This is a genomic window from Pyxidicoccus xibeiensis, assembly GCF_024198175.1.
Taxonomy (GTDB): domain Bacteria; phylum Myxococcota; class Myxococcia; order Myxococcales; family Myxococcaceae; genus Myxococcus; species Myxococcus xibeiensis.
Genome location: NZ_JAJVKV010000025.1, coordinates 57672 through 115342, shown reverse-complemented (window position 1 = coordinate 115342; position 57671 = coordinate 57672). Strand labels below are relative to the sequence as shown.

Below are 57671 nucleotides of genomic sequence, written 5' to 3'. Positions count from 1 at the left end.
CCCTACATCAGAACCTTCTGAGGATTTCCACGAGAGCGCCTGGCGGCTCCTGAACAATGGAGTCGCCGCGCTCGGGGCAACACCCCGCCTGACTCGCCACGCCCTCCGCGGTTCTGCCAGCCCCCTTTCCCCAGGGGCCGCAAAGCCGTCCATCCCGCACGGCCCGCGGCCCCCGAGGCGCTCCGTCACGCCCTGCCGCGAGGAGCGGACCTCCGCCTCCGCATCGACGTCCCCGCGAGCAACGCCAGCAGGCTCCACAGGCCCGCCGAGCCAGCGGCCCCGGAGGCCCTGCAGGAGCAGCCCTCGGAATCACCGGGCTGCGGGAGGGGGGCCACGTCCTTGCGCGTCACGGTGACACCAAAGGTGCACCGGCTCTCGTTGCCCTCCGCGTCTGTCGCCGTCACCGTCACCTGCGTCGTCCCCACCGGGAACGTGCTGCCCGAGGCGACGCTGTAGCGCAGCGTGGGCTCGCTCGTGGGGTCCGTGGCCGTCGCGGGCGGGTAGGTCACCACCGTGCCCACGGCCTCCTCCGTCTCCGCGGTGACGGCGGCCGGACAGGTGACCTCCGGAGGTCGCCGGTCCTTCCTCACCGGCAGCGGGAGCACGTGCGGCTCGCTGCCCACCGCCGGGTCCATGGCCAGGAACACCAGCCGCTCTCCCACCCGAACCATGCCTCGAGGCACCGACGAGGCCGCCCCCGGCACGATGTCCGCGACGCGCTCGGTCCCCTCCGGCGTGCCATCCGTGACCCACACCTCTTCGCCCGACGTGCCGTCCGTCGCCGCGAAGACCACCAGGCCCCGGTCCTCCAGCGCCACCGTCCCGGGGGTGAACTCGCGCAGGCTGCTGCCCGGCCCGGGGAGCACGTCCTTGAGGAGCACCGTCCCGGCTTCCGTCCCGTCCGTCTTCCACGGCTCGATGCCGTGCTCCGGAGTGAAGGCCAGGAAGAAGCTCCCCTCCCCCAGTCGGGTGAAGCCAGCGCCGAAGCCACTGCCCGCGCCGGGGACGATGTCCTTGAGCAACACCGTTCCCCCGGGCGTGCCGTCGCTCTTCCACGGCTCGAAACCGTGCACACCGTCGTCGGCCACCAGGTAGAGCGTGCTGCCCACCGCATACAGCGCGAAGGCGCCATCCCCGGCACCCGGCCGGAAGTCCTTCAGGAGCACCGTCCCGGCTTCCGTCCCGTCCGTCTTCCATGGCTCGAGGCCGTGCACTCCGTCGTCGGCCAGGAAGTAGAGCGTGTTGCCCACGACGGCGAAGTTCGTCCGCTCGTTCCACACCTCCAGGCCGTCGTCCTCGCTCGGATGGAGGTCCATCACCCGCACCGTGCCCGCCTCGGTGCCGTCGCTCTTCCATAGCGCCCGGCCGACCTCACCATCATTGGCGACGAAGTAGAGCGTGCTGCCCACCGCCCACAGGTTCGCGGGTTCGGAGTCCTCGGGGCCCGGGTGGATGTCCTTCACCCGCACGGTGCCCGCCTCAGTGCCGTCGCTCTTCCACAGCTCGAGGCCGGGGTGGGCATCGTCCTGGGCGGCGAAGTACACGGTGTTCCCCACCCGCTGGAGGGTGGAAGCAAAGGAATACGACGCCTCGAACTGCTTGAGCAGGACGGTGCCGGCCTCGGTGCCGTCACTCTTCCACAATCCATGGGTCTGACGATTGATGAGGCCCTGCCGGACCAGGATGAAGAGCGTGCCATCCTCGCGGCTGACGATGGCATCCGGCTCTCCACCGGCATGCTCCAGGACGCCTGAGGTCAGGTCCTTCACCTTCGTGGTGCCGCTCGGAGTGCCATCCGTCTTCCACAGCCCGCGGCCGCCGGTGCCATCCTCGGCGGCGAAGAAGGCGACTCCGCCCGCCACCGTCGCCTTCGACGCCCGGGAGCTCGCGGGCTGCTGCTGGGGGCTGACGAGCGGGTACGTCCCCTCCGGGGTGCCATCGCTCCGCCACAGCGTCATGGCATCTCTGCCGCCGCGCTCGCGGAGGTAGCCGAATTCGTAGAAGAACTGGCCCCCAGCGGCTCCGGGAATGCTCGTCCCGTAGCCATTCCAGGGCCGCTCGCCCGGCGGCATGCGCTTCACCAGCCCGGTCCCCTGCGCGGTGCCGTCCGTCTTCCACAGCGAGGCCCCCTCGGCGTCGCTCCGCAAGAAGAAGGCCACCGAGCCCGTGCTGGTGTTGCCAAAGAAAGAATCTCCGCCCGAATCGGGCACACCCACCGACGTGGTACCCGCTTCAGTGCCATCGCTCCTGAAGAGCCCGGAGTAGCCATCCTGGGTGTTCGCGAAGAAGAGGGCGGCACCTCCCACGTCCTGGATGGACGTGTCGACGGACACGAAGGAGCCGAGCTCCTCGGTGCCCTCCGGCGTTCCGTCACTCGTCCACAGCGTCATGCGGTTCGACAGGAAGAGCCTGCCTCCGCAGAGACTGGCGCTCCACGACGCGGAGCCCGGCAGGCCCGTCAGCTTCACGGTGCCGGCCGCGGTGCCATCGCTCTTCCACAGCTCAGTGCGGGTGCCGTTCTGCATGAGGAAGAGCGCGGTGTTCCCGATGACGTTGAGACGCAGCGGCGAGAAGCCCTGGGCGAACTGCTGGACGGCGACGGTGCCGGCCTCGCTCCCATCGCTCCGCCACAGGACTTCCCCACCCCCGCTGTCGGCGAAGAAATACAGCATGCTGCTCCCGGCCCTCAGACTCCGCGGATTGGAGCCCTGCGGACCCGGGTGGAGGTCCTTCACCCGCACGGTGCCCTCGGGGGTGCCGTCGCTCTTCCAGAGCTCGAACCCGGAGTCGTCGAACTGGGCGGAGAAGAAGAGCCTCGTGCCCAGGCGGGTGAGCCCGCCGACTCCGGCTGGGCGGCTCGCCCACCCGGGGAGGAGGGCGGACCCGAGCCGCACGGTGCCCGCCACCGTACCGTCCGACCTCCACAGGGCCTCGCTGTCGGCATTGCCCTGCCGCGCCATGAAGTAGAGGGCACCCTCCATGTCGACGAAGCCCGAGGTGAAGGAGGAGTCGGGCCCCGGCGCCAGGTCCACCACCAGGGAGGTGCCCGCCGGAGTTCCATCCGTCTGCCATGGCTCGGTGCCCGTCATGGGCGTCTGTCCCAGGAAGTACACCTTGCCCCCGGATGCGGCCGGCTGACGGACGGATTCAGGCGGGTACGGCCGGGTGCCGGGGTGGATGTCCTTCAACAGCGTGGATTGGGCAAGCGCCGGTACCGGGCTGACGAGCGCGAACGACAGCAGCGACCCGGCAAGGGCCTTCCAACACAGCTTCATGTGTCCCCCTCTGACGTGGTTCACGACGACCTCAGTTGAGCAGAGGTGCGGACCCTAAATCGACAGGAAGCTGGTGACCATGTGCGTCGCCGGAAGAAGCGCCAGCGTCCGTCGCGGACGCAACGCTGCCTCCAAGGGCTCCTCTCCTTGAAGGAGCGCTACAGGCGACCCGCCTTGCGTCGCTCCTGGCACACACGGTGCACAGGAGCCCTGGCGACTGCAGCTCCCTGGCGATGCGCCCAGGGAGTGCGAATCCCCCCACCCAGGACGAATCCCATGACCAGGCTTGTCTTCTCTGCCACCGTCGGAACGATGGCCCTCATCGGCGGGGCATGCTTCGCCACGTCGAGCTCGACGACGAAACCCGCCGTGGAGCCACAGACAGTCGCTGTCGCGGTTCCAGCGAGGGCCGGAGTGGTGACTGGCACCAACCAGAACTCGGACGAGTTCATCTGGCGCCTGCTCGCCCAGTTCGCGGCGCCGGTGAATGCCTCGCAGCCTTCGCCCGTGGTGTTCGAGACGTGGGCCTCCGACGCCGACGTCTTCTCGCTCACTCCTCACTGGCCTGACGCGAACGCGCCGAAGAAGTTCCAGCGGAGCGTGCTCGAAAAGACGTCGACCGGGTCGGCTGGCCCCATCGACGTCCCCTGCGCCACGCCTGGAAACGCCGCGGTCGGCGGGTTTCCGACGCACGGCACGCCGACGCCCTGCATCGCCGAGGAGGTGAAGCGGAACCGCCCGCAGTTCGACTATATCGTCAACAACAACCTCAATACGCAGGCCGGGCTCAAGGCTGCCTACGCGAAGAACTTCAACGTCGCGATGCCGACGGAGTCCATCTCAGTCAAGGGCGACTGGGTTCCCGTGCAGACGCTGCTGCAATGGCTCCCCGCCCTGGGCAGCATCGCCAACATCCAGAAGCTGTACTACACGAACACCTCCAACGGCGTTGAGTATGCCCTGGTCTCGCTGCACGTGAGCAGCCGGCAGAACACGAACTGGGTCTGGGGGACCTTCGAGCATCAGATGAATCCCGGCCGCTGCGATGACATTGGCTGCTACGACACCTTCGGCGCCAAGAGCCCGGCAGTCGCCCCGAACCGGATGGCCGTCAACACGCAGTATGGCGCCTGTGACAAGACGGCCCAGCTCGCGGCCGTGATGGCCGATGCGAAGCTGTCGCAGGTCTGGAACAACTACTGCCTGAAGTCGACGATGGTGGACTACACCGCCGCCGACGGCACGCCCTACGCGCTTGGCAATTCAGTCATCGAGCGAATCGTGGGGAACGGGACCGTGGCTGCTTCGTCCTGCATTGCCTGCCACGTCTACGCGTCCTTCGGGGCTGACGGCAAGACGAGCCCCGCCGCGGTGGCGATGCTCCCGTACAACCCGACCGGCAAGCCCATCCCCGCCGTGCTCGAGGGTTCGCTGCAGTTCGACTTCATGTGGGGCGTCTTGCTGGCGCCGCCGCCGAAGGCGCAATGACCTTCCTCGGGGTGGGCGCCAGGCAGCAGTGACCCACGCGCCCCGGAGTCATGGAGCGTCGTCGCGATTCGCGGGTCCTGAGGTGGAAGGGCGTTGCGGTGTCCAGACGGGGACGTAGCACGCGCCCTTGTACACAAAGCCGTCCGTGGCGAAGTCGCAGTCCTTCACATCCAAAGACAACTTCGTCCAGCAACCGCCGTTGATTGCGACCAGTCCCTTACCGGAGCAGCGTCCGGCACTATCCGGTCTACGCTGCCTTGGGAGGGGCTTCGGCGGCAACTCCGCCCGGATGGCCGCCAACATGGAGGGGGCTCGCTCGGGCTCGACTGGGGCCGTCAGCGCGGCGTCTCCCACGGCGATGGTGCCTCCATCCTTCGCCTCCTCCCCTTCCGCGACGTGCATCTGCTCGGACGGCTCGACGGGCCGCGTGCTCCACAGCACGCCCACGCCCAGGGCCAGGGAGGCACCGAGGCCGGCCGCCACGAACTCGGACCACCGCACCGCACGAGTGGGTCGCCGCACCGAGACGCGCTGAACTGGAGGAAACAGGCCCGCGGGCCTCCGCTCCTCCCCGGTGAAGAGAGGCACATCCGCTTCGGGCCCCACCTTCCGTGCTGCCCGCTCCAGCGCTTCGGCCACCTCCCGCGCACGGCCCCGCTCCTCCGGCCGAGGCGAGAGCATCCGGGACACCAGCGCGCTCAGCTCCGGCACGCAGCGGGCGTTGCGCGTGCTTGCGGTCCAGAGCGCCAGCTTGTCCGGGTCCCACAGCCACGCCTCGTCGCCACGCGGATGCGGCGAGGGCGGGTACTCGCCGGTGACGAGCCGGTACGCCGTGACCCCCAGGGCGAAGACGTCATCGGCGGGGCTGGGGGCATAGGGGACGGTGGCAGGCTTGCCGGGGCCCAGCACGAAGCGCCAGGCCTCGGGAGCGCGGTAGGCGGGAGTGCCGGGAGGAAACGGATGCCACGTCAGCGTGGAAGCGCCCAGGTGGTGCCCCGAGCCGAAGTCCATGAGGAAGGGCTGGCCGTCCGCACCTCGCACGCGGATGTTGTCGCCCTTCACATCACGGTGGACGCCTCCGGCGGCATGGGTGGCCTCCAGTGCCCTCGCCAGCCGGGCCAGCAGGTGGAGCACCTGCCGTGACGACGGGCGCTGCGCCAGGGCCCAGTCATAGAGGGACACGCCCTCGACCCACTCCATGACGAGCCAGGCGTGGGACACGCCGTCGCGAGGCTGCCACCGCCCGTGGTCCAAGAGGCGCGGAACTGCGGGATGGTGGACGCGGCCGAGCAGCTCGGCCTCACGGACGAAGCGTGCATCGCCGGGGTCCAGGGCCAGCTTGAGCGCCACGACGCCCGGAGTCCCGTCCACGCTCTCGGCCTGATACACGACGCCGAACGCACCCCGGCCACACTGCTCCAGCAGGCGCCACCGGCCGATGACAGTCCCTGGAGGCAGCCTGGCCGGATTGAGGGGGTAGGACTCCATGGAGTGCCTCGCAAGCGGTCCATTCCGCGTACGGTCAGGCTACTCACACGGTCGTCGATTCCCAAAGCAATCCGGCAGGTGGACCGTGGCATTTCGTCACCCCTGCGACTTGCGGGTGCTCCCTCCACCGGGCTTCATCGGCTGGTCCCATCGCAGGGCACACTGCGGAAGGGCGGCGCTCGCGCGTGGAGCGCCGCCTACTCCCTGGCGATGGTGCTCCGGCTAGTTTGCCAGGGTCTGCGAGATGGCGCCGTCATCACCCGCAGCTGACGTCGTCGCTCCCGGATAGGAGAGCTTGTACGACGCGGCACCGCCATGGAATGCGGCGGTATCGTAGCCGCCGGTAAAGCCCGCCTTGTTCTCGGCATAGCTCCATCCGGTCGCCGTCTCGAAGTTCGCGTTCGTCATGGCAACGCCGCCTACCGCAACGTCATCGATGTTGACGGAGATCGGGTAGTTCGTGACGCCCGCCTTGCTGATCAGCCTGAACTGGAGAGTGAAGCTCGGGCCGGCTGGCGCGATGGTGACCGTGTGCGACTGCCAGGCAGTACCGTCCGCCGTGACATCGCTTTCCCATACAATCACGCCATCGACGAGCGCCTGCTTGAACCAGTATCCAGCAGTGGTGCCGGCCTCGCTGTCCTTCTCCCAGAACGTGAGCGTCTTGTTCGAGCTCACCCGCTGCGAGAGGGTGCTCGCATCCCCCGCCACGGAGGGCGTGGAGCCCGGATAGGACAGCTTGTACGACTTCGCGCCCCCGTGGAAGGCGGTGTCATAGACGCCTGAAAATGCCGCCTTGGTCTCGGCATAGGTCCATCCCGTCGTCGACTCGAAGCCCGCGTTCACGATGGCCACGCCGTTGATGGCAACATCATCGACATTGAAGGAGATCGGGTAGTTCGATACGCCCGCCTTGCTGACCAGCCTGAACTGCAGGTCAAAGCTCGAGCCAGCCGGGTTGATCGCTACCGAGTGCGACTGCCAGGCAGTGCCGTCCGCCGTGACATCGCTTTCCCACACGACCACGCCATCCACGAGCGCTTGTTTGTACCAATAGCCGGCGGTGGTGCCCGCCTCGCTGTCCTTCTCCCAGAACGTGAGCGTCTGTCCCGAAGAAGATGAGCCGGATTCGTATGCTCCGATATCATATCCCGCACCTGCGGGGCGGGCCTTGCCATCCAGATCGATGGAAGGCGCATAGGTCGGGGAGCCCGCGTCGATCGCCGGCGAGCCAGGCGCCAGGCGGAAGTTCCCCGCGGCCGGGTTCACGAACTGGGGAGCAGCCGCGACGGTGCCGGTGTGGATCAGGCCGGGGCTGAAGTTGTAGACACTGTTCTGATACACCAGATTGTTCGTATACGTGTTGTGGCTTCCGGTCTGCCCCTGCAGGGAAACGCCGTAATCGTTGTCGTAGACGATGTTGTTGGATACGACCACGTAGTCGGCGGGCCCGCTCGTCTCGTAGTAGCCGCCGCCGCCCACGATGATGCCCATCCAGGTGTTGGTAACCGTGTTGTTGGCGATCGTGACCTGGTGGGCGTCATGCCAGAGGTGGATGCCCCCTCCTCCGGGATTGTTGTAGGAGAGGTTGTTCGTTACCGTGGCCCTCGTACTGATGTAGATATTCTGGATCTTGCTACAGGTATAGCCGATGTCATGGACCGTGTTTCCGGTGACGACCGTGCCCGTCATGAGCCCGGGAATATCGTAGTCATGGATGTTGATGCCGGACCCGCCCGAGCCGTTGCACAGCTGACCAGGCCCGTAGATGACGTGATGCACGTGGTTGTTCTTGACCGTGACATAGGAGCCTTGATTGATCAGACCATTCGGCATCTTGGTGCCTGTGCCGTCAATCTCGAAGCCATCGATGTCTACATAGGAACCGCGATTCTCCCAGATGCTTCCTGTCGTCACCGTGCTGTTCGGCGGGACGATCCGGGCCCTTGCCTTCGTCACAGGATCGATATCGGAGACGTAGCTGATGCGCTCGGTCGCGTTTCCGCTCGCGGTGGTCAGGAAGCCGCCGCTATAGGTCCCCGGAGCGACATGAATGATGGCTCCGGGAGTGGCGACTTGCGAGGCCTTTAGAATCGTCCTGTAGGGGCTGCCGGACGAACCGTTGCCCGCCGTGTCGCTTCCCGTGGTGGCTACATGGAGATGGTTGACTGCCGCGTCTGCCGCAGGCGTGAAACTCATCATCAGACAAAGGCAAGCCGTCAAGACCGGGCCGCTCCAGGCCCCGCCCCGGGCAGAGCTGTTGATACGCATGCATTCACTCCTTTGCCAACTGTGTGCAGGACGCATCCTCACCATCCGAAAACCGGAAGTAAAGGCGAATTACAAGTTAATCATGAATTACTGACCTGACAGATCATTGAATACATGCGGGATGGAGTCTCATCCTGCTGGCCGCAGTCATCAGGCCGTCGCCGGGCGCACATGGCTTCCGCACCCCGGGTAGGAGTCCGTGCAGGTGGGGTGTCGCGCCTCGACGCACTGCACGCTCTACAGGGCCCCCATGCGCCCTGTATGCTCCAGGACGTTGGCCCTTCAATTGCTTTGGTCTGGGACACTCCCCGTCTCGCCACTGGAAGCCGAGCACTCATGCGTTCCCGCCCCTTCGTCCCTGTCCTCCCGTCCGCTCCCACCCCGCCTGTCCCCGCCGAGGAGGTGGCCCTGTGAGCCGCGCCGCGGGATGGCTGTTGCTGGTGGTGGCGCTCGTCCTGTCCCGCCCGGCCGAGGCCGCGCAGGCGCAGAAGGTGCGGGTGGCGGTGGTGCGCCCGGAGGGCCGCCAGGGCGAGGCGCTGCGCAAGGTGCTGGTGCAGGAGCTGGGCAAGAAGGGGCGTGGGCGCGAGGTGCTGCCCGCGCGGACCGTGGATGCCCAGGTGCGGCGCATCCGGGGCGGACCCAAGACGGATGACCAGCGGCAGGCGCTGGCCGGGAAGCTCGGCGCGGACACGCTGGTCACCGCCTCGGTGAAGGGGACGAAGCGCTGGGACGTGGAGATCCGCGTCTACTCCGGCAAGGACGGCAGCCTCCTGACGGAGGAGCGCTGGAGCGTCCGCCCCAACCGCGCCTTCCCCGAGGTGCGGCGTGAGCTGGAGAACCGGCTGGGCACGGCCCTGCGAGCGCCCCGGGAGCGCAGCACCCCGACTCCCCCCGCCGCCGTCACCCCTCCGGCCCCCGCGCCCGAGCCGGAGGCCACTCCCCCGACCCCTATCGCGGAGGCGCCGCGTCCGGCGGTGGTGAAGCCGCCGGCGCCCACCCCGAAGAAGGAGCCAGCGCGGGTGGAGCCCGAGCCTGAGCCCGAGGCGAAGGTGGCCGGCGCGCGTTCCATGGACGCGCCGATCCTGAAGGTGCTGCTGTCCGGCCAGGGCCTCTTCCGACGCTTCAACTTCTCGGATGTCCGCTCCGGCCCGCGGCCCGACTACAGCCTCGACCATGCCGCGGCGGCGAGCCTCGCGGTGGACTACTTCCCGCTCGCCCACTTCACGGATGGGATGGCACGCAACCTGGGGCTGGCGGTGCGAGGCTCCCGCGCCCTCGGCCTGTCCACGCAGACCCCGGATGGGGAGGAGTACGGCACCACCGCGCAGCTGCTGGAGGGAGGCCTGCGCTTCCGCCTGCCGCTGCAGTGGCTCGAGGTGTCGGTGGGCGCGCTGTACGGCACCCACACCTTCGCGGTGGAGCTCCCGGCGGACAGCGACCTGGCGCTGCCGGACGTGGACTACCGCTTCGCGCACGTGGAGCTGGGCCTCTACAAGGCGCTCACGGAGCGGTGGGCCATCGCGGCGCGCGTCGGCTACCAGCACGTGCTGAGCAGCGGCGAGCTGTCCTCGGACACCTACTTCCCGGAGCTGAGCGGCTCCGCGCTGGATGGCGAGCTGGCGGTGGAGTTCGCCCTGACGCGCATGCTGGGCCTGCGGCTGGGTGGGGACCTGCGGCGCTACTCCCTCACCACCAACGCCGACGAGGCCTCCCCGAGCTTCGTCGGCGGCGCCCAGGACACGTACTTCAGCGGTCAGCTCGGCGTGTTCCTGCGCCTCTAGCCTCCCCTCGCCACTGAGGGGGACAGTCCCCACCACCTGTGGCGCTGCCCCCACACCTGTCGGGGCGGCCCAGCCGAAAAGTCGAGCCTGATAAAATCCAGCTGCACTCGTGACACGAGTTTTCAGTATTCGTGTCATCGGGCCATTTGACCGATGCGCGTGCGCAGCACGGATACATTGACAAGAATGCGCAATTCATCCGATTGGTATGTCTTCCAATGATGGAGGCGCTCGTGCCGGGTACGCGGACACAACGGTTGTCACGGGGGCCAGCGAGGTGGTGGCGCCCGGTGGTGCTCGGGCTGGCCCTGAGTGGTGTTGCTGGCTGCGAGGGAATGATTCACGACCCGGACCGGCCCGGTGGCCCCGGTACGCCGGGGGGGCCCGGCCCCGCCGTCGTCGAGCAGCCGGCCCGCTCCGTGCGCATGGCGCGCCTGACGCACGCGCAGTGGTCCAGCACCGTGCAGGAGCTGCTCCGGCTGGACGCGCCGCCCACCTCCCTGGCGGAGGCCTTCCGCGCGGACCCCTCCCAGAGCGGGTTCCTCTTCGACAACGACGCGCGCGCCCTCTCCGTGGACGAGGCCCTCTGGGGCGCCTACCAGCGCGCGGCCGCGGAGCTGGCCGGACAGGTGACGACGGACGCGGCGAAGCTCGCGCGCATCCTGCCGGCGTCGGCCGCCACCCCCGAGGAGCGCGCCCGCGCCTTCGTGGAGTCCTTCGGCCTGCGCGCGCACCGGCGCCCGCTGACGTCCGCGGAGGCGGAGACCTACCTCGCGCTGTACCGCAAGGGGCCCCAGGCCTACGCGGGCATGCCGGCGTTCGAGGGCGGCATCCGGCTGGTGCTGGAGGCCTTCCTCCAGTCGCCCCACTTCCTCTACCGCGTGGAGCGCAGCACGGAGGCCCAGAAGGACCGCGTGCCGCTCGACGACTACGAGGTGGCCTCGCGGCTGAGCTACGGCCTGTGGGGTGCCATGCCGGACGACGCCCTGTTCACCGCCGCGCGCGAGGGGGCCCTGCGCTCCCGCGAGGGCGTGGCCACGCAGGCGCGGCGCATGCTCCAGGACGCGCGCGCGAAGAGCGTGGTGGAGGCCTTCCACCGCACCCTCTTCGACGTGCCCCGCTACGCCACCATCCGGCCCTCGCCCACGCGCTTCCCGGAGGTGTCCGGGCGCTTCGCCGAGTACGCCACCCGGGAGAACACGCTGTTCGTCCGGGACGTCGTCTTCTCGCGCCAGGGCCGCTTCAGCGACCTGCTCACCTCGCCGTCCACCTTCGTCAACGCCGAGCTGGCGCGCGTCTACGGGCTGAGCGGGACGTACAACGACGACTTCGTCCCCGTGACGCTGGACTCGCGCGAGCGCAAGGGCGTGCTCACCCAGGTGGGCTTCCTGGCCTCGCACGCGACGTCGGCGGACCCGGACCCCATCCACCGCGGCGTCTTCCTGTCCGAGCGCATCCTCTGCCAGAAGATTGGCGCGCCGCCGGCCAACATCCCGCCGCTCCCCGCGCCCCAGGGGCGCACGAACCGCGAGGTCGTCGCCTCGCACACCGAGGCCCCCGGGACAAACTGCGCCTCGTGCCACTCGACGCTCATCAACCCGCTCGGCTTCCCCTTCGAGGGCTACGACGCCATCGGCCGCCACCGCACCACGGACAACGGCCACCCGGTGAACGCCAGCTCGGCCCCCTTCATCGGGAGCGACCAGGTGCAGGTGCGTGACGCGCTGGACCTGGCGGACGCGCTCGCGGCCAGTGAGCCGGTGCATGCGTGCTACGCGCGGCACTGGGTGGAGTACCTCCACGGGCGCCCGTTCGCCGAGGAGGACGGGCCGCTGGTGGAGCGGCTCGGGAAGCTGTCGAAGGAGGGCGGGCTGTCCATCGTCGACCTCGTCGTGGAAGTCGTCACCAGCGCGGGCTTCGTGAACCGCCACCCGGAGGAGCTGCCATGAAGCTGAGTCGCCGGCTGGTGTTGAAGGGCATCGGCGGGGCCGTGCTGGGCCTGCCGCTGCTCGAGAGTCTGATGCCGAGGGCGGCCCGCGCGGCGGACTCGGCGGCGCTGCCGTACGCCATCTTCTTCCGGCAGGGCAATGGCGTGGCCGCGGCCCAGAACACGTCGGAGCTGGGCGCCGAGCCGGAGCGCTTCTGGCCGAGCGCCCTGGGCGCGCTCACCACGCAGAGCATGGCCGGGCGGGCCGTGGGCGTGCTCTCGGACCACCGCGCCAACCTGCTGCTGGTGCGCAACATCAACATGAAGGACTACGACTACGGGGACGGCCACGCCCGGGGCGCCCTGCAGGGGATGACCGCGCGAGGCCCCGTGGTGGAGGGTGCGGGCGGCAGCTCCGAGGCCTCGGGCGAGTCGCTGGACCACCGCATCGGCCGCGTGCTCAACCCGCAGCAGCGTGACTCGCTCTTCTTCTACGCGGGCCGGCGCGGCGGCTGGCTCGGGGGCCCCTGCATCTCCTACCGGGGCAGCGGGGCGCGCCGGGCCGCGCTGCATGACCCGTGGGTCGCGTACCAGACGATGATTGGCGGCCCGGGCGGCCTGACGCCCGAGGCCCGCGAGCAGCTGCTCGTCCGGCAGCGCAGCGTGAACGACCTGGTGAAGGCCCAGCTCCAGCAGCTCCAGCAGCGCCCGGAGCTGAGCTCGTCCGACCGCCAGCGGCTGGACCTGCACCTGTCCAACGTGCGGGATCTGGAGGTGGCCCTGAGCTGCCGCATGCGCGCGGACCAGGAGCTCATCTTCCAGCAGCAGGCGCCCGGCTATGACAGCACGGTGGGCGACGAGGTGCTCGCCACCGCGAAGCTGCACATGGACATCGCCGTGCTGGCGGTGGCGTGCGGCACCACCCGCGCGGCCGTCATCCAGGTGGGCAACGGCAACGACGGCGACACGCGCTATCGCGACCCGGCGACGGGGCAGCTGATGGAGAACTTCCACTACATCTCCCATCGCCGCAGCTCACACGACTCCAGCGGCGGCATCATCAGCGGCTCGGACGTGCTGCACCACCAGGTGGATCTCCAGTTCGCGAGCGCCTTCAAGTACCTCCTGGACCGGCTGGCGGCCTACCAGCTGCCGGACGGCAAGCGGCTGCTCGAGCACGGCGTGTCCGTCTGGTACAACGACCTGGGCAACGGGCCGGCCCACTCGGCGTGGAACATCCCCTACGTCCTGGCCGGAGGCTGCAATGGCTTCCTCAAGCAGGGCGTCTACGTCGCGGCCTCGGGCGGCGGCAACCCCAACCACAACCGGCTGCTGAACACGATTGGAAGCGCGGTGGGGCTGAAGAACGCAGCCGGCGGGAACCTGGACGACTTCGGCGACCCGGCGCTCCCCAAGGGCGTGCTCTCCGAGCTCATCGCCTGAGCGGCACCTCGCGGCCTGCTCCGGTGCGCTGCGCCGGAGCAGCCCGCACCTCGGGCCGTGGGTGCTTCCCGTCCATCTTGGGCTCCACGACAGTCCCATGACATCATGGATGGCTTCACGGCGGTTCCAGGTGGAGGTGCCAGGTGCACACGCTTCGACTCACGCGCACCCTCTTCGTAGTCGCGGCGGCCCTGCTGGCCTCCTGCAAGGGTGACATCGGGGGAGCTCCCGAGCCGCCACCCGGAACACCACCGCCGCCGGTGGCGCCCGAGGAGCTGCCGTTGCGGCGGCTGTCGGCCGTGCAGTTCCAGAACACGCTGCGCGACGTGCTCACCCGGACGCTCGGCGCCACGGAGGCCGGCGCGGTGCTCCGGGACGGCTCGGTGGCGGCGCTGCTCCAGAGCTACCCGAAGGACCTGCGCGTCCCCATTCCGGGTGAGTCGCATGGCGGCTTCCTTCGCATGGACCAGGGCGTGCAGCAGCGGCACATCGACATCTCCTACTCGCTCGGGCTGCGCGTGGGCGAGCTGCTGGGGACCAGCGCCCCGCGGCGGGGGCTGCTGCTGGGCGCCTGCGCCACGGACGCCAGCACGGCCAATGATGAGAGCTGCCTGGGCGACTTCATCTCCCGCTTCGGGCGCCTGGCCCTCCGGCGGCCCCTGGACGCGGACGACGTGGCCTTCTACCGCGCGGCCGTGAGCGACCCGCCTGTCTCCGCGCTCGCCGTGCACAAGGTGGTGGCGCTGATGCTGACGGCGCCGGAGTTCCTCTACCTCGTCGAGCACGGGCAGGCCGAGGCGGAGGGCACCGAGTCGCGGCTGACGGCGCACGAGCTGGCCGCGCGGCTGTCGTACCACTTCTGGCAGACGATGCCGGACGAGGCGCTCGCCGCGGCGGCGGACTCGGGCGCGCTGCTCACCGAGGCCGGCTACCGCCAGCAGGTGGAGCGCCTGGTGGGTGACTCGCGCGCGCACCAGGCCCTGGGCGAGTTCTTCAGCCAGTGGTTCCGCCTGGACGACCTGGAGGAGTTCGACGCGCGCGTGGGGGACCCCATCTTCGACGCGTTCCGCGGCAGCTTCACCCCGAGCGGCGACACCCGCGAGCGCATCAACGCCGAGGTGGCCGACCTGGTCACCTGGCTGGCGGCGCATGACGGCACCCTGCAGGACGTGCTCACCGACCGGCACGCCTTCGCACGCAATGCCGACCTGGCGGCGCTCTATGGCGTGCCGCAGTGGGATGGCGCGTCGGAGCCGCCCACCTTCGCCGAGCCCCAGCGCTCCGGGCTGCTGACGCGCATCGCCTTCCTCGCCACCGGCTCCGCCAACACGCGGCCCATCATCAAGGGCTACCGCATCCGCAACGCGCTCCTGTGCGAGCCCATTCCCCCGCCGCCCGCCGAAGCCATGATGACGCGGGTGGAGCTGTCGCCCGAGCTCACCACGCGCGAGGTGGTGGAGCGCCTCACGGAGACGCAGGGCTCCTGCCCCTCCTGCCACCGGACGCACCTCAACCCGCTGGGCTTCGTCACCGAGAACTTCGACGCGCTGGGGCGCTTCCGCTCCGCGCAGCGGCTCTTCGACAGCAATGGCCAGCAGGTGGCCGAGCGGCCGGTGCGCACCGACACGGCGCTCGCCATGCTGTCAGGTGACACCCGGCCGGTGTCCTCGGCGGCGGACGTCACCCAGCTCATCCTCGAGAGCGGCCAGTACGAGGACTGCTTCGCGCGGCAGTACTTCCGGTACACGTTCGCCCGCGCCGAGAGCGACGCTGCCGACCAGCCCATGCTGGACGCCTTGAATGCGGCGGCGAGGGGCCGCCAGTCGCTGCGCGCGGTGCTGGCCTCCGTCGCGCTGCGCCCCGAGTTCCAGCGGAGGGACTTCCGATGAGCACGCGTGGCATCTCGCGCCGCACGATTCTCCGGCTGGGCGGAACAGGGCTGGTGCTGCCCTTCCTCCCCAGCCTCCTGCCGGCGACGGCGCGCGCCCAGTCGGCACCCTCCCACAAGTGCTTCGTGATGCTGCGCACGGAGCACGGGGGCATCCTCCAGCGGGACATGTTCCCCCTGGACGCCACGCTGACGGAGTCCCTGCCGTACGCGGGCCACACGGTGCGCCGGGGCCCGCTGCGCCCCACCGTGTCGGATGGCGAGACGCGCGTGTCGGCGGTGCTGCGAGCCCCGTCGAGCGAGCTCACCGCCTCGATGGTTCAGAAGCTGTGGGTGCTCAACGGCCTGGACATCCCGTTCTACATCGGCCACCACCGGGGCGGCACGCTGGGCAACTTCTCCGCGAGCGACCAGGCGCCGGACGCGGTGAAGCAGAACGGCATCCGGCAGACCATCGACCAGATCATGGCCTGGTCTCCGTCGTTCTACGGGGACGCGGCGGGCGTGCGCGAGCGCGCCATCATCCGGGGGCACCTCTCGTTCGCGCACTCGGACCCGCGCCTGCGGCAGGGACCGGTGGAGCCGGTGGGCAACACCGTGGATGGCTCCAACCAGCACCTCTTCGACCGCCTGTTCGGAGATGTCACCGGCGGCCAGCCGCTCATCAGCGGCGCGGTGATGGAGAACTTCCGGCGCTTGCGCAATGGCAACCGGCGCCTGTCTTCAGCGGACCGCCGCCGGCTGGACGACCACCTGGAACGGCTGGCCGAGCTGGACCGCAAGCTGAACACGGTGGCGCGCTGCCAGTCGCCGGTGCGTCCGACGACGTCGAGCGGCCAGTACACGGGCCAACCGACGTACGGGCGGGACCCGGAGGCGCAGTCCCTGTCGCACGAGCTCTGGAACGACGTGTACACGCTGGCGCTGTCGTGCGGCGTGTCGCGCATCGTGGTGGCGGGCGCGCCGGAGACCTTCAGCACCTTCGCGGGCGACTGGCACCAGGAGATTGCCCACCAGGCGGCCAGCAGCGAGCCCGCGTACAGCACGCTGCTGGCAGCGCACCACCTCTTCTTCCGCCGCGTCTTCCTGGACCTGGCGAGCAAGCTGGAGGCGGTGGACATGGGCGACGGCACCCGGCTGCTGGACCACAGCCTGCTGGCGTGGGCGCAGGAGTCGGGCAACTACACGCACGACCACACCAGCGCGCCGATTGTTGCCTTCGGTGGCGCGGAGGGCTTCTTCCGCACGGGGCAGTACTGCGACTACCGCAACCTGGCGAAGACGACCGGGCAGGGCCCCGCGGGAGAGCCACGCTGGTTCGGGCTGCTGTGGCACCAGTGGCTGGGCACGGTGCTCCAGTCCATGGGCATCCCTCGGACGGAGTGGGAGGACACCTCCCAGTGCCGGGGCTACCCCAACTACAAGTACGACGACATTCCGGACTGGGCGGGCCCCCAGGGCTCGACGGGCCCCGTGTATCCGGACTCCGTCTGGAACGCCGCGGGTGAGGTGTTGCCGTTCCTCCGGGTGTGACGCCCGGTTGCTGCTCCCGGGGTTCGTGGAGCACGCCTGCGTCCGGCAGGAAGGGCCTACGCTGGCATCGCGCGTACAACAAGTCGTGCATCAACGTCCTCAGCGGCTACAAGCAGTCGCTCGCAGAGGACGAAGAGGACCACGAAATCACGGCGGCCAACGTGAGCGGTGTTCGCACCAAACTCGAACTCTGGGAAGACAGCACCTACACAACCATCGTCGGAGCTGGAAAGGCGGCCGCGCTGGCCCAGAAGGCCGCAGCCAAGATCAACAACGTCTTCAAGAAGTAGACAGGGTGGCGGAACCGGAAATGGAAACGACTGGGACGGGGACGAGCGACTACTTCATCCTGGAGTGGGATGTGCTCGACGGGTATTGCGCCATCTTCACCTTTCCGGAGGGGATGCCGAAGATTCACAAGCCCGCGCGCGGCATTCGCATGGGGACTGAGTATCCGGATGGGCTGCGGTTCAGCATGACCAAGCAGGAGCCGGGGCTGAAGATTGCCGACGTCATCGCGAACGCCGTGAACTACTTCATGGTGTCGAAGCGGATGAAGGGAATCCTGGAGGAGCACTCCGGCGCCGACATCGAGTTCCTCCGGTTCGTGCTGTTGAACCACCGCGGGCGCGTCGCAAGCGAGGACTGCTACATCGCGAACGTCATCGGCATGCACGACTGCGTGGACATGGACCGGACGGAGGGCGACCGGGACCCGATGAAGCCTGCCCGCTTCATGTACCTGCGACGCCTGCTCCTGCAGGAGGACAAGATTCCCCCCACGGCGAAGCTCTTCCGCGCCTCGGCGGTTCCCCGGCTGATGATCGTCCGCAAGGACCTCAAGGAGCAATTCGAGAAGGAAGGCGTCACCGGCATCACCTGGTTCCCGGTGGGCTCCGAGGTAGCCATCACCGTATGAGTCACGACTACGTAGACGTGGCCCGGTACAACATGTCCCTCACGCTCCGCTCCGGCCTGGAGGGGATGGCGCGCCAGGACGAGCACCAGGCCGACCACGTGGCGAACGTCTGCGTGGCGTACCGCGTGCTCGGCATCTGCGCGCTGCTGCAGAAGGCGGACGTGGAGGAGTTCGCCGGGCTGCTCTGCAAGGCGGGGCAGACCCGGCACCACCTCCTGACACTCGCGGGGACGCAGCCCGTCGCGCCGGAGCACCTGCTGGGAAGCGACAACGTCGGCTTCAGCGACGCACTCGTCAGGTCACGACCGGGCCCCGCCCCGGATGAGCCACTCGGCGGCGGCCAGGTTGATGACCCACGCCGCCCCCATGAGGAGCGCCCGGGGGAGCTCCTGCGGCGGCCCGAAGAGCAGCTGCCACGGCGCGAGCGTCAGCACCTGCGTGCCCGCGCCCATGCCAATGGCATAGCCGCGCAGCATCCAGGCCCCGTGGCGGGTGAAGTCGCGCCGCATGACGGCGGCGAGCCCGAGCAGGAGCGCTACCAACATCCCCAGGCCGAACAGGAACCGGAGCGCGCCGAGGAGCGCCCCATCGTGCGCGGGGAGCGCGAAGAACGCGTTCATCCACAGTCCCGACGCGGCGGCGACGAGGCCGCTCGGCAGCAGGACCCGCCCCGCCCTGCGGTGCCACCCGGGCCTGCGGCGGCGGAAGTCCGCGGAGAACTGGAACGCGCCGAGCACGCAGAACAGCGTCGCGCCGACGATGTGCAGCCCGATCGGCCAGGGCGCCGCGAGGAACCGGGCGTTGTCCGGCGTGGCCTCGGCGCCGGATGCCACCTCCACCAGCCGGAGGGAGCCGGCGACGGCCGGGACTGCCGCGAGCAGCAGCAGCACGGGGACGAGCCAGCCCCGCCGTGAGGAGGGAGCCGGAATGCGGGAGTGCGCGGTGAGCATGGCTCCCTTGTAGCGATGGAGCCGACGGCGGTGAATTCGCCCAAATGCGGATTCTGGGTCGGCCGGAAGTCGGGCGCCCGGGTCATCCTTTCGGCCAGGTGCCCCGCAAGCGCCGCGTCGGTCGGCTCAGCCGCGGATGCGGCCGGCCTCGTAGGCCCAGATGGCAATCTCGACGCGGTTGCGGGCCCCGAGCTTGGCCATCAGGCTCGCGATGTGGCTCTTCACGGTGCTGAGGCTGATGTGCAGCTCCTCGGCGACCTCCGCGTTGGTGCGCCCGCGGGCGACGGTGAGGAGGACCTCCTCCTCGCGGTCGGTGAGCGGCTCGCGCGGCTGCGGCCGGGGTCGTCCGGGGCGCGCGCCCGCGAACGTGGAGAGGAGCCGCGCGGTGACGGCCGGAGCGATGAGCGCGTCCCCGTTGGCGGCGGCGCGGATGGCCTGGGCGAGCAGGTCCGGCCCGGCGTCCTTGAGCAGGAAGCCGCGGGCCCCTGCCTTGAGGGCGGCGTACACGTAGTCGTCCTGGTCGAAGGTGGTGATGACGACGACCGCCATGGGATGCTCGACGCCGGGCCCGGCGAGCCGGCGGGTGGCCTCGATGCCGTCCATGCCGGGCATGCGGATGTCGAACAGGCACACGTCGGGGCGCAGCGCGAGCGCGAGCTCGACGGCCTGGCGTCCGTCGGCCGCGACCCCCACGACCTCGAGGTCTGCCTGGGCCTCCAGGAGCATGGCGAGCCCGGTGCGGACAATCTCCTGGTCGTCGGCGATGACGACTCGAACACTCATGGCGTCAGTCCGTTCCGGGGGAGCACGGCGGTCACCGTCCAGCCGCGCTCGGGGTTGGGGGCCGCGTGGCAGCTGCCCCCGAGCAGTGCCGCCCGCTCCGCCATCCCGATGAGGCCGTAGCCGACCGCGCCGGAGGGGCGGGCCTGGACGGGCTCGCCGTCGTCGCTGACCCGCAGGCGGACCGACGCCGCCTCGACGGTGACGCCGACCTGGATTCGCGTCGCGTGGCGCGCGTGGCGCCGGGCGTTGGTGACGGACTCCTGCGCGAGTCGGTAGATGGCCGCGGAGACGGAGGCGGAGAGGCTGTCGAGGTCTCCGGAGAGGTCCACGTCGACGCCGGGCCCTTCGGCGTGGAGGCCCGCCAGCTCCCGCAGGTCCTCGACGCGCCGGCCGGGTGCGAGGTCGGCGGGCTCGCCTCTCCTCAGCACCCGGACCATGCCGCGCATCTCGGTGAGGGCCCGGGAGGCTTCCGCCTCGATGACGCGCAGCGCATCGACCGCGGCCTCGGGGCGTTTGGACGCCAGGGCCAGGCCGGCCTGTGCGCGAATCGCGATGGCCGACACGTGATGGGCGACCGTGTCGTGGAGGTCGCGCGCCAGCTCCTCCCGCTCGCGCAGCTTGACCTGCTCGAGCTCGCGCGCGTGGGCGTCGGCGCGGTAGCGGAACGCCACCCCGAGTGCCACGGCGGACAGCAGGATGGCGAAGCCGCCGAGGACGTCGGTCCCCCGGACTCCCGTCGAGACGAAGTCCAGCGACGCCGACGCGAGGATGAGCACCAGCCCCACCAGGGCCTCGCGCTCCTTGCCCCAGCGGAAGAGCGCGTAGGGCAGGAGCAACAGGAAGGCCGACATGTGCAGCCCCGGCAGCGCCGTGCCGGTCACCAGCCTGGCCAGCGCCACGGCGGCGCTCGCACCGAAGGCGACGGTGACCATGGGCAGCGGTCGCGACCTGCGCCACAGGAGCGTGGGGATGAGCGCGATGCAGACGAGCACGGACGGGGACCGCCACGACAGCTCGGGTCTCGCTGCCACCTCGAGCGCCGCGAGCACGCAGAGTGCAGCGAGCAGGCCCCAGTCCCGGAGCCCCCGGCCAGGCGGGCGGGCGGTCTCCGGCAGGGACCAGACGAGGCGGGGAGGAGCGCGCATGGGTCGGAGCTCGCGCTCCCAGGCTCGACAGGCGGCTCGGGGCGGAGCGGGCCGATGATATGCCCTCCTCCCTCCCCCACTCCAGCTTCGAAGCACGCGCGGGGCCGTTACGGTGCCGCCCTGCCCTTCGCTTCCCGCCAACGCTGGCCGGGACGTGCTGCACCGCGTGCTGGCGCGCTGGGAGACAGTCCTCTGCCCGCCCGTTCGCTACGGCGCGTCGAGGATGAGCAAGCCGCGCGCCTTGTCCACGACGTACACGTGCCCGTCGCCAGGGACGCGGATGCCGATGGCGCCATGGAACAGGCTGTCCGTCCGGTCCGGGTCCGACTCGCGGAAGGTGTTGTAGTGCGCCACCTCGCGCGGCTGGGAAGGGTCGGACACGTCCAGCACGCGCACGCCCTCGTGGTACCAGGCAACGTAGAGGCGCGTGCCCACCAGCAGCATGTTGTGGATGGAGGTGATGCGGCGCTTCCGGTACTCGCCAATCTTCACGATGTGGGCCGGGTCGGTGACGTCCAGCACGCGCAGGTGCGCGCCGAGCGTCTCGCCCCCCTCGAAGGCCACGGTGCGACCGTTGATGGTGCCCACCGCGTTGGCGTGGCTGACGGCATGGGTGTACCCATACTGGCCGAGCAGCGACGGAAGCTCTCCCTGGGTGTCCACCACGAGGAAGCCGTCCTCCATGTGGTTGATGTAGAGCCGGCCCGCGAACGCGAACGCGTCATGCGGGAAGCCGTCCCCATTCGGGTACGTGTAGCTGGAGAGGAGCCGCGGCGAGAGCGGCTCCGACACGTCGAAGATGAGCGTCCGCCGCGCGGAGGGGGACATCGCGTAGAGCCGGTCGCCCTCGACGAACACGGTGTGTACGTCGACAGCGCCGACGATGCCGCCCTTCTCGCTGCGCACCATGGCAGGCCGGGCGGGGTCGGTGATGTCATAGACGAGCACGCCAGCGTCGCCACTGGCGATGTACAGCGCGTGGTCCTTTGCCCAGACGCCATTCCAGAAGGTGTCACCCGGCAGCTGGAAGGACGCGCGCTGCACGGGAGCCCGCGGGTCGCTGAGGTCGAAGACGGTGAGGCCGCCGGTGTCGTTCGGGTTGTCGGTGGAGACGACATAGGCGTGCCCCCGCGTGACATACACGTCCACGGGGCGTCCCCGCGGCACGTAGGTCTCGGAGACGAGCGAGAGCCCGGAGGACTCGGGCTCACCCTGGGGCCACGTCATGCGCTCGGCGCGGAAGGTGCCCTGGGAGTACAGCCGGCCGTTCCTGCACCAGGCGTAGCAGCCCGTGAGCGTGCGGGAGTCGGGGGCCTGGCAGAGCTGGAAGGTGTAGTCCTCCGTGCGCTGGCCCAGAAAGCCCGAGGAGGCCGTGAGCCGGAACACCTGCCAGTTCGCCTCGGCGTTGTCGGCCGGCTGGCCCATGAGGGTCCGCGGCTTCCCGGAGGCGTCGAACAGGAAGCCACCCGACTCGGGGACGGGGTTTCCGTCGCCCCGGTCGGCACGCAGCTCGGCAAGGTAGATGGCGCCCCGGGGCTCCTGGGCCGAGAACGCCCCCAGGTCACAGCCCGACACGTCGAAGTGCATCAGGGCGGAGCCTTGCTGACAGCCGCTGGCAGCCGGCCCCGGGGGGATGCACGAGGAGAGCACCCCGGGGTCGGTCCACTCCCCCGTCTCGGGAAGCGGCGTCCAGGGCCCGTCATAGGCGGGGGGCGCCTCCGGCGGGGACTCGGGCGGGAGCGGCTTCTCGGAGGAACAGGCGGACAGCACCGCGGCGCAGGCAAGCGCGGCGAGCAGATGCACGACAGGGGACGGCATGAAGCGGGCTCCCAGGGAACGCTGGCGCCTGCTCCGGTAGGAGGGCGCCTGCTCATCCAGGATACGGTCAGCTCCGCGCTGCCTGGCTGCGATACTTGCGCGGTGACGGAGACCGACGTCAGGGCGCGTCGGAAACGGGCAGGCTACTCCACGACTCGCGCCGACCAGCCGAGCGCCGCACCCACCCGGGTGATCAGCTCGTTGTACTTTTCATTCTCCTCCCGGCTCGCCGAGCGGGCCTTGGCCGCGTAGAGAGGAAGCAGCTCCTGGACCGCGGGAGCGTACGCTTTCTGGAGCGCCGCCTGCTCGTCCGCGGTGGTGGCCTGCCGATAGCGCCGGTAGAGGTCCTTCAGGGGGGCCGCCTTCGATTCCATCTCCGGGTCCGCGAAGGTCGGTAGCGGTGCGTCCTGGGGAAGATGCCGTTGCGGAGGGGGCGTGGCCTTCCGGCTCCTGGCGTAGAGGCCGGTTGTGCCCTCGGCCTCTTCGACGTAGCGGATGAAGTCGTCCTTGGAGAACACCTTGCTCTTGATGTTGCCCTTCGAGTCACGCCCCACCCGGATTTCTCTCGGGAAGTCCTCGTGCACGCCGTAGCTCCAGGTCCTGTCGATGAACAGCGCGTCGCTGAGCACGAAGGGCCCCTTGAAGTCGACGCCGTCGAGCTGGACGGTCTGCTCGCCGGGACGGAAGCCCTTCGCCGTGGTGGCGTTGGTGGCGTACACCTCGTTCACGATGAGGTACGGGCTGAACGTCGGGTTGATGAGGCCGCCGCGAGTGCCCGTGTACACCACGAACCCGAGCTTCCCCGTGGTCGCGGACTCCATCGAGTGCAGCCCCGCGCGCAACGAGAGCTCCCGGGCGGCACGCGGCTGGACCTCGTAGGAGGTTCCGTCGATGGTGACGCTGATGGGAGCCGCGGTCGGGTTGTCGATGGAGAACTCCACACTGTCTTTCGAGCACCCACTCACGGCCACGAGGAGACAGAGTACGACCAGATACTTATTCATGAACTCTCTTGGGTTGAAACATCGAGAAGCAGGCGCCGTGCCTTAGCACCCTTCGTGAGCCGCGGACGTGGGAAGAGCGGTATACGAGAGCCCCTCCCCCCGACGACACCGTGTGATGCCCCTGCCCGACCCCGACGTGCTGTCCCTGCTGGCCCGTATCTACGACTCTCGCAACAGCTTCTTCGATGCGGAGGGCCGCTATTGCCACCGGATCCCCTCCACCTTCACCGAGGCGGAGCATCAGCAACTGAGGGACGCCGGATGGGTGCCCAACGCCTTCACCCACTGGGCGCATGACGAGGCCATCGACAGGCTGCGCCAGGCCGCCGCGGCGGTCGACCTGCGCCAGGCCGCCGATGCATTCGTGGCCTCGATGGTGTCGGCCGAGCCCGCCTGGTTGACCGTGCTGCCCGCCACCGCCCTCGGGCGCGCCATGCCGGCACACGCCGAACAGCCCATGGGCGGCGGCAGCTGCCGCGTCTGTTTCTACAAGGCAGACGCCGTCGATACCACCCAGGCCGCGTACTTCCGCCAGCTGGACGGCTCGGGTTGGGGTGACGCCCACCCGGCCGAGGGTGCACTCGCCCTGGCCGCCGTCATCGACAGCCCGGCTGCGGCCTGGCCCAAACCCACACCACGGGATGTCTGGGTATTCCACCGCGTGTTCGAGCTGCTGCGCGCCCTTCCCTCCACGGCTCGCTACAGCCACGCGCGTGCCGCGCTCCAGCAGGCGGGGCTGCTGCGCGCCAACCGTCCCTCGCGCTGTGAGACGGTGCTGGAAGCGCTCGCGTTCATCGGCATCCTGCAGACGCCGGAGCACCCGGGCCTGATGACCCGGTTCACTCCAGCCATCGAGCGCGACCGCCGTCCCTCGGTCCGCGTCGAGGTGCCGGCGCCGCTGGCGTGGTGGACGGCAGGCGATGGCATCCACGAAGCGCTGGTGGCCACGCTGTTCGGCCATCTCGAGAAGCCGGAGGCCGAGCCCGTGCCGCCGCCGCCGGCAAAGCCCGCGGGGCGCCGCAAGGCAGGCAGCCCGGCCAGCCCCCGGCCCAAGTCCATTTCCGGCCCGCCGACCCCGGGCAGCGTGTACGCCGTCCGCTACCGCGAAGACCTGTGGGGTGCCGCCTATTGCCACGAGGTGCGCACCGATGAGCGGGGCATCGTGCGGGGCCGGATGGAGTACCTCGACCTGCTGTCCCCCACCCCGCCCACGGCCGACCAGGTGGCGGGCATTTCCTTCCGTGATCGTCGGAATGGCGAGCGCTGGCAGACCTGGTGCAGCGGCCTCGAGAAGACCACCGGGGTCAAGCGGATCGCGGTGGAGGTGCCCGCCCCCGCGCACGCCCAGCCCGTGCCGGAACGCATCCCAATCGGCGGCGCCCGCGACCTGCAGCATCTTGCCGGCTGGAACTTCGACTTCTGAGTCCAGGCAACCGCGCGGCCTCTCCCCCGGCCTGGCATACAGCCCGGGGGCCCGGTCAGCAGCGCATCTGCGCGAGGCCCTGCTCTCGCCGCGGGCCGTGACGCCGCGCGAGCTGAGCCCTGCCCCGCGCGAGCCACGGACGCGCTCTGGAGAGACAAGCTACATCGCGGGTCCTGGCTCCTGGAGAGAACCCAGCGGGGCAGTTTGGAGTCACGGGCAGCGTCAGATGCAGGTGCTATTCAATTACGACTGCTCGGCCCTTCGCCGGGCAGGAGCACCCGACATCTCGCTTCCTCGAACTCGAGTTCCCCATGAACTGTCGTTCTCTCGTCTCCCTGCTCACCGGAGCGCTGCTCCTGTTGAGCGCTTGTGATGGCGAGCCGCTCGACGCACCCTCCCCTTCGCCCGGCAGTCAGATTCGGGCGTTGGTGGATGGGACGCTCGTCAATGGCCAGCCCCTCACCTTCCTCGCGGCTCCGACTGGAGCCCAGCGCCTCTACACCCTGGACGTTCCCGCGAACCAGAACGCGGTGACCTTCACCACGACGGGCGGTCCCGGGAACGCGGACATGCTCGTCTCCTTCGGAGCCACTCCCACTTCCGCCAATGCCCTGTGCGCCTCGGCGCAAACCGGCAGCGCGGAGACCTGCACCGTCTCCGGGCGCTCGACCGCGGGCACCTGGTACGTGCTGCTCTCCGCCACGAGCGCCTTCTCCAACGTGACGCTCACGGGGAGCTACCAGGCCGGGGCGACGGACAGCACACCTACCCAGGTGCTCACGAGGGGCCAGGCGGTGATTGACCTCGCCGGTGCCGTGGGCAGCTGGCGGACGTACTCCCTGGTGGTCCCCGCCGAGCAGGCCCGCCTGGACGTGCAGGTGTCCGGCGGCACCGGGGATGCGGACCTCTACCTGCGGCAAGGCAGTGCCCCCACCCTCACGGCGTACGACTGTCGCCCCCGCACGGTCGGCAATGAGGAGAACTGCTCGGTGAACGCGCCCCAGGCAGGCACCTGGTACATCCTGCTTCGTGGCTACACGGTGTTCAGCGGCGCGAAGCTGGTGGCTACCACCACGCCCGTGCAGACGCCGCTCGTGAATGGGCAGCCCGTCACGGCGCTCTCGGGTGCCTCGAGCTCGCTGCGCTACTTCACCCTGGACGTTCCCGCGGGGCAGAGCCTCCTCAAGGTGACCCTGGCGGGCGGAACGGGCGACGCGGACCTCTATGTGAAGCAAGCGGCGCTGCCCACGACGAGCAGCTACGACTGCCGCTCCATGGCCGGCGGAAGCACCGAGACGTGCTCGGTGACGAGCCCCCTGGCGGGCACCTGGCACATCATGGTGCGTGGCTACTCCGCGTTCAGCGGCGTCACCCTGCTCGCGTCAACCGTGAGCGACGGCGCCACCGGCATCCCGCTCGTCAATGGCCAGCCCGTCGCGAATCTCGCCAGCGACAATGGCAGTCCGTCCCTCTTCCGGTTGGACGTGCCCGCCGACGTCGCGCAGGTCCGCTTCGAGGTGCCCTCCGGCACGACGGGCGACTACGAAATGTATGTGAAGCGCGGGGGCGAGCCGACGACGAGCAGCTACGACTGCAAGCAGGGCAGCACCCATGGTGGCGCGGCCTCCTGCGTCTTCAGCCAGCCCCAGGCGGGCGCCTGGTACGTCCTGCTCAAGGCCGCCGCCCCGGAGAATGTCTACCGCGGCCTGTCGCTGGTGGGGACCAGTTCGGGCGTGGTCCGCAACAGGGTGCTGACCAACGGCCAGCCCGTGACGGATGTCTCCGCGACGCTCAACGACTTCCTCTATTACACGCTGGAGGTGCCGGCGGGGCAGCGCCGGCTGGCCGTGTGGGGGGATGGCGGCACGGGCCGGGGCTGGCTCCATGCGCGGTACGGCAGCAGGCCCACGGAAGCGACCTACACGTGCAAGACGCTCACCCCCAACGCCTGTTTCATCGAGAACCCCCAGGCAGGGACGTGGCACTTCCTGGTGAGAGCCTACGAGCCGCTCTCGGGGCTCACGCTGACGGCCGGCTATTCAGCGTCCATCCCTCCGGTGACAGCGCTCGAGAATGGCCAGGCCTCGGCGGCGTTCTCGGGCACGCCGCTGGACGTGAGGACCTTCACCCTCCAGGTGCCGCCAGTCCAGGGCCGGCTCACGTTCAACCTGAGCGACGCCGGCAGCGGCGCGATTCTCTACGCGAAGCACGGAAGCGAGCCGACGCGCCAGGACTACGACTGTGCCGTCACCTGCAAGGTGGACCGCCCCACGGCCGGGACCTGGTACGTGAAGGTCTTCGCGAGCCGGCCCTACTCTGGCGTGACGCTCACGGGTGGCTACACGGCGCCCACGCCGCTGACCAACTTCGACTCCGAGACAGTCGTTCCCGAGGACTCCCCGTCGCGCTCCGTGCACTACTACCGCTTCGAGGTTCCGCCCGGGAGGACCGGGTTGAGCTTCGTGGCGTCGGGCCTGGTCCAGTTCGACCTGGACCTCTACGTCAAGCGGGGCGCCCTGCCGTCACGGACGGACCATGACTGCGCTTCCGCCACGGTGAACACGGCCTACGAGCGCTGCGACTTCTTCGACCCGCAGGAGGGGACCTGGTTCGTCCGCGTGGAGAGCACCCATGTCTACAACCAGCCGACCTGGCACAACACCGTCGTCGCCTCGCACTCGGAGACCGGACCGGTCTCCACCATCACCGACAATGCCCCGGTGCGTGTCCACGGGGACCGGAACAGCTTCCAGACCTGGCAGCTCCAGGTGCCCGCGGGGCAGCCCTACCTCCTCGCGGAGGTGCTCGACAGCATGAAGTACACCTGGGCGGGCGGTGAGCTCTGGCTTCAGCACGAGGCCGCCCCGACCCTCTTCTCCTTCAAGTGCATCGCGCGGGAGTCCTGTCTCATTCCCGAGCCCGCGGCCGGCACCTGGTTCATCACCCTCCGCGGCGCTGGCTCATTCGACGGTGCGCTACGGGTCACCACGATGAGCCGGGACCGGCGGCAGCTGACGAGCGGCATCTGGGAGAACCCTCTCAACGGCGAGCCGGATTCGATGACCCTCTACACGCTGGAGGTGCCCGCCGGTGCCAGCGACCTGAGCTTCCGGCTGATGGCCCAGGCCACGAATGGCAGATTCGCGAGCCTCTTCGTGCGCCAGGGGACGCCTCCCAACGAATACCAGTACGACTGCAAGGTGCTGAACGGGGTTGGGAAGGAAGGCAACTGTGACTTCGTCCAGCCCCGGGCGGGCACCTGGTACGTGGGCGTGCGAGACGCCCAGGGAGGCTCCCTCGCCAGGGTGCGAGGGACCTACGCCATGACTCCGGGCGAGGGCATCCCCGAGCTCACGCCCTTCGTCGCGCGCTCCGGCCTCTCGGGCGCGGAGGGCTCCGTGCAGCACTGGAAGATGGAGGTGCCAGCGGGGCAGCGCATGCTGTGGTTCGCGACACGAGCGGGCCTGGGAGACGCGACGCTTCGGGTGAAGGTAGACGGCAGGCCCGTCGCTGGAGCGAGCCTGGACTGCGTCACCCAGTCCACGGATGAAGGCCGGCTGTGCTTCATCCCCAATCCGAGGGCGGGAACCTGGTTCGTGTCACTCGTCGGCGGAGCAGACTACAAGTACCGCTCACTGACCGGCGCCTATGTGAACGCGAACACGGTGGCGTCTCTCACGAATGGCGTGCCCATTCCCAGCCTGTGGGTCGGCAACGAGCTGCCGCAGTACTTCAAGCTGGAGGTGCCTCCTGGCGAGGCCCTGCTGACGTTCGACGTGGACTTCCTCGCGCAGGAGAAAGGGGCCCTCCAGGTCCACATCTCCCGGGATGCGCTCCCCACCACGGCAGGTACGCCCTGCGCGGAGCCCTCGGCCGGTGTCGTGCGTTGCCGGGTGCTCTCGCCCGAAGCGGGGACGTGGTACGCCCGGGTGATGTCCACCCGCTCCGGCACCAACGGGTGGGTTGGGGGTGTCCGGCTGGTCGGCTTCCACGCCCCCCAGGTGGACGACGTCCCCCTGCTCCTCAACGGCAGTCCGACCCGCGGGCTCTCCGGCTCGGCGACCCAGACGCGAGTCTTCAAGCTCATGGCTCCGGAGGGTGCCAGGGAGCTCGTCGTGATGCTGGGGAGCGAGGTCTCACCCGCCAGAGGCGTGGTTTCCGTCGCGTTCCGGAAGGGCAGCCCTCCAACGGCCACGGAGTGGGACTGCGCCAGCGCGCCAGGCAATGGCGCGTACTGCCAGAGGGACACGCCCGCCGCGGGCCTCTGGTACGTGAGCGTGACGCCCTCCTCCTACTACAGCGACATCTACCTGGTGGCGCTCGCCCGGTAGCCCTCGGCGCCACTTCATCCCGGCCGCGCTCCGAGGCTCCGGACCTCGGAGCGCGGCCACACTCCGGGCGTGAGCCTCGGGCAGGTCTACCTGCCCAGGCAGGACAGGCTGGCCGCCGCGCTCACCAGCGCAGGTGGAAGAGGCCCACCCGGCCGCCCTCGGAGACCTGTACCGGCTCGACGGTGCCCTGCTCCCGGGTGAGCTCGAAGGCGAACTGGAAGATGCCTTCCCACGCGACGAAGACGAGGCGCGGCGCGGGCTCCACGAGGCGCACCACCAGCTCCCCGGAGCGCGGAGAGCGCGCGGTGTAGCTGTACTCGGTGCCGTGCTCGTACATGCCACCGATGGAGCCGAAGCGGCTGAAGATGGTTGCCGGGGAGGCGCCAATCAGGGCCAGCAGCGTCTCGGTGAACTGGCGGACCATGGGCCCATAGCCGTCCCGGGTCACCTCCAGGCTGAACCGGCGGACGGCGTCCTCGCCGCCGTCCATCGCCACCGCCGCGTAGATGTCGTCCAACACCGAGCGAGGCACCCACGACGTGCGCAGGATGAGCTTGTCGAAGTAGACGGCTGTCTCGGGACTCACCCGCTGGCGCATGGTGGCGCGCACGCCCGTCTTATCGAAGTGCTTCAGGTAGTTGATGATCGAGGTTCCGCTCACCTCGTGCCGGACGGAAGGGACTTTCTCCTGGGGCGTCTGGGAAGGGGCGCTACTCGGGTTCATGTGTGTGATCCCTCGCGGCCGTGCCCGCGCCGTCCATGGAACGGCACTCCAGGTTTATGCCGTGATTATGGAATCATCCGATTTCACTAAACCGCGACAGAAGATACTGCCAGTGAAGTCGAATCACTCCGACAGTTCTGGCCGTCCGCCTCAAGGCACGAGGCAGGAGCGCTGGTGCGCGTCGAGCTGACGGCCCCACCGCTCGACGAAGGCTCGCTGCAGCGTGCGTCCGGAAGCGAAGCAGAAATAGGCCTCGCGGCTGAGATAGGAGAAGGTCATCGAGTAGCGGTCCACCGTGGTCGGCGGGGAGGCCCGGTGCAGGCAGCGCGCGGTGTCGCAGAACACCGCCGTGAGCCGGGGGCCGACGAAGGTCCGCTGCTCCGCGGCCGGCACCACCCGCTCCAGCGCCTCGGGCGTGCAGGTGCTGCCCCAGGCGTAGCGCAGGCGCTTCTTCGCCTCGGCGCTCTGGCGGGCGTCGATGGCCGCGAAGGGCCCCGACCCGGCATCCACGTCGCTCAGGTAGACGATGAGCTTCAGCATCCGCTCGTCTTCCGGGTCCGCGTGCCACAGCCGCGTCCCCTCGCTCAGCCCGTTGGCGAACTCGCGCTTGATGTTGACGCCGAGGTAGTCCACCGGCAGCCCCAGGTAGCGCTCCGCGAGGTCCAGGAGCGGCCGCGACAGGCCAAAGAGGAACGGCTCGGCCTGGCCCAGGAGCTCCGCGTCGGAGGTGAGCTCGAAGGTCCGCCCCGGGACGGCGGGCCGCTGGCGCAGCTTCTCCACGTGCCCCTCCACGGCGCGCAGCGTCTCGTCGAGGGGCAGCCCCAGCGCGTCCAGCGGGAGCTGGGCAAGCCCGGTCTCGCTCAGCTGCTGGTAGACGGTCCGGAGCGGCCCGTCCAGCCACGGCAGCCTCTCCACGTGGTTGGCCCGCGCCAGGCGGTGCCCCAGCTGGAGGAACTCCTCGACGTAGGAGACCCGGCGCAACCTGCGCTCCACTGCCTGCCGCACGCGAGTACGCAGATTGTCATGAAACTCATAGGGCATGGCGGCGGCACGTTTGGCACGGAGCGAACAGTGGGCAAGTGTTGGCCGCGCTTGATTCCGTGCTCGTGAACAATCAGGCGCGAGGCCCGGCAACCGGGTGAGGTTGCCGGGCTGAGGAGCCTTCGCGCCGTCCGGAGTGCTACCGGACGATGTTCACCGCGGTGTCATCGAGGAAGAAGCTCGTCTTCAGCGACGAGTCCTCCGTGCCGTTGAAGTAGATGCGGACCGTCTGGCCCTTGTACGCGGCCAGGTCGAACGTGCGCTGCACGTAGGCGGTGCCCTTGTCCAGGTTGCTGTAGGTGGCCAGCGTCGCCAGCACCGTGCCCGCGCTGTTGCGGACCTGGATGGCCAGCCTGTCGTAGACCGTCGTGGTCGTCGTCTCAGACGTGGTGATGAGCGCCCAGAAGCTGAGCGTGGCGCTGCACGCCGTGGCGGGGATGGTGATGTCCTGCCAGGCGAACTCGGTGCGCGTGGTGCCGTAGCCGTTGAGCCAGGCCTTGTACGTGCCCGTGCGCGGCGCGCTGCCAGACGTGGTGTTGTCGATGACGCCCGACGAGGTGGTCCACCCCGTGTTGCCGCTCTCGAAGCCCGCGTTGGCCAGGAGCTGCTCGGAGATGGAGCAGCTGCCCGTGCCGTTGTTCACCGTCACGGACACCGTGGCCGACGTGCCCACGTTGTTCGCCGCGTCATACGCCTTCGTGGTCAGCGCGTAGGTGCCATTGGCCACCGTCGTCGTGTTCCACGAGAAGGCATACGGAGCGGCCGTCGCCGTGCCCAGCAGCGCGGTGCCCGCGTAGAACTCCACGCGAGACACCCCCACGTTGTCAGCGGCGCTGGCGGACAGGGTCGCGGTGCCACTCAGCGTGGCGCCGCCCGCGGGCGAGGTGATGGACGTCGTGGGCGGCGTAGTGTCACTGCCGCCACCGGTGATGAAGCTCGTGTACAGCAGCCTGTTGGGCGAGCCGGTCCCCGGGCTGGTCACCTTGTTCGGCGTGGCGTTGTTCACCAGCGCGTCGCGCACCTGCGCGGGCGTCGCGGTGGGGTTGGCGCTCAGGTAGAGCGCCGCGGCGCCGGCCACGTGCGGCGAGGACATGGACGTGCCGCTCATCGAGGTGCTCGACGTGTTGCCGGAGTTCGACGACGAGGTGATGCTCGAGCCCGGCGCGAAGATGTCCACGCACGTCCCGTAGTTGGAGAACGACGAGCGCGAATCGGAGCTGGTGGTGGAGCCCACGGTGATGGCGCTGGGCGCGCGGGCCGGCGAGTAGTCGCAGGCGTTGTCGCTCTCGTTGCCGGCGGAGACCACCGTCGTGACGCCCGCGGCAATCAGCCGCTCCGTCGCATCGTCGATGGCCGGAATGGCGACGTCGCCCAGGCTCATGTTGGCGACGGCGGGCTTGATGTGGTTGGCGGCCACCCAGTCCATGCCGCCGATGACCTGCGCGTCGCTTCCATAGCCCGTGCAGTCGAGCACCCGCACCCCGTGGAGGGTGACCTTCTTCGCCACGCCCCACGTCGTGCCGCCCACCGTGCCCGCCACGTGCGTGCCGTGGCCATGGCAGTCCGTGGGGTCGCTGTCGTTGTCGATGAAGTCGTAGCCGTTGCCGATGCGACCGGTGAACTCGGTGTGGCCCAGCCGGATGCCGCTGTCGAGGATGTACGCATGCGCGCCGGTGCCGTCGACGTTGTAGGTATAGGTGCTGTTGCGCGGCAGGTCCCGCTGGTCGATGCGGTCGATGCCCCACGTCGCGTTGGTCTGCGTCGCCGACACGCGGAGCAGGCCGTTCTCCTGCACGTACGCCACGCGCGGGTCGGTCAGGAGGCCACGCACCTCCACCTCGCTCATGTTCGCCAGGAAGCCGTGGATGGTGTGCTCATACGTCCGCAGCACCTTGCCACCGTTGAGGGACACCAGCTCCCGGGCGATGTTCGCCGCCCCCTGCTGCCGGACCTCCTGCGTGGAGTCGCGCAGGACGACGATGTACTCGTTGGGGACGGCCCGGGCGCGGCGAATCATCTGCGCCGACTGACCGAGCTGCTCGCTGTCGGACTCCTGCGCCTCTGGCAGCGGGCCGCATGCCGCGGCCAGCAGGGAGATGGCACTCACCGCCTGGGTCAGTTTCAGTTTCATTCGGCCTCTCGGGGACGTGCGGGCTCCGGATGAAGCCCTCGCACAGGCCGTGGAATTAGCTTTTCTTGATAAAACGGTCAACGCAGCTTTCACGGCTAAGCCAGTATCAGCTGCGTAGGTGTCAGGAGGGCTACCGCGCCAGCGGCACGGGAGTGGCTTCCACCTTCACCCGGAAGAGCTGGTAGGGCTTCTGCCGCTGGTCCGTCCCGCCGTGGAACTGCACCTGGCGGTGGAGCTGGTTGGCGGTGACGTAGAGGTAGCCGTCCGTGGAGAGGGCCAGGGTGTCGGGCCACCACAGCCGCGGGTCGGTGACGAGGGTGCTGTACTGGCCCGCGGCGTCGCGCACCTGGATGGCGTTGTGCTCCCAGTCAGTGAGGTAGACGCGGCCCTGGGCGTCCGACTCCAGGCCGTCCGAGGCGAACCGCCGCTCCTCCTGCTGGAGCGTCTTCAACACCTCGGCGTCCGGGAGCTTCTCGTCCGCGAGCGCGTCCACGCCGACGCTGTAGAGGGCGCGGCTGGAGAGCGGGCAGTAGAAGAGGCGCGACCCATCCGCGCTGAGGGCGATGCCGTCCGACTGGACGCGGAAGGGCTGGGGCTCCTGGCCCGGCCGGCGAATCATCAGCGGCTGGCCCTCCATGGGGGCCACGAAGTCTGGAGCCGCCTTGACGGACTCGTGGCCGTCGAGCTTGCGCCAGCTCCGGCCGCTGGCGAGGTCCACCACGATGAGCCCGCCGGCCCCCGAGTCGGTGATGAAGGCCAGCCCGTCCTGCCCGCGGCGCAGGTCGAAGCGCACGTCGTTGAGATAGGTGTTCTGACGGACCACCTCGGCCGGGAAGCGGATGACCTTGAAGACCTGATTCGTCGCCAGGTCGAAGCCCACCAGCTTCGGCCACTCCTGGCCCGCGATGGGGCCCAACCTCAGGCTTCCGGTGTCCAGCGCCCAGAGGCGGTTGCGCGGATCCACCACCACGCTCTGGACGGAGAGCAGCTTGTCCGGGCTGCCGGTCGGTGAGTCCGTGTGCAGCTCGGCGCTGGGGTATGGCACCTCCTTGCCGTCCCGGAGCTCCGCGACGGTGAACCGCACCGGGTCCCCCCAGCGCGGGTAGTTGACGAAGATGCGGCCCTCCCGCGAGACGGTGACGCCGGTGGGCATGGGCCCGTGAAAGGCATGCACCTCCTCCAGCGTCGCGGGCTTCACCGCGGGGGTGGCCTCACCCGGAGACTGCCCCGGCGTTTCCTGGTTCCTGCTGGTGCGGCACCCCGACAGGCCCAGCAGCAGCACGGCACAGCACGTCGACAGCTTGCGCATCTCGTCCTCCACGAAAGGGGCCTTGCGGCGTGCGGCCGTAGCTACACGCGACGAAGGGAACGGACACGGTGGATGCGCGAAGGGCGTCGCCTGGCGGACAGGCCCCCGCTGCGACGCGCCCCCCCGGTCTCGAGACCGACAACCCGGGGCCGGCCCGCGGCGGCGCGGCTCAGGGCCCCTGCTTCAGGTACTCGCGGATGCGGGCGGGGCGCGTGTGGATGAACTCGAGCGTGTCGCGCACGGCCTGGTCGAAGTCGCTGTTGGACGTCTCCTTGCGGGGATCCGCGTAGACCCCGTCGGCGAGCTGGCTCCGGGTGCGCTGGACGCGGGCCTCCAGCCCGGCCTCCTCGAAGACCCGGGTCACCTCCTCCAGGCGCGCCGCGAAGGCGGCCTGGCAGTCCGCTTCCTCCAGGCAGCGCTTTGCCAGCAGCCCTGACACCGCCCACGGACTGCGCAGCCCCGAGCGCGAGCCCTCGCGGTGGCCGAAGGTCTGGTCAATCCCTCCCGGCAGCAGCGTCCAGCGCCCCGTCGCGGGGTCCTGATACACGCGGTAGTTGTTGATGTTCTCGAACAGGTATCCATCCCAGTGCGACAGGAGGCTGTCGGCCGCCCACGTCGTGAGGAACCTGTCGTAGTCGAAGAACGCCTTCACCTCGGGATAGAAGCCTCCCCTGGGCAGCGCGTGGAGGCGCTGCGTGAGCTCGCGCAGCGGCGCGAAGGCGTCGGCCTCCCCACCTCCAGGCTCTCCACAGTCCCCGCCATCCAGCTTGCGCTCGAGGCAGAAGCCCTGGGCGCTCTCTCCCGCCGCGGGGACGTTCCCGGGCAGCAGGTCACACCAGTAGGAGCCCTCGTAGAGCACGCCGTCCTTGTCCTCGAACCAGCGCCAGAGGAAGCGCCGGTCGTACGTCTCGACATGGGTGTAGAGGCCCCAGGGCTTGCCGTTGACGAACAGCTTCACCGTGGCCGAGCGGGGCGCCGGTACTCCCAGCGCGCGGTAGAGCGGATAGCCCAGGCGCTCGTTCATGAAGCTCGGGTCCTGGATGTTGCTGTTGAACGTGAGCTTCTTGCGGCCGAGCAGCTCCCTCGAGGCCGGGCAGACGGCAACCTCCGGGTCATCCCACTCCAGGTCCACCTTGAAGGAGGCCTTGCCCTCGAGCGTCCGGGCCGAGCCGCAGCCGCCCTTCACCTGGAGGCCCACCCCTTCGAAGACCTGGTCCCGGAAGCGGAGCGTGGCCCGGTAGGACTGGCGATCATGCGGCACACAGTCGGGCGGGACGGCCTCCGCGTTGATGGCGTCCCAGGACTCAGGGGGGATTTCGAGGTGGAACTCGAGGAGCTTCGTCTCGTCGAACAGCTCCCCGGAGGCATCGTCGGTCCGGAAGAAGCGCGGCTCGCTCCACTCGCCCCAGATGTCGTTGCACCCGGACCGCACGAGGCCATGACGCACCCGCACCGCGTACCGCTTGCGCTCGTCGAGCCGGGCCCCCGCGACGTCGAAGCGCCCATCCGCCAGACGCACCTCGCCCAGCTTCCCCGGCTCATCCACCGCGGCGGACCAGACGCGTGTGCCCAGCCCGCCCTTGCTCTTCACCGACCAGAGCTCGAATTCGGCGCGGGCCGAGGCCTTCCCCACCGCGCCCGGGGCGCTCGTCGTCCGCATGACGAGCGCCTCGATGGGGGTCAGCGCATCGGCGGTGGGGCTGTCGAGCTGGGGCCCAGGAGGCGCGGCGAGTGCCGGGCAGGGCTCCTCGGGCGTGCCCGGCCCGGTGGGCTGCGAGGGCGGCGGCGGAGGCGGACCCGGCTCGACCGGGGGCGGCGGCGTGTCGACGGGCCCCGGCTCCTCGGGTGACTGCGGTGAACACGCGACGAGCACCGCGATGACGACCGCCCACGCCCCTGCCCCTCTGGAATTCACGGGCGGAAGGTGGGTCGCCCCTCCCCCCAGGGCAATGCGGGAGGAGCGAGGGAGGAGGCGAGCCCCGGGCCGCTCGCGAAGAATTGTTCAGTATCGCAGTGCCTGGCGTGGACATGAGTCCGGGCATGACCGCGCCCATTGGCTACCGCGGACCGTCGCCACGGGTTAGACCAGGGCCGCATCCCCACCCCGGAGCCCCTCCATGGCGATTTCCATGTCCTCGGCCAGCGTGCCGATTTTCGTGACGATGCTCGGCAACCTCTCGAAGTGCCTCGGCAAGGCCCGGGCGCACGCGGAGACGAAGAAGTTCGACCCCAACGTGCTGGTGACGGCGCGGCTCGCGCCCGACATGCTGCCCTTCAAGAACCAGGTGCAGATTGCCTGTGACACGGCCAAGTTCTGCGCGGCGCGCCTCGCCGGGGTGGACGCGCCCGCCTTCGAGGACACCGAGGCGTCGCTGCCCGAGCTCGAGGAGCGCATCGCGAAGACCCTGGCCTTCCTGGAGTCGGTGCCCCACGCCAAGCTGGACGGCACCGAGGAGAAGCAGATCAGCGTCCCGAGGCGCGGGAAGGACCCGATGCTCTTCACTGGCGAGCAGTACCTGAAGCACTTCGCCCTGCCGAACTTCTTCTTCCACGTGACGACCGCGTACGCGCTGCTGCGCCACAACGGCGTGGACCTGGGCAAGGCGGACTTCCTCGGCGGGCGGTGAGCCGCCACCGAGGGACGCGCGCCCCGGCTATGCGGCAAGGGCGTACACCGGCCCCACACTGCGGGTACGCGCCGCCGACGCCGACCGGGCCCGTGTCACCCTGCTGAGCGAGGCTGGGAAAGAACCGGCGTCCTGAACGTTGAATGGACACCGGAGAACGCTGAAACTGGAGCGGGGCAGGCGAACGACCCTGCCTTGACCCCTTTTCCAGGGATGTGAGCAGAATGCCCCCACTCCCAGGAGTCGAACACCATGGCGGATGAGCGCGAAGATACGACGATCTACAAGGTCGTCGTGAACCACGAAGAGCAGTACTCCATCTGGCCGGCGGACCGCGAGAACGCGCTCGGCTGGAAGGACGCGGGCAAGCAGGGCCCCAAGGCCGAGTGCCTCGAGTACATCAAGCAGGTCTGGACGGACATGCGTCCGCTGAGCCTGCGCAAGAAGATGGAAGAGCAGTCGCAGCTGAAGAACTGAGGTCCCGGCTCCACGCCCCCCAGAGGCCCCGGCTGCTGGCCAGGGTCCGGGGGGCGTGTCTCCGAGCCGTCCCGCGAGGCGGGTCCGGTCACTCCATGTGAATCACCTTGAACTCCCTCTCCCCGCGAGCGAGGAGAGGGTGGGCCGGCCTCTGGCTAGAGGTCGGGCGGTGGGCGGACGCCCAGGTGGCACGCACGCAACGCCAACTGCGTGCGGTTTTCGGCCCCCAGCTTCCTGTAGAGCTGGGTGACGTGCGACTTGACGGTGCGCTCGGCAATCTGCAGGTGCGCGGCGATCTTCAGGTTGTCCGCGCCTCCCGCCACGTACGCGAGCACTTCCCGCTCGCGCTGCGTGAGCGCCAACAGCACGCTCGCCGTGGGCGACGTCACCGGTGGGTGCTCGAAGTCGTTCCTCAGCAACTGCACCGGGAACAACCGCTCGCCCCGCACCAGCGACTGGATGGCGGACGCCACGGCGGTGGTGCCGAGGCCTGCCCTGAAGAGGTAGCCGGAGGCGCCCTCGTCGAAGCATTGCGAGATGATTTCCGGCGCGCTCACCGCGGAGAGCAACAGCATCCTCACCTCGAGCCGACGCTTGCGCGCCTCTCTCAGGAGGTTGATGCCCTCCGTGACGGAGCAGCCGACAGCCGCCTCGCTGTCACCTTCCACGTCCATCACCGCCACCTGCGGCGGATCAGTGCCCAGACCATCGAGGAAGAGCCGCACATCCCTCGTCACCGAGGAGATCTGCACGCCTTCCCCGCGGAGACCCTCAGCAAGGCCCTGCCAGGCCGCCCACGGTCCCTCGAGAATAGATACACGAATCGCTGCTTGATTGGTTGCCATGCGAAGGCCCCCCAGCCGCCATGGCGAAAACTTCTGGGACTACCTGTTGACCACAGCCGACTCCGATACTCCGGGTCAGCGGGCTGAACTGCATCGAGCTGGAACGGGCAAGTCCGCTGAACCACTTCGGGGTCGGCCTACCGATGTAAGACTCGACTCCTGACTGCTTTCGACTTTCGACTACGACTGACGTCCTTTGGGGCCGCACCTCCATACGGCCCACTTCTGGTTCGGCAGAACGAAACCCTATCACCGGGAAAGCGCAGACGCGAACCAGCCCCGGCGGGAGTGTCAATTGTGCATGAATCAGAGCGCGATCCAGGGGGTTCAGACGTCGGTTCGTCATCGCTGTCACGAGGAAGACAGGGTGAGCCGTCCACAATCCGATAACGCCGCCCTTGAGTACACCCGGCGCTGTCCGGCGCGTGACACGCACACGGGCCACGAAATCCTCGCAAATCCAGCTGAGACGGCCGCCAGACAGGCCGCCGTGGCCCGGGCGGCGGCGTGTATGCTGGGGTGACCGTATGAGCACCGCTACCACTCCGCACCTCGACGTCGCCACGCCCGAGCGCGTGGCCCTCACGCTGCCCGTGGCCGGCATCGGCTACCGGTGCCTCGCGTGGCTCGTGGACGCGGCCCTGCTGTTCTTCTTCTGGATTGTGGCCTACTTCGTCTTCACGCTGCTGGTGTCCGACGTGCTGGGCGTGCTCAGGGAGCTGTCGGGGCTGGCGCAGACGCTGCTCGTGGTGGGGCTGTTCGCCACCCAGTGGCTGTACTGGACGCTGGCCGAGGTCTTCTTCCATGGACAGACAGCCGGCAAGCGGCTGCTGGGCATCCGCGTGGTGCGCATGGATGGCTCACCGGTGGGCCTGTACGAGAGCGCGGTGCGCAACCTCTGCCGCGCGGTGGACTTCCTGCCCGCCGCGTACGCCACCGGCTGCATCTCCATGCTGCTGTCGCGCCAGCACCGGCGGCTGGGCGACCTGCTGGCGGGCACGCTGCTGGTGCGCGAGGAGCGCATCGACCTGGACAAGTACACCGCGGCGCCGGCTTCCGGCGTCATGGGCAGCAGCGCGGTGCCGGCGGGCGCGTCCACCCGGGCGCTGACGCCCGAGGAGGTGGAGCTGGTGCTGGCCTTCCTGACGCGCGCGCCCGGCCTGGCGCCGGAGGTGCGGCAGCGGCTGGGAGCGCGGCTGGTGGACCGGGTGGGAGGCCTGTCCGGGGAGGCGCGCGCCACGGTGCTCGCCACGCCGGAGCGCACCGAGTCCTTCCTGCGCGAGCGCGCCCGGGCCGGGGTCTGACATGGCCACGCCCCTGCCCGCCTTCGTCTCCCGGCGCCGCGCGGACTGGGACGCGCTCCAGGGCCTGCTGGGGCGCCAGCGTGCCGGCGCGCTGAAGCTGGAGGAGCTGCGCACGCTGGACACGCTGTATCGCCGCGCCTCCGCGGACCTGGCGCATACCCAGACATTCTATCCGGGCACGGACGCGCACCGCTTCCTCAACCAGCTGTGCGGCCAGGCCTACGCCGCCATCTACCAGCCCCCGCGCGAGCGCTGGCCCGCGGTGCGAGCCTTCTTCCGGCGCGAGTTCCCCCTCACCCTGCGCCGCGAGCTGCGCTTCGTGGGCGCCAGCGCCGCGCTGTTCTGCCTGGGGCTGCTGCTGGGCGCGGCGGTGGTGCTGTGGGAGCCGAGGGGCGCGGAGCTGCTGGTGCCGGAGGGCGTGCGTCAGTACGTGGCCCAGGGCCGCATGTGGACGGACGACATCCTCTCGGTGGCGCCGCCCAACTCGGTGGCGTCCAGCATCGCCACCAACAACCTCACCGTCACCATCGCCACGTTCGCCCTGGGCATGCTGTTCGGCCTGGGCACGCTGTACATGCTGGTGAACAACGGCGTGCACATCGGCGCGGTGACCGCGCACTGCGTGCGCGAGGGCATGGGGCCGGGCCTCTTCGACTTCACCGCCGCACACGGCCCGGTGGAGCTGTCCATCATCGTCATCGCCGGGGGCGCGGGCCTCATGGTGGGCCAGGCGCTCATCGACCCGGGAGAGCTGCCCCGGGGGCAGGCGCTGGCGCTGCGGGGCCGCGAGGCGGTGAAGCTGGTGCTCGGCTGCGCGCCCTTCCTCGCCCTCATCGGCGTGGTGGAGGGCTACGTCTCCCCGGGAAGCCTCTTCCCCACCTGGGTGAAGGCGGGGCTGGGGCTGTCGCTGGGGGCCGTCTTCTGGCTCTACCTGCTGCGGGCCGGCAGGACGGACGCAGCGCTCACCGGGGCGCTGCCCGCGGACAGCGCCTCCTGACGCTTGCGCTGCCGGTGACGGAGGATGCGCTCGTAGGCCGCGTTCAGCTCGCGCATCTTCTCCGCCGAGCCGCCGCGGTCCGGGTGCCGCTCCATCGCCAGCTCGTGGTAGCGCGCGCGGACCGTCTCCGCCGAGTCCAGCGGCGACACGCCCAGCAGCCGGTACGGGTCCTGGTCCTCCAGCGCGGACAGCCAGCGGTCCAGCCGGTCCTTCACCTCGATGAAGGCCTCGTCCTGCGCCGCCGTGTCCTTCACCGGGTGCGTGCGCACCTTCGCGTCCGCACGGAAGACCTCCGAGTACGTGCTGGACACCCAGCGATGGCACCCGGAGCACCGGAAGTACTTCACCCGATGGCCCGCCTGCAGCGTCATCCGGATGCCGCAGTGGGTGCACTCGACATCCACGTTCTCCAGCGTCTGCCAGTTCGCGACCGCCGCGCTCATCAGCCCTTGCTCCCTCTTGCAACACGCCTGTAGCGCCGCCAAGGTCCCACGATCGGAGATCGCGTCAAGATTTTCTCTGACCCACCCCCTGCCCGGTGCCGCCGGGGACCTCCCGGCCGGGGGATTTCGGGGTAGAACGAGGCCCATGCGTCCCCTGCTCCTCCCTGGACTGCTGCTCGCCGGCGTCGTGCACGCCCAGGCTCCGGCCGCTCCGGCCCGCCCCGCTCCCCGGCCCGGCCCGGCCCGCAAGCAGCCCGCCCGCGCCACCCCGGCCCCCGCGCCCACTCAGGAGTCGGCGGCGGCCCCCACCGCGCCGCCCCTGCCCACCGGGGCCCCGGGCACCGCGGAGGCCCCCGGCGCCGCCGGCGAGGACACCGCCCTGCTGCGCGCCCTGCTGTGGGCCGTGAAGCCGGCGCCGGAGGAGATTCGCGCCATCGCCATCGAGGACGTGGGGCTGCTGGGCGACGCGCGCGCCCTGGACATGCTGGCCGCGCTCATGTGGGACCCCAACCCGCGCATCCAGCAGGCCGCCCTGCGCGCGGTGGCGCTCTTCCAGCACCCGCGCGCGGAGGAGATTCTCGGCAACGTCGTGCGCCACCCGCGCATGCCGGACGCGCTGAAGATTCAAGCGCTCAACGGCCTCATCTTCCAGCGCACCGCCACCGCGCAGCGCACCGTGCGGGACGCGGCCACGGACTCGCGCCTCACCGCCGGGGTGCAGAATGCCGCGCGCACCGTCGCCACGCAGTGGGAGCCCACGCCCGCGCCCCGCTGACGGGCCCGTGACGCCTGCCCGCCTGCCCTCCCGCCGGGCAGGCGCGTGTGCACCACCCGACGCCGCGGGGCCCCGGTCCTCCCGGGTGGTTTCCTGGAGAAGTCACTGCCCTGCGGTAGACTGCGGGGCCATGAAGATCACCCCGCTCGACATCCGGCAGAAGCGGTTCGAAACGGCCCTGCGCGGCTTCTCCCGCCGCGAGGTGGAGGCCCACCTCGAGCTGATCGCCACCGAGTTCGAGGAAGTGGTCCGGGAGAACATCGCGCTCAAGGAGGAGCTGAAGCGCACGCAGCTCAAGCTCGAGCAGCACCAGGAGCGGGAGCGCACCCTCCAGGAGACGATGGTCACCGCCCAGCGCATCAGCGAGGACCTCAAGTCCGCCGCCAAGAAGGAGGCGGAGATCATCATCGCGGACGCCGAGCACCAGGCGGAGAAGATCGTCCACGGCGCCCACCAGCGGCTGGTGCAGGTGGTGGAGGACATCAACGAGCTGAAGCGCCAGCGCACCCAGTTCGAGTCCCAGGTGCGCTCGGTGCTGGACGCGCACCAGAAGCTGCTGGAGACGTTCAAGGGCCCGTCCTTCGCGGACCGCGACTACGCGCGCGTCGAGGACAACGTGGCCTACCTCTCCCAGAAGAAGGCCAACCTCGGCGAATAGCCCATGGCCGCGCCCTGGCTGAAGGCCACCCCCGAAGGCGTGGAGCTGGCCCTCCTCATCCAGCCGCGCGCCTCGCGCACCCGCGTGGTGGGAGAGCATGACGGCCTGCTGAAGCTCCAGCTCGCCGCGCCTCCCGTCGACGGCGAGGCCAATGCCGCCCTCCTGGAGTTCCTCGCGAAGCAGCTCGGCGTCCCCCGCCGGCAGGTGAGCCTCGCCGCCGGTGACGCATCGCGCCGCAAGCGCGTGACGGTGGTGGGGGTTGATGCGGCGCGGGTCGAGGCTGTTATGACTGGGGGAACGTGAGGCCGCCGCGCATGCGCCACCTGCTTGTCCTGCTCCCGTTGCTGCTGGCCGTCCCCCACGCCCGGGCCCAGGAGCCTGGGGGCGCGCATGGCTCCCATGCGCGTGAGCACGTGGTGAACGACGCCGCGCTGGTGCCCCACGGCCGCCCGCAGCGGGTGACGGGAGAGCTGACCACGAAGCGCTTCCGCATCCTCCACACCGCGGCGGCCACGGTGGCGGCGCGGGAGCTGGCGGGACAGATTGAGTCCGTCCGCGACGGCTTCGGGAGCATCCTCGGGCGCGACTGGCCGGGCATCACGGAGATCCGCCTGGGCGTGGGGCGCGAGGAGTTCGAGTCGCTGGCGCTGCCCGGAGGCAGGCCTCCCGGCTGGGCGGTGGCGCTGGCCTACCCCGCGCATCAAATCATCCTCCTGGACGCGCTGAGCCTCCACGCGCCGGACGGGCAGCAGACGCTCCGGCACGAGCTGGCGCACGTGGCGCTGGGGCAGCTGGCGAAGGAGTGGCCCCGCTGGTTCCAGGAGGGCGTCGCGCAGAACGTCACCGGCGAGCGCTACTCCCTCACCCACTACTCGGCCCTCTTCCGCGCGGTGACTCAGGAGCGCGTCTTCCACTTCGAGGACCTGCACGACGACTGGCCGGACCACCCGGCGGACGTGGAGATTGCCTACGCGCAGAGCGCCGCCTTCGTCGCGCACCTGTCCGCGAAGTTCGGTCCCCAGGCCATGGGCGAGCTGGTGGACGCCGTGGGCCGCGACGAGCCCTTCGAGCAGGCCTTCGGCAAGGCCTTCCACACCTCGCTGCTGGTGGAGGAGACGGACTGGCGCGGCGGGCTGGCCGCGCGCTACGGGTGGCTGCCGCTCACCACCAGCTCCGCGCTGCTGTGGCTGGCCGCGTCCGGCCTGTGCGTGGCGGCCTTCCTGCGCCGCCGCCACCAGAAGGCCGCGCGCCTGGCGGAGATGTCCGCGCAGGACGCCGCGGAGGATGCCGCGCTGCGCCTGCTGGCCGCCCAGACGCCGGTGCTCCCGGGCGTGCTCCCCGGCCCCCCGGCCCCCGCGCCCGAGCCGGCCTGGTCCGAGTGGTCCGGCAACGTGCCGCCCGGCGAGCCCGACTCCACGGAGCCCCTGGACGCCCACGAGGCCCAGGGCGCCGCCGAGACGCCCATCTCCCGGGAGGAGGAAGTCCCCCCGGACGTGTCGGATGAGCCGCGGGAGGAGGCCGCCCCGCGCGCCCGTCCTCCCAAGCCCACCCTGCACTGAGGCCGGCGCGTCCCCACCGGAACGCCCTGTCCTTCCGGACACCCCTACAGCCAGGGCCCTGAAGATTCTACCTGCTTGCAGCCTCTCTGCTTGCCCGGGGGTGCGCGCCAAGCGGTTGATTTCCCTCGGAATGGGTGCCCCCGAGCCGTTGGCAGACGCCTTGCTATGGCCTCTGCTCGCGATGCGGAAGGCACTGGACATGAACGAGCGGGGACGTAAGGCGGGAGTGCTGGCTCGGTTCTTCCGCCAGCAGCCGGACCGCATCGCGGCGCTGTGGCGCCGGATGAGGCTGGCCACGACGGAGGGCAAGGCCTCGCCGGCGATGCTCGGCCAGCTGGACGCGCTGGTGGAGCCGTTCATCCGCGAGGTGGGCCGGACGCTGGAGGGCGAGGAGACGAGCCCCTGGAGCCGCACGCGGGCGGTGCTGCGCCTGTCGCCGGAGCGCGGCGCGCGCGCCCTCTATGACGAATTCGCGGCGCTTCGGCGCTGCCTGGTGGATGCCGCGGAGGTGTTGGGCGGCGGGGATTGGGAGCGCGAGCGCATCAATCGCGCGGTGGATGAAGCGGTCGACTCCGCGGTGGCACTGCTGCAGCGGCTGAAGAACACGCACGCGGATGGGCCGCGGGTGCCCTTCGGCGGGCTGGTGGTGGAGTACTTCGAGCGGCCGTCGAGGGTGAGGCGGGCAACGCCAGACGCGAAGGACGGACGTCCGGCGATGCACTGAGGGTTTGGGACGGGTTGGCCGACTCGTCCGGCTTGACGCTCCTCACAGGGAGGGTCCGAGGCCGGCGGGAGGAAGCGTGCCGTGGGTGGGGGCCCATTGGCGCGCTCATGGGGAGGCGTGCTCCTACTGGGGAGTGGTGAGCGCGCATCGCGAGCTGCTGGCAAGACGCGTGGATGGGGGTCCATGCGACTCGCCGGTCGGACGGGTTCGGCGCATTTGTCGTGGTTGGGGCAGTGGGGCAGCAGTGGGGAGCAGGGACGCGGGAGGGGCGCCTACGGGGGTGGGCGCTCCTCCCGCACTTGCTTTGCGGGCTAGTGCGCGTCCGACCAGCTGCGCCCGGCGCCCACGTCCACCTTGAGGGGCACCTTGAGGCTCGCCACCGAGGACATGCCCTTCATGGCCAGGGCCTTCACCCGCTCCACCTCGGCGTCGGGCGCCTCGAAGAGCAGTTCGTCGTGCACCTGGAGGAGCATCACGGTGCGCAGCCCCTCCTTCCGCAGCTCCGCGTCCACCGCGAGCATGGCCATCTTGATGAGGTCCGCGGCGGTGCCCTGAATCGGCATGTTGATGGCGGCGCGCTCGGCGGCCTGGGCCACGCCCCGGTTCTTGGAGAGCAGGTCCGGCATGTAGCGGCGGCGCCCGTAGAGCGTCTCCACGTAGCCCGTCTTCCGGGCCTTCTCCACCGTCTCCAGCAGGTAGTTCCGGATGCCCGCGTAGCGGATGAAGTAGCGCTCGATGATGTCGCGCGCCTCCTCCTGGGGGATGCCCAGCCGCGCCGCCAGGCCGTGGGGTGACAGGCCGTAGGCGATGCCGAAGTTCACCATCTTCGCCCGCCGGCGCTGCTCGCGGTCCACCTGCTCCGGGGGCACGCCAAAGACTTCCGCCGCGGTGCGGGTGTGGATGTCCTGGTCGTTGAGGAAGGCGTCGATGAGGACCGGGTCCTCCGCGATGTGGGCCAGCAGCCGCAGCTCCACCTGGCTGTAGTCCGCGGACACCAGCTGGTGCCCTTCCGCCGCCACGAAGGCCCGGCGGATTTCACGGCCCAGCTCGGTGCGCACGGGGATGTTCTGGAGGTTGGGGTCCGTGGAGGACAGGCGGCCGGTGGCGGTGGCGGCCTGGTGGTAGGTGGTGTGGATGCGCCCGTCCGCGGCCACCAGCGTGGGCAGCGTGTCCAGGTAGGTGCTCTTCAGCTTGGACAGGCTGCGGTACTCGATGATGGCGGCGGGCAGCGGGTGCTCCTCGGACAGCTTCTCCAGCACCTCCTGGTCCGCGGACGGGCCCGTCTTGCCCTTCTTGATGATGGGCAGCTTCAGGTCCGTGAAGAGCACCTCCACCAGCTGCGGGTTGGAGCCGATGTTGAACTCGCGGCCCGCGTGCTTGTAGACCTCCTTCACCTGCGCCTCGACGGCGGCGTCCACCTTCACGGAGATGCGGGCCAGCTCGACGGTGTCCAGCTTCACGCCCCGCTGCTCCATGCGCGCGAGGATGGGCAAGAGCGGCAGCTCCAGCTTCTGCGCCAGCTCCGCCAGCTGCACCGCCTCCAGCTCCTTCCACAGCTCGGGCGCCAGCCGCCGCGCCGCCTCCGCGCGGATGGCGAAGCCGGGGGCCAGCTCCTCCACCGTGTGGTCCGCCAGCGCCTTGTCCTTCTTGCCCCGCCTGCCCTCCGCCGCCGCTGGCAGCACGGGCAGCTCCGTCGCCAGCCGCTCGCGCGCCAGGTCCGCCAGCGCGTGCTCGCGCCGGGACGGGTTGAGCAGGTAGCTGAGCAGCTCCACGTCGTCGTGCGCGCCGCGCAGGGAGATGCCGTCGTTGGCCAGCACCAGGGTGAGGGCCTTCAGGTCGTGCCCGCCCTTCTTCACCGCCGCGTCCTCCAGCACGGCCTTGAAGGCCGCGGTGAAGACGTCCGGCTTCACCTGGGTGACGCCGAGCACGTCATGGCGCAGCGGCACGTAGTACGTGCTCGCGTCCGGCAGGGCCACGCCCAGGCCCACCAGCTTCGCGGCGAAGGGCAGCCCCTCGTACGCGGGCACCAGCGAGACGGAGCCCGCCGCGCGCACGGCGTCCGCCAGCGTCTTCAGCTCCGCCTCCGTGCCGGGCACCTGGTGCGAGGAGGCCAGCGGCGCGGGCTTCTCCTTCGGCTCCGCCTGCGGCAGCCCCTGCTGCGGCAGGTCCTTGAGGAGCGCGTAGAACTCCAGCTCGGTGAACAGCTCCCGGGCGCGCGCCGCGTCCACCTCCCGGCGGGCGAGGTCCGCCATCTTCACGTCCAGCGGCAGGTCCGTCTTGAACGTCACCAGCTGCTTGGCGCGCGTGAGGCTCTCGCGGTGGGCGCCGATGGCCTCGCGAATCTTCGGCTTCTTCACCTCGTCCAGCCGGGACAGCAGCGTCTCCACGTCGCCGAACTGCTGGATGAGCTCCGTGGCCGTCTTGGGGCCGATGCCGGGCACCTTGGGGACGTTGTCCACCGCGTCGCCGATGAGGGCCAGGTAGTCGCGCATCTGCCGGGGTTCGATGCCCAGCTTCGCCTTCACCTCGTCCGGCCCGGTGTGCGTGTCCTTCATCGGGTCGAACAGGCGCACGTCCGGCTCGACAATCTGGACGAAGTCCTTGTCGCCGGTGACGACGCGGACGCAGAAGCCCTCCGCCTTCGCCTTCACCGCCAGCGTGCCGATGACGTCGTCCGCCTCCCAGCCGGCCGCCTCGAGCAGGGGCAGGTTGAGCGCCTCCACCACCCGGCGGATGAGCGCGAACTGCGGCACCAAATCTTCCGGCGGGCCCTCGCGGTTGGCCTTGTAGTTGGGGTCTATCTTCTGCCGCTCCGTGCGGCTCTCCTTGTCGAAGGCGAGCGCCACGTGCGTGGGGGCCAGGTCTCTCAGGGCCTTGAGCACCATGCGGGTGAAGCCCAGCACGGCGTTGGTGGGCACGCCCTTGCTCGTGGTGAGGGGCGGAATCGCGTGGTAGGCGCGGAAGATGAAGCCGGACGCGTCGATGAGGACCAGGGTGGGCGCGGAGCGCGAGGGGCTGGTGTCGGCCATGCCCCCGTGCCTAGCGCGCCCGTCCGCCCCTGTCCACGCCGCGCATCAGGGGCAGCTCCACTCCTTCTTCTTCTCCACCACCAGCTCCTCCACCCCGTCGCCCTTGACGGCGTAGTCCATCGCCGCCGCCAGGTCGGGACAGCCGCCCGAGCCCTTGAAGGTCGCCAGCGCCAGGCTGGAGCAGAAGGCCGCCGCCTTGTTGAGGTCCGGGTTGCCCGCGTAGAAGGCGAAGCCCAGCTTCCACACCTTGCAGGCGCGGCGCTTGTCCTGGCGGTCCGCCCACGCCTTGCCGCGCTGGTAGGACTTGTCCGCCATGTCCTGGAGGATGTTGCGCCGGTAGAAGGACGGCTTGGACTCCGCCAGCTCCTGCATCAGCTGCTTGTCCAGGTCCAGCGCCTCGCGGAAGGGCTCGGCGGCCTTCTCCGGGTCGTCGGCCGCCAGGTAGCTCTGCCCGCCCTTGAAGAGCTGATCCACGGTGGACATGGTCTTCAGCAGCTCGTCCGCCTGCGCGTGGAACTGCGCGGCCTCGTAGTTGCGGCGCAGCGCCTGGAGGGTGGCCAGCGCCTCGCTGCCGCGGCCGGTCCAGTAGTCCATCACCGCCGCCTGCAGCAGCTTGTTGGTGTAGCGCTTCTTCACCGCCGCATCGACGATGGAGCGCGGGTCGGTGGGCTGGTCGTCGTACTCGAGCACGTCCGAGGCCGGGCACGTCCACGGCGCCGCGTTGGGGTCCAGCCGCTGCCGGGCCATGAGGAACTTCACGAAGAGCGAGTCCTTGGGCCGCCACTCGTTGCGGCGCAGGCGGCCCTCCAGCTTCAGCGTGTAGCCCAGGGGCGGCTGCAGGCTCTCCCGCGACTGGCTCTGGCACCACACCGCCATGTACACCTGGCAGCGCGGCACCGCGGCGCTCCACTGCGAGTTGCGCAGGTACAGCCGGCAGTCCTCCTGCGCCCGCTTCGTCACCTGCTCGGCCGCCTCGCGCGCCTTGCCCCGGGCGCGGCGGAAGTACTCGCTCTCCTTCTGGATCTTCCGGAAGGACTCCAGGGCCTCCTCCGGCTTGAGGCGCTGCAGCAGCTTCTCGCCCGCCGAGTAGTGCTCGTAGGACTCCTTCTCCAGCTTGATGCGCCGGATGAGGGTGTTGGCCTCCGGGTGGATGGGGTCCAGGTCCAGCGCCTTGGTGCAGACCTCCTCGGCGCGGGCCCAGTTGGGCGCCCCCAGCTCGCTGGAGGCGTAGGAGCGGCACTCGCTGAGCAGCTCCTGCACCTGCTCCGTCGGGTCGACCGGCGCCGCGGGGCCCGTGTCCACGTCCGCCGCGCCTCCGCCCGGGAGCGCCACCTTCACCACCGCCGCCACCACCAGCAGCGCCATCACGCCACCGGCCGCCACCAGCAGCTTCTTGCGGCCCGGCGGCGCGGCATCCTCTTCCGCGGCAGCAGCGGCCGCGCCACCCGCGCCCCGCCGCGTGGGGATGGGGCCCGAGCCGCGCCGCGTCGGCACCGCCAGCGCGGCCTCCTCCATGTCGAAGGACATCTCCACCACGCCGAACTGGAGCTGGTCGCCCGGCTCCAGCGGCACCGGCTCGGGCCCCAGCGGCTCCCCGTTGAGGAGCGTGCCGTTGGCGCTGCCCAGGTCCTTCACCGTCACGCCGGACGGGCCCGCCTCCAGCTCCGCGTGCCGGCGGCTGACCGAGTCGTCCTCCAGCATCACCGCCGCCGGAGGCTGCCGCCCCACGATGACCTTGCCCCGGAGGGGATACGTCCGCCCCGCCCACGGCCCCACCAGCCCGCGAAGCATGGGCCCCGTGCTGCCCCCGCCCCCGGCCGCCCCACCCGGGCGCGAGGGCGCCGCGGGCCGCGCGGGCCGCTTCGGCGCGCCCGGGCCCGCCGGGGACTTCGACTTGATGCTGGGCAGCGCACGGGTGGCGCGGGCCCCCGCCCCCTCCGAGCCCACCGCCACGTCCTCGGCCGGAGGCGCGGACTTCGCCGCCTTGCGCGCCCCACTCCCCCGGGACGGCGCCTCCGCCTTGAGGCTCAGCGTGTAGTCGCCCAGCACGACCTCCGACTTCGAGGTGAGCGGCGTGGGCTCGGCGATGCGCTCGCCATCCACGAAGGTGCCGTTGGCACTGCCGAGGTCCTCGATGAAGACGGTGCCGCCTTCGTCGAAGACCCTCGCGTGCGTGCGCGACACGCCCCCTTCCGTGAGGAGGATGTCGCAGCCCTGCTGGCGGCCGAGCTTCAGCTCACCAGCGACTTCGTGTTCGTTCTCCGTGCCGTCGGGGAGACGGACGACGAGGGTGGCCATGGCGCGTCAGTCCTCCCGGAAGATGCTCATGTTGACGGGGATGCCCTTGCGCTGAAGCTCGTCGTAGAACTTTGGCACGAACCCGGAGGCCACGAAGCGGCCACGCACCTTGTGGTCCTCCGTGAAGCCGTCCTGCTTGTAATAGAAGATGTCCTGGAGGGTGACGATGTCCACCTCCATGCCCGACACCTCCGTCACGTAGCAGATCTTCCGCGTACCGTCGGAGAAGCGCGTCTGCTGGACGATCATGTGCACCGCGCTGGCGATCTGCTCGCGGATGGCCTTCACCGGCAGCTCCATGCCGGACATCAGCACCATCGTCTCCAGCCGGGCAATGGCGTCGCGCGGGGTGTTGGCGTGCAGCGTGGTGAGCGAGCCGTCGTGGCCCGTGTTCATCGCCTGCAGCATGTCCAGCGTCTCGCCCGAGCGGCACTCGCCCACGACGATGCGGTCGGGCCGCATGCGCAGGCAGTTCTTCACCAGGTCGCGGATGCTGATGGCGCCCTTGCCTTCCAGGTTGGGAGGCCGGCTCTCCAGCTGCACCCAGTGGTCCTGCGGCAGCTGCAGCTCCGCCGCGTCTTCCACGGTGATGATGCGCTCGTCGTCCGGGATGAAGGAGCTGATGATGTTGAGCGTCGTCGTCTTCCCGGAGCCCGTGCCGCCGGAGATGACGATGTTGCGCCGCGCCTTCACGCACATCTCCAGGAACTCGGCCATCTGCGCCGTCAGGGTCTTGTACTTGACCAGGTCCTGGATCTTCAGCGAGTCCTTCTTGAACTTGCGGATGGTGATGCAGGGGCCCTTGAGCGCCAGCGGGGGGATGATGGCGTTGACGCGGCTGCCGTCCTTGAGGCGCGCGTCCACCAGCGGGCTGGACTCGTCGATGCGCCGGCCGATGGGCGCGACAATCCGCTCGATGACGCCGAGCACCGCCTGGTTGGAGGAGAAGGTCTTCTCCGCCAGCGTCAGCTTGCCCTTGCGCTCGATGTAGATCTGGTTGGCGTGGTTCACCATGATCTCGCTGATCTCATCCGACGCGAGGAACGCCTCCAGGGGCCCCAGGCCCAGCGCCTCGTTGATGACGTCGGTGAGCAGCTCCTCCCGGTCCACGTCCTCCGGGAGCTCTCCGTCCGCCTCCATCTGGTCGATGATGTCGCGGATGGCCTTCTCGGTGCGCCGCCACAGCTCGTCGTCCCCGAGCCGGTCCATGTCCATGCGACGCAGGTCGAGGTACTCGATGAGCCGGTCGTGGATCTCCTTCTGGAGGCGCGTGTAGCGCTCCTGGCGGGGGTCCACCTTCTTCTTGTTCTTGGCCAGGGCGGAGGCCATGGACGCCGGCATGCGGCCGGCCGCGGGCGCCGCGGGAGGCGGGGGTGCCTCCTCCTCGTATGGCTCCTCCTCCTCGTACTGCTCTTCTTCCGGGTAGGGCTCCTCCCCCCCGTCGTCGTAGGCCTCCTCCTGCTGGCCTGCGCGCGTCATCGCCGGCCCCTCCTCGAGGGGCTCGACGTTGATGATGTAGTCGCCGATGTAGACCTGGTCAGACGGTTTGAGGACCTGAGGCGCGGCAATCTTCTTGCCGTTCACGAAGGTGCCGTTCGTGGACTTCATGTCCACGATGATGCACTTCCCGTCCTTGGCGACGATTCGCGAGTGGTACTTGGAGACGTTTCCCTTCGCGAGGATGATGTCGTTGCCGGGCAGGCGGCCGATCGTGATCTCGTTCTTGTGGTACTCGCGCTGCTCGGTCCCGCCGCCCTTTTCCGCGAGGGTGATGAGAAACATGGTGGGGGCGGATGCTAGCAAGCGCCCATTCGTCCTCAAAGCGCCAGCCGCCGAAGCATGCCTGCCCGCAAGGCGACGGGCCGGCAACCCACCCCTGGAAGGGGGAGGCGGCCGGCCCGCGGACCCGGGCCCCAGGGCCCGAAAGGAGCGCCCGGGGGCGCCCTGCTTCAGTCGAAGATGTTGAAGTTCACCTCGGACCGGGCCTGCTTGTAGCGGCTCTTCACGTCCTCGATGATGGTCCGGACCTTGTCCGAGTCCGGGTTGACGATGCGCGGGGTCACGAAGATGACCAGCTCGCGCTTGGTCGAGTCGAACCCGCGGCTCTTGAAGAGCTCGCCGACGATGGGGATGTGGCCCAGGCCCGGAATCTTGGACACGGACTTCTGCTCGTCGTGGCTGAAGACGCCGGACAGGACGATGGTCTCTCCGTGGCGCACGGTGACGTTGGTCTTCACCTTGCGCGTCCGGAAGCCGGGGATGGCGGACGAGCCACCGAAGGACACCGACACGGAGGTGTCGATTTCCGAGGCCTCGGCCTCGATTTCCGTCTGGATGTTGCCGTTGCGGTCCGCGGTGGGGCGCAGGTTCAGGATGACGCCGTACTTCTTGTACTCCACCGTGAACTGGTTGTTGGTGATGAGGGGGATGGGCACCTCGCCGCCCGCCAGGAACTCCGCCTTCTCACCGCTGGCGCACACCAGCTTGGGCTGGGCCAGCAGGCGGCCGTAGCCGTCGTTGCCCTGGAAGCCGATGGAGAAGTCCGCGCCCGCCGTCAGGCCCAGGTTCGCCGCGCCCTCGCCGAAGGTGCCGGGGAACAGCTGCTGGGTGATGGCCGCCGCCGCGGACGCCGAGCCGGTGATGTCCGTGGGGTAGCGGATGCCGTAGCGGTCCCGGCTGTTGCGGCGGATCTCCACGAACTGGACCTCGGAGAGGATCATCCGCTTGATGCCGACGACGAGCAGGTTCTCCACCTTCTCGCCGATGGCCTTGGTGATGAGCTCCGCCTTCTGGAGGTCCTGCTGGCTCTCCACGGAGCCCTCCAGGAAGATGGTGGCGCCCACGACGTTGGCCTGGACGTTCTTCAGGCCGGCCTTCTGGAAGGCCGCGTTGAGGTTCTGCGCCACCAGCTTCTTGGCGTTGGGGGCAATCTTCACGAACGACTTCACGTTCGGGTAGAGGCCCACCACCTCGTTGATGCGGTCCGCGTCCTGCGTGGTGTAGGCCTGACCGTCCAGGTAGATGCGGTCACCCACCATGCGGACGGAGACGCCTTCAATCTCCCCGAGCAGACGCTTGATTTCCGAGATGACCTCGTTGGGGTCCTGCTTGCGGACCGCGACGATGTAGCTGACGCGCTGGCCTGACGTCTTCCACACGAGGAGCGTCGTCTTGCCCTCGGCGAGGCCGGTGATGAGCAGCTGGTTGGAGCCCAGCGTCGTCGCCGAGGCGATGACGGGGTCGCCGAGGGCGACGCGGCTCATGCCGGGGATGCTGAGCACCTTCTGGGAGCCCACGCCGAGGCTGACCGTGTTGCCCTCCTGCGCGAGGGCGCTACCGCTGGCCACCAGTGCGACCAGGGCGCCCAGCGCCGCGGCGTGCGTGAAGCGAGTGAACATCGTACGTATCCCTTCCGAAGTCCGAGCTAACTCATGCTGCCGTGCTGCCACCACAGCGCCCAGAAGGTTCCGAGCGCGATGGCCACCCCGTAGGGGATGTGGCGCCGGGCCTCTGGCTGCGCGTCCGCCCGCGCCAGATGCACCCGCGCCGCCCAACGTCTTGTCGCCGCCGCCAGTGTGTCCCACACCGCGCCCTGCCAGAGCAGCGTCACCACGGCCTGGAGCGCACCCACCAGAGAGATGAACGCCGCGGCCGCCAGCACCGCCGGAAACCCCATGACGGCGCCCACTCCGCCCATCAGCTTCACGTCCCCCCACCCCATCCGCCCCCGGAACGCCGCTGGCAACAGCAGCGCCGCCAGGCCCGCCCCCGACACCAGCCCGCTGACGAGGCCGGTCTCCAAATCTCCGACGCCCTCCGTGGCCAGGCGCACGCCCAGCGCCACCGCCATCAGCGGGTAGGTGACCACGTCCAGGATCTCCCGGCGCATAACGTCCGTCACCACCGAGATCACCAGGGCTACTCCAAGGACCGTCCACAGCGCGATCTGAACAGGCGTCATCTACGCCTGTCCCATCCGTGGCAGGCGTCCGGTATCAAACCAGGGACGCCCCGAGCCCGTCAATTGTCGAACACCCGGAAGCCCCCAGGGACGGGGCCGGATGGGGCCGGACGGCGCGCGCTAGCTGACGACGAGGCGGATCTTCTCGCTGCAGATGAAGTACTCGTCCCCGTCTTCGATCTTCCGGCGCTTGATGCGCTGCTTGTTGTACCAGGTGCCGTTGGACGAGCCGAGGTCCTCGATGATCCAGTCATTCCCCTCGTGGACGATGACGGCGTGCTCGCGGGACACCTTGCCGGAGTTGATGACGAAGTCGCAGTGCTTGCCACGGCCGATGACGAAGCGCTCCTTGATGATGCGCTCCTGGTCACCCGACTCGGTGACGAGGTACAGGGCGCCGGCCTCTTCCTCCTCGGCGACCTCGTCCGCGGCCTCCTCCTCCTCCTCGGGCTCGGCCTGCTCCTCGTCCTCCATCGCCGGTTCCTCGGCGTCGGGCAGCGGCTCCTCCTCCTCGTCGACCATGTCGTCGTTGGGAGGAGGCGGCTCGTTCTTGCCCTTGATGAGGCGCTCGAGCTCCGCGGCCGTCTCCAGGACGCGCTCGGCGACCTCGCGGCGCACCGGGTCGTTGTCCAGGCCGTTGGCGGAGGCGCGGTCCTCGTTGGCGGGAGCGGCGCCCCGGCCGCCGCCGCGGACCGGCTGCGGCGTGGGGTCGGGCTTGGGGGCGGGCGCGGGCGCCAGCACCGGGGGCGCCGCCGCACGGGCCGGCGCGGGCGCGGCGGCGACAGGCGCCGGACGCGACGCGGCGGCAGGGGCCACGGCCACGGGCCCCTCGGAGCGGGCCTTCACCTCGATGAAGCCGTTGAGGCGCGCGAACATGAAGAGCGCCTGGTTGATCAGCGCATCGCGATCCGAGCCCATCTGCTGGGCCATCTCTTCGTACGCCTCCCACAGGTGGTCGGCGATGCCGACCTTGCGGGCGGGGCGGGAGTTCTGATCGATCATCGGTCTTGACTCGCGTGATTCAGGATGTCCCCGAAGATAACAGAGCCCCCCGGGCGAGCCCAATTACTCGAAGGGCGTCAGGGGGAGGGAGTTGGACACATTGTCCACCACGCCCTCCAGGCTCACCTGGAGGATGCCATCCGCCGACGGGTAGGCGATGTAGGCTCTGAGGGTCTGGCCGCCTGCCTGGGAGGCAGCCACGGCGCCAGGCAGGGTGTAGAGCCCCAGGCCGGCGTTCGGGTCCTCGACGTCCAGGTCGAAGATGTAGTTGCGGATGCCGGACGACACGGTGACCACGTACCGGTCCCCCCGCACCAGCTCACGGGCCACGGACGTGACGCGCATCAGCAGCGGCGGAGGCGGCTGGGGGAACTTGGAGACGTCGCTGAAGCCGATGGGGTGGTAGAAGTATTCGGTGGCGATGGCGTACGCCGTGACCAGCACGTCGCGGGAGAGGAAGCCGCCCCCCGCGTCCTGCAGGACGAAGGGCTGGTCCCCCCCGGCCCGCACGGTGAAGGAGCCCAGACCGGCGCACTCCTCGGGAATCTGCTCGGTGTCACCCAGCGTGAACCGCACGCGCGTGGTGCCCGGCACCGGCGTCACGGCCGCCACCGTGAGGGCCGTGGCGCACTCGGCGTCCGCGCTGTCCAGGATGATGAGGTCCCCTGCCCGGGCCAGGGTGGCCGCGGACGCCTCGGCCTCGAACAGCCGGGGGTCTTCCGGGCTGCGGGCCAGGCCGACCAGCCCCTGGAGCGCGCCCTGGTAGACGAAGCGGAACACCCCGCTGGAGACGGAGCCCTCGTAGAGGACCGTGGACTGCAGCGACGGGTCCTGGGTCACCTCCACCAGGTTCGCCGTCTGCTGCGCGAGCAGGGCCTCGTTCCGGTTGCGCAGCTCCACCGTGGCGGTGGGCGTGGCGCTGGACAGGTCGAACTGCCGCAGGTCGCTGGCGGAGAACAGGGTGATGTCGCCGTTGGAGGACGGCATCAGGCCCAGCAGCGGGACGAGGGCCGGCGGCGGAGTCCCCTCGTCGAGCCGGAACTGCAGGCGGGCGTCGGGGATGAGGGCCAGCCCGGTGGGCAGCCCCCCGGACGCGAAGATGGGCAGCATGGGGGCGCCGCCGGCGTCGAGGGCCCGCTCCGCGCGAGTCGGCGTGGTCGTATCCACGGCCACCACGCCGGAGCACTCCCGCCCGCCGCCGCAGGCGGCCTCGTCCCGGATGCCGAAGACGTACCGGTTGGCGGGAACGATGCTGTCATCGGGGAAGCGCACACGCGGGTGGGTGGCCAGCTGGCGCACGGGCACGTTGCCAAAGCCCGGCGACATGTCCACGGTGGGCGCGGTCGGCTGGAGGCAGCTCGCGAGCGGCCCCGCGTCGGTGACGAGGAGCGTCCGTCCGGAGCGGCCGGAGGACTGGCGCGTGGCCACCACCAGCTCACCGGCGCCCTTCAGCACCACCATCGCCTGGACGGACTCGCCCGGCTGAAGGCAGAACACCGGCGCCGCCGGCGGCACGGCCGTGCCGGCCTCCAGCGCCTCGGGGCCGGGCAGCTCCTGGCGCATCACCCTCGCGCCCCCGGTGTCCGCCTCGAAGGCGCCGTCGGGGTCCTGGATGGCGTAGTACAGCGTGCTGGTGGCGCTCCCGCCCGGCGTGGGCGCACGCGCGGCGAAGGCGGTGACGAGGCTGCCGGTCTCCAGCGGCTCGGTGACCTGCACCAGCCGCTGGCGGTCCGCGGCCACCACGGAGATCTTCGAGGAGCCGGAGCTGCGTGCGTACACGTACGGACCGGGCACGTCCGCGCCCGCGTCGTCATAGCCCACGTCACGCGTCAGCGCGTCCGGGCGCTCCAGCACCGGGATGGACAGCGCCTCCAGCGGGTTGGGCGCGGGGATGAACTGCATGGGGTTCGCGGACAGGTCCAGCACCCGGAGCTCGTCCCGGTCCGACGAGGTGACGAAGACCAGGTCGTTGACGAGCGTCAGGTCATACGTGCCGGACAGGCCGGCGACGCCGGTGCGCACCTCCGTGTCCGAGCAGGCGCCGGACACAGCGGCGCAGGTAAGGAGGGCGGCGAGGGTGCCACGGGGGGCGAGTGCGCTGCGCTTCAAGGGGAGGTCTCCTGGCACACGCTGGTGCCCTGGCGCGGGTCGCGCAGCTGCTGGGCGCCGAGCCGTGCCACCAGCCGCGCGTTCTGCGGCCGCTCGAGGTCGGGAATGTCGATGACGGCGACACGGCCGTCACCGAAGGTGCTGGCGAAGAGGCGGGCGGCGTTGCCCCGCACGTCCGCCGTCAGGCCGAA

At 69.9% G+C, this 57671-nt stretch carries 43 protein-coding genes (2 of these 43 cut by a window edge); 20 read left to right on the top strand and 23 right to left on the bottom strand.

Going from position 1 to position 57671, the window contains the following annotated elements:
* On the top strand, window positions 1-21 hold the final stretch of the coding sequence (locus tag LXT23_RS47510; RefSeq protein ID WP_253987182.1) for a hypothetical protein. 711 nt of this gene lie to the left of the window's left edge; only the last 21 of its 732 coding nucleotides appear in the window; its start codon lies off the left edge, out of view; it ends in the stop codon at window positions 19-21.
* Between the two features lie 164 nt (window positions 22-185).
* Here the strand turns inward: LXT23_RS47510 and LXT23_RS47505 are convergent, their stop codons facing one another.
* Window positions 186-3275, bottom strand: a complete 3090-nt coding sequence (locus LXT23_RS47505; RefSeq protein WP_253987181.1) for an ELWxxDGT repeat protein — start codon at window positions 3273-3275, stop codon at window positions 186-188.
* Between the two features lie 414 nt (window positions 3276-3689).
* Here LXT23_RS47505 and LXT23_RS47500 point away from each other — a divergent pair, with 414 nt between their 5' ends.
* Window positions 3690-4763 (top strand): hypothetical protein, encoded by a 1074-nt coding sequence (locus tag LXT23_RS47500; RefSeq protein WP_253987180.1) that lies wholly within the window; start codon window positions 3690-3692, stop codon window positions 4761-4763.
* A 48-nt stretch (window positions 4764-4811) separates the two neighbouring features.
* Here the strand turns inward: LXT23_RS47500 and LXT23_RS47495 are convergent, their stop codons facing one another.
* Both LXT23_RS47495 and LXT23_RS47490 read right to left on the bottom strand, forming a co-directional pair.
* Window positions 4812-6251 carry a serine/threonine protein kinase gene (locus tag LXT23_RS47495; RefSeq protein ID WP_253987179.1) on the bottom strand — a complete coding sequence of 480 codons (1440 nt, stop codon included), beginning with the start codon at window positions 6249-6251 and terminating at the stop codon, window positions 4812-4814.
* A gap of 222 nt (window positions 6252-6473) precedes the next feature.
* The gene (locus tag LXT23_RS47490) at window positions 6474-8522 is read right to left on the bottom strand and encodes a right-handed parallel beta-helix repeat-containing protein (protein ID WP_253987178.1); all 2049 of its coding nucleotides are present in this window, start codon (window positions 8520-8522) and stop codon (window positions 6474-6476) included.
* Window positions 8523-8932: 410 nt separating this feature from the next.
* On the opposite strand from LXT23_RS47490, the gene LXT23_RS47485 reads away from it, so the two are divergent.
* From LXT23_RS47485 to LXT23_RS47455, 7 genes are all read left to right on the top strand, one after another.
* Window positions 8933-10303 (top strand): hypothetical protein, encoded by a 1371-nt coding sequence (locus tag LXT23_RS47485; RefSeq protein ID WP_253987177.1) that lies wholly within the window; start codon window positions 8933-8935, stop codon window positions 10301-10303.
* Window positions 10304-10638: 335 nt separating this feature from the next.
* Window positions 10639-12252 (top strand): DUF1592 domain-containing protein, encoded by a 1614-nt coding sequence (locus tag LXT23_RS47480; RefSeq protein ID WP_253987176.1) that lies wholly within the window; start codon window positions 10639-10641, stop codon window positions 12250-12252.
* Window positions 12249-13673 carry a DUF1552 domain-containing protein gene (locus tag LXT23_RS47475; protein ID WP_253987175.1) on the top strand — a complete coding sequence of 475 codons (1425 nt, stop codon included), beginning with the start codon at window positions 12249-12251 and terminating at the stop codon, window positions 13671-13673. The genes LXT23_RS47480 and LXT23_RS47475 overlap by 4 nt, the downstream gene beginning before the upstream one ends.
* Window positions 13674-13816: 143 nt before the next feature.
* On the top strand, window positions 13817-15562 hold the full coding sequence (locus LXT23_RS49965) for a DUF1592 domain-containing protein (RefSeq protein WP_253987174.1): 1746 nt from the start codon (window positions 13817-13819) through the stop codon (window positions 15560-15562).
* On the top strand, window positions 15559-17094 hold the full coding sequence (locus LXT23_RS47465; RefSeq protein ID WP_253987173.1) for a DUF1552 domain-containing protein: 1536 nt from the start codon (window positions 15559-15561) through the stop codon (window positions 17092-17094). The genes LXT23_RS49965 and LXT23_RS47465 overlap by 4 nt, the downstream gene beginning before the upstream one ends.
* Window positions 17091-17384: a hypothetical protein gene (locus LXT23_RS47460; RefSeq protein ID WP_253987172.1), complete on the top strand. Its 294-nt coding sequence runs from the start codon at window positions 17091-17093 to the stop codon at window positions 17382-17384. Before LXT23_RS47465 ends, LXT23_RS47460 begins: the two co-directional genes overlap by 4 nt.
* A gap of 20 nt (window positions 17385-17404) precedes the next feature.
* Complete coding sequence (locus LXT23_RS47455) at window positions 17405-18013, top strand: imm11 family protein (RefSeq protein ID WP_253987171.1); 609 nt, start codon at window positions 17405-17407, stop codon at window positions 18011-18013.
* 299 nt (window positions 18014-18312) lie between these two features.
* Here the strand turns inward: LXT23_RS47455 and LXT23_RS47450 are convergent, their stop codons facing one another.
* The 5 genes from LXT23_RS47450 to LXT23_RS47430 form a co-directional block, all read right to left on the bottom strand.
* Entirely contained in the window at window positions 18313-18963 is a 651-nt protein-coding gene (locus tag LXT23_RS47450; protein WP_253987170.1) for a DUF2306 domain-containing protein, read from the bottom strand.
* Between the two features lie 126 nt (window positions 18964-19089).
* Window positions 19090-19746: a response regulator gene (locus LXT23_RS47445; RefSeq protein WP_253987169.1), complete on the bottom strand. Its 657-nt coding sequence runs from the start codon at window positions 19744-19746 to the stop codon at window positions 19090-19092.
* Window positions 19743-20891, bottom strand: coding sequence for a sensor histidine kinase (locus LXT23_RS47440; protein ID WP_253987168.1), 1149 nt, complete (start codon window positions 20889-20891; stop codon window positions 19743-19745). Before LXT23_RS47440 ends, LXT23_RS47445 begins: the two co-directional genes overlap by 4 nt.
* 207 nt (window positions 20892-21098) lie before the next feature.
* A complete protein-coding gene (locus LXT23_RS47435) occupies window positions 21099-22709 on the bottom strand; it encodes an LVIVD repeat-containing protein (protein WP_253987167.1) in 1611 nt (536 codons plus the stop codon).
* A gap of 143 nt (window positions 22710-22852) precedes the next feature.
* Complete coding sequence (locus LXT23_RS47430) at window positions 22853-23713, bottom strand: lipoprotein (protein ID WP_253987166.1); 861 nt, start codon at window positions 23711-23713, stop codon at window positions 22853-22855.
* 115 nt (window positions 23714-23828) lie between these two features.
* Here LXT23_RS47430 and LXT23_RS47425 point away from each other — a divergent pair, with 115 nt between their 5' ends.
* A complete protein-coding gene (locus LXT23_RS47425; protein WP_253987165.1) occupies window positions 23829-25136 on the top strand; it encodes a hypothetical protein in 1308 nt (435 codons plus the stop codon).
* A gap of 311 nt (window positions 25137-25447) precedes the next feature.
* Window positions 25448-29467 carry a PPC domain-containing protein gene (locus tag LXT23_RS47420; RefSeq protein WP_253987164.1) on the top strand — a complete coding sequence of 1340 codons (4020 nt, stop codon included), beginning with the start codon at window positions 25448-25450 and terminating at the stop codon, window positions 29465-29467.
* A 121-nt stretch (window positions 29468-29588) separates the two neighbouring features.
* Here LXT23_RS47420 and LXT23_RS47415 read toward each other — a convergent pair whose 3' ends face one another.
* From LXT23_RS47415 to LXT23_RS47395, 5 genes are all read right to left on the bottom strand, one after another.
* Window positions 29589-30191, bottom strand: a complete 603-nt coding sequence (locus LXT23_RS47415; protein WP_253987163.1) for a hypothetical protein — start codon at window positions 30189-30191, stop codon at window positions 29589-29591.
* Between the two features lie 150 nt (window positions 30192-30341).
* The gene (locus LXT23_RS47410) at window positions 30342-31172 is read right to left on the bottom strand and encodes a phytanoyl-CoA dioxygenase family protein (protein WP_253987162.1); all 831 of its coding nucleotides are present in this window, start codon (window positions 31170-31172) and stop codon (window positions 30342-30344) included.
* A 199-nt stretch (window positions 31173-31371) separates the two neighbouring features.
* The gene (locus LXT23_RS47405) at window positions 31372-33363 is read right to left on the bottom strand and encodes a S8 family serine peptidase (RefSeq protein ID WP_253987161.1); all 1992 of its coding nucleotides are present in this window, start codon (window positions 33361-33363) and stop codon (window positions 31372-31374) included.
* A gap of 130 nt (window positions 33364-33493) precedes the next feature.
* Window positions 33494-34672: a major royal jelly family protein gene (locus LXT23_RS47400; RefSeq protein ID WP_253987160.1), complete on the bottom strand. Its 1179-nt coding sequence runs from the start codon at window positions 34670-34672 to the stop codon at window positions 33494-33496.
* A gap of 169 nt (window positions 34673-34841) precedes the next feature.
* A complete protein-coding gene (locus tag LXT23_RS47395; protein ID WP_253987159.1) occupies window positions 34842-36587 on the bottom strand; it encodes a CotH kinase family protein in 1746 nt (581 codons plus the stop codon).
* 202 nt (window positions 36588-36789) lie between these two features.
* Here LXT23_RS47395 and LXT23_RS47390 point away from each other — a divergent pair, with 202 nt between their 5' ends.
* Together LXT23_RS47390 and LXT23_RS47385 are read left to right on the top strand one after the other, a co-directional pair.
* Window positions 36790-37299, top strand: a complete 510-nt coding sequence (locus tag LXT23_RS47390; RefSeq protein WP_253987158.1) for a DUF1993 domain-containing protein — start codon at window positions 36790-36792, stop codon at window positions 37297-37299.
* Between the two features lie 252 nt (window positions 37300-37551).
* Complete coding sequence (locus tag LXT23_RS47385) at window positions 37552-37776, top strand: MbtH family protein (protein ID WP_253987157.1); 225 nt, start codon at window positions 37552-37554, stop codon at window positions 37774-37776.
* Window positions 37777-37931: 155 nt separating this feature from the next.
* On the opposite strand, the gene fruA is transcribed toward LXT23_RS47385, so the two are convergent.
* A complete protein-coding gene (fruA, locus tag LXT23_RS47380; protein WP_253987156.1) occupies window positions 37932-38621 on the bottom strand; it encodes a response regulator transcription factor FruA in 690 nt (229 codons plus the stop codon).
* A 527-nt stretch (window positions 38622-39148) separates the two neighbouring features.
* Here fruA and LXT23_RS47375 point away from each other — a divergent pair.
* Together LXT23_RS47375 and LXT23_RS47370 are read left to right on the top strand one after the other, a co-directional pair.
* Complete coding sequence (locus LXT23_RS47375) at window positions 39149-39925, top strand: RDD family protein (protein WP_253987155.1); 777 nt, start codon at window positions 39149-39151, stop codon at window positions 39923-39925.
* Between the two features lies 1 nt (window position 39926).
* A complete protein-coding gene (locus tag LXT23_RS47370) occupies window positions 39927-40922 on the top strand; it encodes a stage II sporulation protein M (RefSeq protein WP_253987154.1) in 996 nt (331 codons plus the stop codon).
* Here the strand turns inward: LXT23_RS47370 and LXT23_RS47365 are convergent.
* Window positions 40853-41365: a J domain-containing protein gene (locus tag LXT23_RS47365; RefSeq protein WP_253987153.1), complete on the bottom strand. Its 513-nt coding sequence runs from the start codon at window positions 41363-41365 to the stop codon at window positions 40853-40855. The genes LXT23_RS47370 and LXT23_RS47365 overlap by 70 nt on opposite strands.
* A gap of 145 nt (window positions 41366-41510) precedes the next feature.
* On the opposite strand from LXT23_RS47365, the gene LXT23_RS47360 reads away from it, so the two are divergent.
* From LXT23_RS47360 to LXT23_RS47340, 5 genes are all read left to right on the top strand, one after another.
* Window positions 41511-42140, top strand: coding sequence for a HEAT repeat domain-containing protein (locus LXT23_RS47360; protein ID WP_253987152.1), 630 nt, complete (start codon window positions 41511-41513; stop codon window positions 42138-42140).
* Window positions 42141-42270: 130 nt separating this feature from the next.
* Window positions 42271-42798 carry a DivIVA domain-containing protein gene (locus tag LXT23_RS47355; RefSeq protein WP_253987151.1) on the top strand — a complete coding sequence of 176 codons (528 nt, stop codon included), beginning with the start codon at window positions 42271-42273 and terminating at the stop codon, window positions 42796-42798.
* Between the two features lie 3 nt (window positions 42799-42801).
* Entirely contained in the window at window positions 42802-43101 is a 300-nt protein-coding gene (locus tag LXT23_RS47350; protein ID WP_253987150.1) for a DUF167 domain-containing protein, read from the top strand.
* Window positions 43102-43112: 11 nt separating this feature from the next.
* Window positions 43113-44357 carry a peptidase MA family metallohydrolase gene (locus LXT23_RS47345; RefSeq protein WP_253987149.1) on the top strand — a complete coding sequence of 415 codons (1245 nt, stop codon included), beginning with the start codon at window positions 43113-43115 and terminating at the stop codon, window positions 44355-44357.
* A 181-nt stretch (window positions 44358-44538) separates the two neighbouring features.
* On the top strand, window positions 44539-45081 hold the full coding sequence (locus tag LXT23_RS47340) for a hypothetical protein (RefSeq protein ID WP_253987148.1): 543 nt from the start codon (window positions 44539-44541) through the stop codon (window positions 45079-45081).
* 311 nt (window positions 45082-45392) lie between these two features.
* Here the strand turns inward: LXT23_RS47340 and polA are convergent, their stop codons facing one another.
* The 8 genes from polA to LXT23_RS47300 form a co-directional block, all read right to left on the bottom strand.
* On the bottom strand, window positions 45393-48110 hold the full coding sequence (polA, locus tag LXT23_RS47335; protein WP_253987147.1) for a DNA polymerase I: 2718 nt from the start codon (window positions 48108-48110) through the stop codon (window positions 45393-45395).
* Window positions 48111-48155: 45 nt separating this feature from the next.
* A complete protein-coding gene (locus LXT23_RS47330; RefSeq protein ID WP_253987146.1) occupies window positions 48156-50408 on the bottom strand; it encodes an FHA domain-containing protein in 2253 nt (750 codons plus the stop codon).
* A 6-nt stretch (window positions 50409-50414) separates the two neighbouring features.
* On the bottom strand, window positions 50415-52190 hold the full coding sequence (locus LXT23_RS47325; RefSeq protein ID WP_253987145.1) for an ATPase, T2SS/T4P/T4SS family: 1776 nt from the start codon (window positions 52188-52190) through the stop codon (window positions 50415-50417).
* 167 nt (window positions 52191-52357) lie between these two features.
* Complete coding sequence (locus LXT23_RS47320) at window positions 52358-53806, bottom strand: type II and III secretion system protein family protein (protein WP_253987144.1); 1449 nt, start codon at window positions 53804-53806, stop codon at window positions 52358-52360.
* Between the two features lie 26 nt (window positions 53807-53832).
* Window positions 53833-54369, bottom strand: coding sequence for an A24 family peptidase (locus LXT23_RS47315; RefSeq protein ID WP_253987143.1), 537 nt, complete (start codon window positions 54367-54369; stop codon window positions 53833-53835).
* Window positions 54370-54489: 120 nt separating this feature from the next.
* Window positions 54490-55371: an FHA domain-containing protein gene (locus LXT23_RS47310; RefSeq protein ID WP_253987142.1), complete on the bottom strand. Its 882-nt coding sequence runs from the start codon at window positions 55369-55371 to the stop codon at window positions 54490-54492.
* A 63-nt stretch (window positions 55372-55434) separates the two neighbouring features.
* Window positions 55435-57480: a hypothetical protein gene (locus tag LXT23_RS47305; protein ID WP_253987141.1), complete on the bottom strand. Its 2046-nt coding sequence runs from the start codon at window positions 57478-57480 to the stop codon at window positions 55435-55437.
* A protein-coding gene (locus tag LXT23_RS47300; RefSeq protein ID WP_253987140.1) for a YncE family protein crosses the window boundary here: on the bottom strand, window positions 57477-57671 show its 3' portion. The gene runs 1302 nt beyond the window's last position; only the last 195 of its 1497 coding nucleotides appear in the window; the start codon falls outside the window, past its right edge; the stop codon is at window positions 57477-57479. Before LXT23_RS47300 ends, LXT23_RS47305 begins: the two co-directional genes overlap by 4 nt.

Excerpts from the sequence above, each read along its gene's own strand:
- LXT23_RS47505 (WP_253987181.1), bottom strand. The coding sequence starts at position 3,275 with ATGAAGCTGTGTTGGAAGGCCCTTGCCGGGTCGCTGCTGTCGTTCGCG.
- LXT23_RS47495 (WP_253987179.1), bottom strand. The coding sequence starts at position 6,251 with ATGGAGTCCTACCCCCTCAATCCGGCCAGGCTGCCTCCAGGGACTGTC.
- LXT23_RS47490 (WP_253987178.1), bottom strand. The coding sequence starts at position 8,522 with ATGCGTATCAACAGCTCTGCCCGGGGCGGGGCCTGGAGCGGCCCGGTC.
- LXT23_RS47480 (WP_253987176.1), top strand. The coding sequence starts at position 10,639 with ATGATTCACGACCCGGACCGGCCCGGTGGCCCCGGTACGCCGGGGGGG.
- LXT23_RS47475 (WP_253987175.1), top strand. The coding sequence starts at position 12,249 with ATGAAGCTGAGTCGCCGGCTGGTGTTGAAGGGCATCGGCGGGGCCGTG.
- LXT23_RS47465 (WP_253987173.1), top strand. The coding sequence starts at position 15,559 with ATGAGCACGCGTGGCATCTCGCGCCGCACGATTCTCCGGCTGGGCGGA.
- LXT23_RS47455 (WP_253987171.1), top strand. The coding sequence starts at position 17,405 with ATGGAAACGACTGGGACGGGGACGAGCGACTACTTCATCCTGGAGTGG.
- LXT23_RS47450 (WP_253987170.1), bottom strand. The coding sequence starts at position 18,963 with ATGCTCACCGCGCACTCCCGCATTCCGGCTCCCTCCTCACGGCGGGGC.
- LXT23_RS47445 (WP_253987169.1), bottom strand. The coding sequence starts at position 19,746 with ATGAGTGTTCGAGTCGTCATCGCCGACGACCAGGAGATTGTCCGCACC.
- LXT23_RS47440 (WP_253987168.1), bottom strand. The coding sequence starts at position 20,891 with ATGCGCGCTCCTCCCCGCCTCGTCTGGTCCCTGCCGGAGACCGCCCGC.
- LXT23_RS47435 (WP_253987167.1), bottom strand. The coding sequence starts at position 22,709 with ATGCCGTCCCCTGTCGTGCATCTGCTCGCCGCGCTTGCCTGCGCCGCG.
- LXT23_RS47430 (WP_253987166.1), bottom strand. The coding sequence starts at position 23,713 with ATGAATAAGTATCTGGTCGTACTCTGTCTCCTCGTGGCCGTGAGTGGG.
- LXT23_RS47425 (WP_253987165.1), top strand. The coding sequence starts at position 23,829 with ATGCCCCTGCCCGACCCCGACGTGCTGTCCCTGCTGGCCCGTATCTAC.
- LXT23_RS47420 (WP_253987164.1), top strand. The coding sequence starts at position 25,448 with ATGAACTGTCGTTCTCTCGTCTCCCTGCTCACCGGAGCGCTGCTCCTG.
- LXT23_RS47415 (WP_253987163.1), bottom strand. The coding sequence starts at position 30,191 with ATGAACCCGAGTAGCGCCCCTTCCCAGACGCCCCAGGAGAAAGTCCCT.
- LXT23_RS47405 (WP_253987161.1), bottom strand. The coding sequence starts at position 33,363 with ATGAAACTGAAACTGACCCAGGCGGTGAGTGCCATCTCCCTGCTGGCC.
- LXT23_RS47400 (WP_253987160.1), bottom strand. The coding sequence starts at position 34,672 with ATGCGCAAGCTGTCGACGTGCTGTGCCGTGCTGCTGCTGGGCCTGTCG.
- LXT23_RS47390 (WP_253987158.1), top strand. The coding sequence starts at position 36,790 with ATGGCGATTTCCATGTCCTCGGCCAGCGTGCCGATTTTCGTGACGATG.
- LXT23_RS47385 (WP_253987157.1), top strand. The coding sequence starts at position 37,552 with ATGGCGGATGAGCGCGAAGATACGACGATCTACAAGGTCGTCGTGAAC.
- fruA (WP_253987156.1), bottom strand. The coding sequence starts at position 38,621 with ATGGCAACCAATCAAGCAGCGATTCGTGTATCTATTCTCGAGGGACCG.
- LXT23_RS47375 (WP_253987155.1), top strand. The coding sequence starts at position 39,149 with ATGAGCACCGCTACCACTCCGCACCTCGACGTCGCCACGCCCGAGCGC.
- LXT23_RS47370 (WP_253987154.1), top strand. The coding sequence starts at position 39,927 with ATGGCCACGCCCCTGCCCGCCTTCGTCTCCCGGCGCCGCGCGGACTGG.
- LXT23_RS47365 (WP_253987153.1), bottom strand. The coding sequence starts at position 41,365 with ATGAGCGCGGCGGTCGCGAACTGGCAGACGCTGGAGAACGTGGATGTC.
- LXT23_RS47360 (WP_253987152.1), top strand. The coding sequence starts at position 41,511 with ATGCGTCCCCTGCTCCTCCCTGGACTGCTGCTCGCCGGCGTCGTGCAC.
- LXT23_RS47355 (WP_253987151.1), top strand. The coding sequence starts at position 42,271 with ATGAAGATCACCCCGCTCGACATCCGGCAGAAGCGGTTCGAAACGGCC.
- LXT23_RS47350 (WP_253987150.1), top strand. The coding sequence starts at position 42,802 with ATGGCCGCGCCCTGGCTGAAGGCCACCCCCGAAGGCGTGGAGCTGGCC.
- LXT23_RS47345 (WP_253987149.1), top strand. The coding sequence starts at position 43,113 with ATGCGCCACCTGCTTGTCCTGCTCCCGTTGCTGCTGGCCGTCCCCCAC.
- LXT23_RS47340 (WP_253987148.1), top strand. The coding sequence starts at position 44,539 with ATGCGGAAGGCACTGGACATGAACGAGCGGGGACGTAAGGCGGGAGTG.
- polA (WP_253987147.1), bottom strand. The coding sequence starts at position 48,110 with ATGGCCGACACCAGCCCCTCGCGCTCCGCGCCCACCCTGGTCCTCATC.
- LXT23_RS47330 (WP_253987146.1), bottom strand. The coding sequence starts at position 50,408 with ATGGCCACCCTCGTCGTCCGTCTCCCCGACGGCACGGAGAACGAACAC.
- LXT23_RS47325 (WP_253987145.1), bottom strand. The coding sequence starts at position 52,190 with ATGTTTCTCATCACCCTCGCGGAAAAGGGCGGCGGGACCGAGCAGCGC.
- LXT23_RS47320 (WP_253987144.1), bottom strand. The coding sequence starts at position 53,806 with ATGTTCACTCGCTTCACGCACGCCGCGGCGCTGGGCGCCCTGGTCGCA.
- LXT23_RS47315 (WP_253987143.1), bottom strand. The coding sequence starts at position 54,369 with ATGACGCCTGTTCAGATCGCGCTGTGGACGGTCCTTGGAGTAGCCCTG.
- LXT23_RS47310 (WP_253987142.1), bottom strand. The coding sequence starts at position 55,371 with ATGATCGATCAGAACTCCCGCCCCGCCCGCAAGGTCGGCATCGCCGAC.